Genomic DNA, 57,671 nt, shown 5'->3' on the forward strand with positions numbered 1-57,671 from the left:
GTTGGTAAAACCGACTCAATACGTTTGGTGCTAGTCGCTCTTTTAGGCGGTGGTCATGCTTTACTAGAAGATGTTCCTGGTGTGGGTAAAACCCTCTTAGCTAAATCCTTGGCTCGTTCAGTTGATGGTAAGTTCCAACGGCTACAATGTACCCCTGACTTACTACCTACTGATATTACTGGTACTAACATTTGGAGCCCAAAAAGCGGCGAATTTAGCTTTCTCCCTGGTCCAATATTTGCCAATGTGCTGCTAGCTGACGAAATCAATCGCGCTACACCCCGTACTCAGTCAGCTTTGCTAGAAGTGATGGAAGAACATCAGGTAACAGTTGATGGCGTTTCTCGTGCTGTTCCCACGCCTTTCTTTGTGATTGCTACCCAGAACCCAATTGAGTATCAAGGCACTTTTCCTCTACCAGAAGCGCAGATGGATCGGTTTATGCTGTCCTTGAGTTTGGGCTATCCTTCAGAGACAGAAGAACTTCAAATGCTGCAAAATCTCGCGGATAATATCAAGATTGATGATTTACGCTCTTGCATTACTTTGGCAGAAGTAGCTCAATTGCGTCAACTCTGCTCTCAAGTAAGAGTAGAAACTTCTTTACAAAAGTACATTTTGGAATTGGTACGGGCCACAAGACAGGATGAGGAAATTTCTCTTGGTGTCAGTCCTCGCGGTACAGTATCCTTACAAAAAGCTACCCAAGCACTAGCCTTTATTTTAGGGCGCGATTACGCCATTCCCGATGACGTGAAATTTCTCGTTCCTCACGTTCTTTGTCATCGCCTCATCCCTAGGGGAGGCCGTAGTGCTAGAAGTGTTGTTGAACGATTATTGCGATCGGTTCCCATTCCCTAAGTTTGTAATGAGGGCTAGAGTCCTCATTACAAAAAGATTTTGATTTAAGTTAAATTACAACCCATTGCCAATCAAAATCAACGGTGCTCGATAATATGGATGTGTGTAGTCAGTGAGATTCCTTTTAGGCGTTGTAGGTGCTCTTGGTACTTGCTGGTACAAATACTAATTTTTGTTTCATTTACAGAAATTTATACACTTTTAAGATTACAACAACCAAGTTTTATCTTTAACTATCAAAACATTAATTAATACTATACCTTCTTGGAATTCGACAATTTTATTGCCAACACTTCAAAGGTTTTGAGTGTCAAGTTTAGCTCTGTCTTTGTCAGGCGATCGCGCAAATTTTTTCTAAGTTTTGTATTCTCTAGTTAAATTCAGATTTCAAAGAATCTTGCTGATCGCTCGTATGCTGCAATTGATTCAGCTTGACGGTTTTGGGACGTTGTCAATTGAGGTAAAGTATCCTTAAGTGCTAGGCGGTTGTTAGCTGCTAATGCTATAGGGCAAATTAAAGAAAATATTAAAGTAAACAGGGTGAGGGATTTAAGATGATGTTGCACCGCAATTCCTCTAATAGCAGTAATTCAGATTGCTCAATCATGAGAACATCTGCAAAAATTTGCGCGTCGCACAATAAATAGTGATAATTCAATGTCCCTGATGTCAGTGCTTGATTTAATAATTTGGGAATGTGAGGAATGTCAAATCTTGTGAAGCGTAGATCTCGGCCTAAAAGCGATCGCGAAGCGCTACGGCGAGACGCCGAACGCCGATTCAAACGCCAACCTTTTGGTTTACTGTTGATAATTTTAGTGTGGAGTCTGGCTATGGGTTGGCTTTTAGCCCTAGCTAGCAACGCCCAAGGCGCTACCCCTAACTTGGAAATTGGTACAGTCGATGTAGTGCCTGCCCAATATAAACTGGGGCAGGAATTATATTTGGAAAACTGCTCAACTTGTCATATAGCTTTACCACCAGCAGTTTTACCCACCCAAACCTGGAAAAATCTTTTGGAAGACTCGCAGCACTACGGCGCACAGCTACAGCCTCTAGTAGATCCACCGCGCATCTTAGTTTGGAAGTATATCCAAACTTTCTCCCGTTCCCAACGAAAAGACGAAGAAATACCCTATCGCATCAACAACTCGCGTTATTTCAAAGCTTTGCATCCAAAAATTAAGCTACCACGCCCTGTTCAGATGAATAGTTGTGTTAGCTGCCATCCCAGTGCAAGTGACTACAATTTTCGTCGCTTGACTCCAGAATTGGAGAACTCGCCGTGAAGGGATGAGGCGGACAAGGGGGAAAAATAACAAATCCCCGTATGGGGAAATCGCTACTTGAGCATGGTCGGCGTTCTCTGCCTCATCTGGGGGTGAAATGATACTATTAATAAAGTCCAAACATAAGATATGAAATAAAACCAATCATTTAGTAAAGTGATTGGCCAGCCTTTTTGCTGTTTGTGAGTTAATTCTCATTTCATACCCATCAACAACCAAGAAGGCTGGGTTGGGTTAAATTTTTATAATCTATGCCGAAACTTTAATTCCCATCCCCCTTTATTTAGTGCCATAACCTGCCATGCTAAAGAACTTGTTGGGCGATCCCAACGCTCGTAAACTTAAAAAATACCAACCTTACATTACGGAAATTAATCTCTTAGAGGAAGAAATCAAAGCTCTTTCTGATGAGGAGTTAAAAGGCAAAACAGGAGAATTTAAACAGCGGCTTGCCAAAGGCGAAACCTTAGATGATATCCTGCCAGAAGCTTTTGCGGTAGTTCGGGAAGCAGGAAGGCGAGTCTTAGGCTTGCGGCACTTTGATGTACAGATGTTGGGTGGTATTATTCTGCACAAGGGGCAAATCGCTGAAATGAAGACAGGGGAAGGTAAAACCCTAGTTGCGACATTGCCGAGTTATCTAAATGCCTTGACTGGTAAAGGTGTACACGTTGTTACCGTGAACGATTACTTGGCTCGTCGGGACGCGGAATGGATGGGACAAGTGCATCGTTTCTTGGGTTTGAGCGTGGGGCTAATTCAGGCGAGCATGATTCCCAGTGAACGCCAGAAAAATTACGACTGTGATATTACTTATGTTACTAACAGCGAAGTAGGTTTTGATTACCTGCGGGATAATATGGCCACGTCAATGGCAGATGTGGTGCAACGCCCATTCAATTACTGTGTTATTGACGAGGTAGACTCGATTTTAATTGATGAGGCGCGGACACCACTAATTATTTCGGGACAGGTAGAAAGACCGACAGAAAAATATCTACAAGCTGCCGAAATCGCCTTCACTTTGAAAAAAGATGAGCATTACGAGGTAGATGAAAAAGCTCGTAACGTGCTGCTAACAGATGAAGGCTTTGCAGAAGCGGAAGAACTTTTAGGTGTAACAGATTTATTTGACCCAGAAGATCCTTGGGCGCATTTTGTATTCAATGCGATTAAAGCTAAAGAACTCTTCCTCAAGGATGTAAACTATATCGTCCGCAACGGAGAAGTGGTGATCGTAGATGAATTTACAGGTCGGGTACTTCCAGGAAGACGTTGGAGTGATGGGCTACATCAGGCAATTGAAGCTAAAGAACACGTAGAAATTCAGCCAGAAACTCAAACTCTCGCGACGATTACTTATCAAAACCTGTTCTTGCTCTATCCAAAACTAGGTGGAATGACGGGAACAGCAAAAACAGAAGAAGCAGAGTTTGAAAAAATTTACAAACTTGAAGTCACGATAATTCCCACCAACCGAATCAGAAGACGCCAAGACCTGTCTGACATGGTGTTTAAGACAGAACCAGGCAAATGGAAGGCGATCGCGCGCGAATGTGGAGAAATGCATGAACTGGGCAGACCTGTACTGGTGGGCACCACAAGTGTGGAAAAATCTGAGTATTTGAGCGAGCTGCTCAAGGAAATGGAAATTCCCCACGAGTTACTCAACGCCCGACCAGAAAACGTGGAACGTGAGGCAGAGATTGTCGCTCAGGCTGGACGTAGAGGTGCTGTAACTATTGCCACAAATATGGCTGGTAGAGGTACTGATATCATCCTCGGTGGTAACTCCGAATATATGGCTCGCCTGAAATTGCGGGAATATTTTATGCCTCGGATTGTCCAGCCAGAAGATGAAGACACTTTTGGTATCCAAAGAGCTGCTGGCCTGCCAACTGGAAGTAGTGGTGGTCAAGGCTTTGTCCCAGGCAAAAAAGTGAAAACTTGGAAAGCTTCGCCAGAAATTTTCCCTACTCAGTTGAGCAAACAGACAGAGCAACAATTGAAGGAAGCAGTGGAATTGGCGGTGCGTGAGTATGGCGATCGCAGCTTACCAGAATTAGAAGCAGAAGAAAAAATCGCTGTAGCAGCCGAAAAAGCCCCCATTGATGACCCTGTAATCCAAAGATTACGGGCAGCTTACAATCAGATCAAGCAGGAATACGAACAATTCACCACCCGCGAACATGAAGAAGTAGTAGAATTAGGCGGTTTGCACGTTATTGGTACAGAACGCCATGAATCGCGACGGATTGACAACCAATTACGCGGACGAGCTGGACGCCAAGGCGACCCTGGTTCAACGAGATTCTTCCTAAGTTTAGAGGATAACTTGTTGCGGATTTTTGGTGGCGATCGCGTTGCTGGGTTAATGAATGCCTTCAACGTTGAAGAAGATATGCCTATCGAATCGGGGATGCTTACCCGCAGTTTGGAAGGTGCACAGAAAAAAGTTGAAACCTACTACTACGACATTCGTAAGCAGGTGTTTGAGTACGACGAAGTGATGAACAATCAGCGTCGCGCTATCTATGCCGAACGCCGCCGGGTGCTAGAAGGTCAAGACTTGAAAGAACAGGTGATTACCTACGCCGAAAAAACGATGGATGAGATCGTTGACTACTACATCAACGTAGACTTACCCTCAGAAGAGTGGGAACTAGAAAAGTTGGTGGATAAAGTCAAAGAATTTGTCTATCTGTTGGGAGACATGCAGGCAAATCAGTTAGAAGATATGGCAGTAGCCGAGATTAAAGCCTTCCTGCATGAACAGGTAAGAATTGCCTATGACATCAAAGAAGCCCAGATCGATCAAATTCAGCCTGGATTAATGCGGCAAGCCGAACGCTTCTTTATCTTGCAACGCATTGACACTCTGTGGCGAGAACACCTGCAACAAATGGATGCCTTGCGTGAATCTGTAGGATTGCGTGGTTACGGTCAAAAAGACCCGCTGATTGAGTACAAGAGCGAAGGTTACGAACTTTTCTTGGATATGATGGTCAACATCCGCCGAGATGTAGTTTACTCCTTGTTCATGTTCCAGCCTCAGCCGCAACCAGTAGTGCAGACTTCATCAGAGATGGTTTGACAATAACGTAGCAAATGTTGAATATCTGATGTATACCAGCCTGTAAAATAGCGGATACGATAGAAATAGCAGTCAAGAAGTCTAACTTTTTCAGATTTTTTGACTGCTTTTTGCTTTTAAAGGGTACACCCCAATTCGACTAGTTGAGCGGATCGAAATGCTGCAAGATGAGAGCTATGAACACTACTGGCAAACCTATACCCATGCAAATGAGAGCTTGGGTCAATGTCAAAGGTGTTGTGTTAAAAAACTGATTCATGATGCTCCACTGGCTGAACAGACATTGTAAAATCACTACAACCACAATTCCGATCGCCGGTGGATATGCTACGCGTGTGCGTTTACCCTGGATTCTGGCAACCAGAGATGGTAAAAACTGGGTAATGCTTAACAGGTAAAAGACTTCTGCTGCCACCAACCCATTAATCGCCATCGTGCGAGCTAAGGCTTCATTGCCTGTAGTTTGAAGTATCCATTGAAACACTCCAAAAATTACTACCCAATTGAAGACAGAAATCGCTAAGATGCGCTTGAGTAAACTACCTGATAACAGCTTTTCTCTAGGGTTGCGTGGTGGTTGCTGCATCAGTTGTCCAGATTTTGGCTCAAAGGCTAAAGGAGCAATCAACCCTACTGAGCTAACCATGTTCAGCCAGAGAATTTGGATTGGTAAGATGGGAAGCACAGTTGCCAGGAGAATGGCAATTAAAATCGTCATCGATTCTCCAACGTTGATCGGCAGCAAGAAGGCGATCGCTTTTCGCAAGTTGCCGTAAACTCCGCGCCCTTCCTCCACAGCAGCTTCAATTGAGGCGAAGTTATCATCAGTTAGAAGCATATCCGCAGATTCTTTGGCAACCTCTGCGCCTGCTATACCCATCGCTACACCAATGTCTGCCTGCTTGAGGGCGGGAGCATCATTGACACCATCTCCAGTCATGGCAACAATTTCGCCCTTGAGTTGCAAGGCTTTCACCAAACGCAACTTTTGTTCTGGAGCAACTCGCGCAAATACCATACCTTGTTCGGCTGCTTGGGCGAATTCTTTTTCATCCATCTGAGTTAATTGCTGTCCGGTGAAGACTTGTGCTTCAGTCGAGCAAATTCCCATTTGGCGGGCGATCGCAGCTGCGGTTAGCGCGTGATCTCCAGTAATCATCTTCACTTGAATACCAGCAGATTGACAGGCATTGACTGCGGCGATCGCTTCAGAACGGGGCGGATCGATAATGCCTTGAAGTCCTAAAAATACCAGTTCTTGAGCGAGATCGTGGCGATCCAAGGATCGTTTAGCAGCAACTTCTTTTCTCGCAAAAGCTAGCACTCGTAAACCTTGCTTTGCCATCAGAGCAACTTCCTGTTCCACTGCGGCAGGATTAAGCTTTGCTTTTTGTCCTTGAGCATCAAGTATGTAATCGCATCGTTGGAGAATTGCCTCTACAGAACCTTTGAGATAGATCGCATTCAGCCTTCGCTTTGCATCTAATTCATGTAAAGTCGCCATGTATTGAAATTCGGACTCAAAGGGAATGGTATCTATTCTGGGTAATTCTTGCTCTAGATTCTCTTGTGTCAATCCGGCTTTATTAGCAGCCGTAATCAATGCTCCTTCGGTTGGGGTTCCGACTAAGTTCCACTGTCCGTCTCGCCATTCGATGTGCGAATCATTGCACAGTAATCCTGCTTCCAAGGATTCCCAAAGAGCAATATGTCCATCTGCATTAAAATCAATCGGTTGCTGATTCATCAGGATTTCACCGTCTGGGGCATAACCAACACCGCTGACAGTATAGTGTTGCCCACCTGCATAAATCTTCTGAACCGTCATCTGATTTTCGGTCAACGTGCCAGTTTTGTCAGAGCAGATAACGGTGGTACTTCCCAATGTTTCCACGGCGGGTAACTTGCGAATAATCGCGTTACGTCGTGCCATCCGGGAAACCCCTATCGCCAACGTGACTGTGACAATTGCAGGTAATCCTTCCGGAATTGCGCTGACTACCAGAGCCACAGTTGCTTTGAAAACATCAATCCAAGATTCGCCCTGTCCTAATCCGACTGCAAATGTCAGGGCAGCCAAACTTAAGATGACATACAACAAGGTTTTGCTAAACTTATCGATATTTCGCGTTAGCGGTGTTTTGAGATTTGTGCTGCTTTCAAGTAACTGCGAGATGCGACCAGTTTCAGTGGCATCTGCGATCGCTACTACAATTCCTTCTGCCTGTCCAAAAGTGACGAAACTTCCTGCATAAGCCATATTGCTGCGTTCGGCTAATGGGGTTTCGACAGCTAGCGATGGAGTTGCTTTCTCCACTGGAATGGATTCGCCTGTTAAAGCAGACTCGTCAACTTGCAATCCACGCACACTTAATAGCCGCAGATCCGCAGGTACTTTATCCCCAGATGCTAGCAGTACCAAATCGCCAACAACAAGTACACTCGAAGCCAGACGAGTTTTTTGACCATCGCGAATCACAGTTGCTTCGGTAGTCACAGCTTTGGATAAAGCAGCGATCGCACCTTCTGCTTTCGATTCCTGAATGTAGCCAATAATGACATTAATCAGGGTGACAGCAAAAATTACCCCCGCATCTATCCAATCTTGCAGCAGCAGCGTCACTACTCCTGCCGTCAGCAATATATATAGTAGTGGTTGATTAAATTGCTCTAGAAATCGTAGCCAAGGACTTTTTACACCTTTACTAGTCAGTTGATTTGCACCCATCTGTTGATGCCGGGTGGTGGCTTCTTCATGACTCAAGCCTGCTTGTGAATGGCTGCCTAACGTTTGCACAACCTCTTGTTCCGCCAGAGTATGCCATTCATAGTTGAGTAAATCTTTTGTTGTCTCAGGAAAAGTATTTGTAGCGATCGTATTTGCTGTCATCTCTATCTCCAAATTGAAAGAACCGTTAAATTAATTTGTAATTAAGACTCATCAGATTTAATCTGGATTTCTATTTTTTAAAATTGGTGTTATTAAGAGAATTTTTTGCTAGATTCATAAACGCGCCACTCTCGCACACCCCAGTAACGCAGAATCGATTCTGCCTGATAAATTTCATCTACTGTTCCCTCTACCATTACTAAAAATTCTTCTTGAGTGGTTGGCTCACAGAATCTCGCTTGCCTTTGGGGAGCAAACCAACCTTGAAAAGCACCATAAACACCGCCAAACATCGCACTTGCTCCACCCGCCAGCAGCATACCCACCACAGATTCAACCGCTAACGCCGGGCCAAAACCGGGAATAATTAATACGCCAAGTCCGGTTGTGAGTGCCAGGAATCCCCCAGCTGTTCCTCCTGTAATTGCACCTGCTTTGGCACCTTCAATTGGAGCCATAGTATATTTATTCGCATTAGCATCCTTGTGCAACTTTTCGCGTTCGGAGTCTAAAGTAAACACAGAAATTTTCTGCATAGGAAAGTCAATTGCTCTGAGTTCATCAAGCACCTGTGTTGCAGCTTCACGGGTAGAAATGATGCCTACTGCATTTTTAATTGCACTGAAATTCATCACAACGTCTCCTATAAAAATAAGTAAGTTGAAAACGAAGCTTTATTTATCTCCAAATATTAGGAAGCTATAGTTTTGTAGTATGAGCATGAGCCGTATTAGATTAGGTATTCGTTTCACGCCTCAGTTAGGTTAGTTCGTTTATATGCTTCTATTTCAGGATTGCTGATAAATGTGAACGAAAAGTGAATAGCTCGTTTATCCTACTCACATTCACTTTTGAATCACATTTGTCCCTCAAGCTAGAAGACAACACCTGTGAATGAAGTAATTGATAATTGGAGCTGCATATGAGCTTTAAGAAGAATTTAGTCGCGGTTGATGATTGATCTGCTACTGCGCTTTAATTCTGGTTTTCCTATCAACTTACACCCATGAAAATCTACACTGAAATCGAAATTCAGGCATCCGATGAGCAAGTCTGGAACCTACTGACTGATTTTGCTAGTTTTCCACGTTGGAATTTGTTTATTCGTCAAATTAATGGCTCGCTGATTGAAGGGGCACAGCTAACCGTTTACTTTCAGCCACCAGGTAAAAATATTATGACCTTTCGACCTACTGTGATTACCGTAGAACCCAATCGCAAATTGCGTTGGTTAGGGCATTTTTTGATACCAGGACTATTGACAGGCGAACACAGCTTTATCATTGAGACGTTAGCAAGCGATCTCGTTCGCTTCATTCAGCAAGAATCTTTCCACGGCTTACTAGTACCTCTGCTGGCGCGTCGATTAAATATTGATGTTCGCCAAGGGTTTGAAGCCATGAACCAAACATTGAAAACAAAGGCAGAACACATTTATCAATCTCAATTCACAATCTCATAGCGCACTAACTTCCTAACATCCTCACGGGGTAGACCTAGTTCTTGGGCAATTGTCACTTCTATCTGGCTAAATTCTATTGTTGGCAGTTCTAATTCCAATCGCTTCAGGATGGGGTCTGCTGTTTCGACTTCTACCTGAGTAATTTTCTGAGTTCGGTTAACAGTGGCGTTAATCAGCAACACATTGACTGATAGCCGTGCTTCGAGTTGAGTATCTGACTGAAGTTTTTTCTCTGTAGAGTAGGATTGACTTAACTGCCCAGCAGCTAGAAAACTACAGCCAAACCAAAATGCGATCGCTACTACTGGTAGAGGCAACCAAAATTCTAATCCCAGTCCTTGCAGCCAACGTTTGCTAATATGCCGCACACTACACCTGCCTGCGATCTTGCCAAGTTATTACACATTCATTCTGACTGATGAAAGATGTTGAGATTGCCTCAATGCATTATTCTAAATAAGCCCGAGCCGCACAAAGGTGATGAAAATCTTACTGGTAGAGGACGATCCAAAGCAATTAATGCCGCTACAAATGGTTCTTTCACAGGCTGGGCACAGCGTTGATGGTGTCAAGGATGGTGAAACGGCTCAATGGCTTTTGACCGAAAAAGAATATGACCTGCTAATTTTGGATTGGATGTTACCTCGAATTAGTGGTGTAAGTTTATGTCAACAGTATCGGGCGGCGGGAAAAACAGCTCCCGTACTAATGATCACGGCAAAAGATACCACACCTGATAAAGTCATCGGATTAGATGCGGGAGCAGATGACTACCTAGTCAAACCAATTGATATTATAGAGTTCATGGCGCGGGTGCGGGCATTGAGGAGGCGATCGCCTCTCTGGCAAGGAGACACTCTCCGCTTGGCAGACCTCGAACTTCATCTCGACAAACTGACTCTGGAGCGACTTGGGGCAACTGTTTCTCTTTCCAGCCAAGAATTTCAGTTACTAGAGTATTTCATGCGTCATCCCAAGCAAGTACTCACTCGTAACCAAATTGAGCAAGCCGTATGGGAGTGGGGTAGTGAGCCAGAAAGCAATGGAATTACTGTTCTAGTTCGTAAACTTCGCCAACGGTTGCAAACATTAGCAGCAGGAGATTGGATTGAAACTGTTTATGGTATGGGCTATCGCCTCAACCCTCCAGAACCAACTTGAGATTTAATTGAGAGTCTACAATCAAGTAGAATGCTACTTTGATTTGATTGCATTTTGAATTCTAGCTTGTGAATTCTTCTTCTACTTGTGTTTAACCGCAGTCGTCGTAACTTAGCTCGTTGGTTTACCCTTTCAATGGGGTGCATTCTCATTCTCTTTGCGGGAGTCATTTATAATCTTGAAGTAAAAGACAAGCTCAAAGCATTAGATCAACTGCTTTATAAAAGAGCAGAGCTAATGGCAGCCAGTTCGCAATACCGACTGTATCAAGGACGAAAACAAGTCGATCTGAGCAATATACCGCTATTGGGTAGTGGTTCTCATCCTGCTGATATTGAACTGGTTTATGTTCGCTGGTATGACCCGAATCGCAAATTCAAACGGTTTTTTGGTACTCCACCTCCAGAGCAATTAAAAACAGCATCTGGCTTTCTCACGATTAAGTCCATTGACCAATTAACAGGTGAGACAATTTGGCTTCGTCAAGTTACGCTACCTGTGCAAGGCGGAAATTCGGTCATCGGCTATCTGCAAGTTGCTATTCCGCTGACAGAAACTCAAAACGATCTCAGAGAATTTCAGTTAATGTTGACCCTAGCGGTGCCTGTAGCATTGGGGTTAATTGGACTTACAGGTTGGGTACTCGGTGGTATAGCTATGCAGCCTGTTCAGTCAGCCTATAACCAACTACAACGCTTTACATCAGATGCTTCTCATGAATTGCGATCGCCCCTTTCTGCGATTTTGACCAATGCCCAAGTCGGGCTACTAATGGCAACAGACCGTCCTCAGCTTCATCCCATACTAGAGAACATTATTGATAGCACGAAGTCGATGAGTACCTTGGTCAATAATCTACTGCTGTTGGCTCGCCATCAAGGACAATTAACTCCGGAATCTCTCAAAAAAGTAAATCTTAATAACTTGCTGGAGGATTTAGCCGTTCACTATACTACTGTTGCTGCAAAAGCGTCGCTCGAGTTGATCGGGCATTTACCAGAACAACCTATTAAGTTATGGGCTGACCCCGATTTGCTACGGCAAGCTGTTGAAAACTTGCTCAACAACGCCTGCAATTACACTCAGTCTGGTGGAACTATCTGGTTACGCTTAGAACCTCACCCAGATCGGGCAGTAATTCAGGTCATCGATACTGGAATTGGAATTCCAGAGGCAGATTTACCTTACATTTTCGATCGCTTCTACCGGGTTGACACAGAACGGGCTAGAGAAAGCGGTGGTTTTGGGTTGGGATTGGCGATTGTTCAACAAATTGTCCAGGCTCACGGCGGTCATATTCATGTGATGAGCAATGAAGGTAAAGGCTCGACGTTCCAGATAAAATTACCGCTTATTAGCCATAATTTTTCGCGCCAGCGAGTCTCTAAAAGAGTGATGATGTCAAGGTAATCTGCCGCCGCTTATCTAGGTCGTTATACGTCAACAATATTTATGTGGATGTGACAAAACTAACTCATACTTTTCTATTGAAATAGCTGCGACCGGGCAAGAAAGGTGCTCGGTCGAGCCTCGCAAGCTGGGGGAGCAGGGGAAGCTGGGGAGGCTGGAGGAGAAAGATGTTTTCAAATATACTGCTGTTGTAATTATCTATACTTTGGCAATACAGTTACTATGTCAGTCTTTAAGCCTAAGCAATAGTTAATAAAAACTGAATTTACGAGAGAATATAGTTTTAATCAAGCGTTCTAGTTTTACATTTTGGGGGCGAAGCGATCGCGCTCTGGATAAAACTCAACTCAATTTATTGATATAGCAATCCTAAATAATATATGAGAAAATACGGAGAGAGTATATAAGTAAGATTTAAAACTAAGGTACAGTAGTAGCGATATTGAGAGAAACCCGATTATGGTTGCGCGTACCACCACTCATCGCTACAACTTCCCCATCCCAATACTCGTAGCGTTGCTCTTGGGTGGGTTCCCAAATGAGATATTCCTCTGCATTCATCAAAATGCGATCGGGTAAAGCAACCATCGGCGCGATCGGGAAATCATTAACTTTATTTAGGATAGCAATTAAGAGCATTCTCTTAATTGCTATCCTGATTAAGTACTAACGTCCCAACATTTTATCCCGCAGATGCTTAATGCGATCGCGGAATTTTGCTGCCTCTTCAAATTCTAGTTGCTTTGCGGCTTCTTTCATCTGTGCTTCGAGTTTCACAATCAAGTCAGGAATGTCTTCTAACGGTAGTTCATCTATATGTTCGTCTACCTCTTTTAAATCTGTTGCATTTAACCGCCGAGAAACTTCTAAAAAAGACAAAATAGCATTACTTGATCTTTTCACAATCGGTTGAGGTGTAATTCCATGCATTTTGTTGTATGCCATTTGGATTCCACGTCGTCTATCAGTTTCATCGATAGCTTTAATCATGCTATCTGTGAGGTTATCAGCATACATAATTGCTTGTCCTTTGACATGACGTGCGGCTCTTCCAATAGTTTGGATTAAAGAACGCTCGGCTCGTAAGAATCCCTCTTTATCTGCATCCATAATTGCTACTAGGGAAACTTCTGGTAAATCCAAACCTTCCCGCAGCAAGTTGACTCCCACTAACACATCAAACTTCCCTGCACGCAATTCTTGCAAAATTTCAATCCGTTCAATGGAGTTAATTTCTGAATGCAGATAACGCACGCGAATGCCGTTATCTTCTAGATATTCTGTTAAATCTTCCGCCATGCGCTTAGTTAGCGTAGTTATCAAAACCCTTTCCTGGCGGTCAACTCTGTCCTTAATTTCGCCTAATAAATCATCAATTTGTCCTTCTGTCGGACGCACAGAAATTTCTGGATCGATTACCCCAGTTGGTCGAATCACTTGCTCAACTATATGACCATCAGAAACTTCTAATTCCCAATTTCCTGGGGTTGCAGAAACAAAAATACACTGGTTCACCTTTTCCCAAAATTCCTCTGCTTTCAATGGACGGTTATCAGCAGCGCTGGGAAGTCGAAATCCATGTTCAATTAGAACTTTTTTCCTAGCTTGGTCGCCGTTGTACATCCCACGAATTTGCGGTACGGTAACGTGAGATTCATCAATCACTAACAGCCAATCTTTAGGAAAGTAATCAATTAAAGATTCTGGGGGTTCCCCTGCTTTTCTTCCTGCTAGATGGCGGGAATAATTTTCTACGCCGTTACAGTAACCAACTTCGCGCAACATTTCTAAGTCATAGCGTGTACGCTGATCTATGCGTTGCGCTTCTAATAATTTCCCAGCTTCCTCTAATTCTGCTTTGCGTTGTTTTAATTCGGCTGCAATATCATCACAAGCAACTTCTAAGCGTTCTTCTGGGGTAACAAAGTGGCGTGCTGGGTAGATATTTACAGCTTGCAGACTGCTAATAATTTCACCTGTAACTGGATCAATATAACGAATCGCATCAATTTCATCACCAAAAAATTCGACGCGAATAATTCTATCTTCGTAGGCGGGGCCAATTTCTAAGACATCCCCCCGGACGCGAAAACGTCCCCGACCCATTTCGATATCGTTGCGGCTGTACTGCACAGATGCCAATTCTCGTAAAATCTGGCGTTGATTCACTTCCATACCTATCTGTAGGGGGATTGAAGCTTTAAGATATTCTGCTGGAATACCCAAACCATAGATACAGCTGATGGAAGCAACCACAATCACATCACGGCGTTCAAAAAGCGATCGCGTCGCTGAGTGACGCAACATATCTATTTCATCATTAATCGAAGCTGTTTTTTCGATATAAGTATCGGTAACTGGAATATACGCTTCCGGCTGATAATAATCGTAGTAACTAACAAAATACTCAACGGCGTTATTAGGAAAGAACTCCCGCAACTCGTTACAAAGCTGTGCAGCCAGAGTTTTATTATGGGCCAGTACCAAAGTAGGTTTACCAATTTTCTCAATAACTGCTGCTACTGAAAATGTCTTACCGGTTCCCGTAGCACCCAGTAAAGTTTGGTACCGATTACCAGCTTGAATACTGCCTACTAGTTGCGCGATCGCTTGTGGTTGATCGCCAGTTGGACTAAAGGGAGCTTGAAGACCAAATTCTGTCATACAGTTGTGCCAGAAATATCCTCTCCCATAGTAGCGATCCCACTCTGCACTCGTGGCACCAGATTAGTTAAATGGATAAATAGCAATCTTTATTTATAAAATTTTACTTATTGCATTTACTTATGTGTACATTTTAAAGATAATTATACCTATATGAGGTTTTTTAAGGTTAAACTCTCTTATATAGAAAAAAATTCACATCAGTTTAATTATTGTAAAAACGAGTTAACAAACCGGAGGAATTAAGTTATGAGCATTAGTAGCACTGGCAAGGCAGTCAGTCCTCGACAAAAGCGTGCCAAGCTAAAAGGAGAAAGTACAGTGGAAGTAGAAAATAATCAGGGTAATAGCTTGAATACAGATAAAGTCGAACAGGGTAAGGATCAGCCAGTGCACAATGAGACTCAAGGAACACTCGCGATCAGTGGAATTCGTCCTATAGGCGCTAGCGACATAGAAGTTGCTGAAAAACTCTCAATTGCTGGGGTGCGTCCCGTTAGCACCAGTACGTTAGAAGTCGTTGAAACCTATAACGCAATGGGTACTCGTCCAATTGGTGCTAATACATTCCAAGTTGTTGAAAATATCAATCTCTCTGGTATTCGCCCAGTTAGCTCAAGTACATTGGTAATTTCTGAAAGCTATTCAACATTCGGCAACCGTCCGATAGCACCAAATGAGATTGATGATTCTGATGGTCTGATGGGCTTTCTAGATTAAATATAAAAATTCTCTTCATAACTTTATAAACCCAGTTCTTTAGAGAACTGGGTTTATTTATTTAATATTCAACAATATTAGCGTGAACTATTCAGGATTTCTTAACAGGACTTACGCAAAAATTGCTGAAAAGCTTAATTTGTCGAACAGCCTTTCGGTTGACGCTCCTGCGTCGCTACTGCTTGCGCTAACGCCACTTTGCCATCGTAATGGGAGGAGCCACTGCGTTGGGCGGCTGTGCCGACTTGAAGCATGTGGCGTCCAATACGGCAATTGGACACCAAGATGCCAACAATGCTAATAATTCGTAGAAGTGCGTAAGTCCTACTTAAAAATAATTATAAGTACTGTCATAATTGGCTATTCAATTGTTAGTTGATAAATTTTACTTTCCAAGCATTACGATAAAGCCAATTTTCTTATGAAATGAGGAGCATAAATTTCAGGATAAGTTCTTATTATCGACTTAAGCTGTTAAATCACAACAAGATATCTATCATTTATGTCATATCTTCTCTCTCTATTTGCATAGGTAATTAATATATCTTGTGACAGAAGGCTAAGAAAAAATTTTTAAGCTACTTTGTAAGGGTAATAACAAAAAGTTTCGGAGTCTTAATACAACTTTGAAACTAATTATTTATTGAAAGAAGGAGTAGAAAATGAGCATAGAAGATAGAGCAAAAGCCGCAGGTAAAAATATTGAAGGGAAAGCCCAAGAAGCTTTAGGTAACCTGACTGGTGACCCAGAAGACAAAGTTGAAGGTAAAGCTAAACAAGCCGAAAGCGAAGTTCGTCACGGCATAGAAGATGTGAAAGATAACGTCAAGAAAAAAATTGACTAAAGCTAATATTTTTTGCTTAAGTTTTAGAAATCAGGTCTAGGTGCAAATACTTCTGCAAAAATAAAGGCTAATTAGCAATCAGGTTTGACCCCTATTATTCTCTTTATAGCAAGGGGAATATTAGGGGTATTATGACCTTTCTTTATCGAGATTTTGTGAATCGAAAAGCTTTTTAAAGATAGGCATACAGGCTGTTTAATTTACTCTTCAATGATTTTTAGGAGGTAAAACAATGATTCTGCTTCAGCAGAGTCGCAAAATCTTGATGGCTGGCATCTTGATTTTGGTTCTGACAATAACCACTGCCTGTGGTGGTAGTAACGTGGCACAACTTGACCGCACAACCAGCACTCCAGCAATTGGTCGAGATGTAACCTATACAGAATTAGAGCGAGGTAATAGTCCCTCAGGGCAAAATTTTGGTAACTGGGTTGTACAAACATCTAACGGATTAATTAAAGATGCCTATGTGCGTGATAACAACAAACTAGGCATTGTTATTTCCCCACAAGTGCGTCCTCAAGAGGTACGACCATTAGCAAAATCTTTAGTACAAGGGTTTCGCAAGCAATTCCCCAACCAAGACTTAACAGTGTTGGTCTATGCTCCTGACAAAAAACTGATTTTGACAGCTAAGTACGACACTCAAACAAGCCAAGTTCAGTATACCTAATTGCTGAGTTGGCAATAAAAGCCAAAGACTAATCTCTGCAGATAATCAAAGTTCCCAGAATGTCAGGTGATTAAAAATTAACCTGAAAAAGGAGAGAACCAAAGTGACAAGCAGCGAACAATACAAACGTCAAATCATGAAAGATTTGGCTGGAGGAAATGTTGAATCTTTAGATGATGTAACAATAGATTCAACCACCGAATACGAAAACTTTGACGATTTTGCTCAACGCACTACACCAGATCAGCGTCGTCAGTTATTTGGTCGGTCTTTACATCCAGAGAAGATTCCCACTAGCCAAATGGAGCCGGAATTACAACAGGCGATCGCACAAATCAAACCCAACGAACGCGATGATGTAGCACGCGCTTTTTTCAAGCATTTAAAGGAAAGAGGACTCGATGAGCGCCATCTAGAACAACAACTTGGTCTTTCCACTCATCACGCCAGCCGCATGAGCGCTGATGATGTCAGCAAACTTGCATCCTTCGTTTATCACAACCACCCCGACGTTTTCCGTGAGGTGTTAGCAGAGCAACCAGGGATTATTAAATTCCTCAGCAATCCCGTTGTTGCGGGCATTATCGGCGTTGCAGCAGCCAAGTGGCTAGGTAGGCACAAGTAAGCGCTGATTCTCAATTAAATGATAAATATTGAGTAAGTAAAGGTGGGCATTACCCATCTTTTTTTCTTTAAAACTTCTTAGAGGAGGTGTCGCATTTAGGAAATTGTGAATAAAACATAGTGACTAAGTAACAAGGAAGCTAAATTTACATAAAATTTATACAATAAATTATCCCATTATATGGGTGTAATCGTTTTCATTCCTGAATTTAGCAATATAAAAGATACAACCTTGATAAAGTAAATACTATAAATTTTTCATAAACTTAAGTATTCTTTCTTAAGAGTATATTCTCTACTGCAATATTAATTACAGGGATATTTGCTTAGGAGCTATCCCCTATAGTTTTAACAGATCAAATGCAGAAGCAATACTCAGACTTCAGCTATTTTGGTTGCTGCTTTTGGATTTGAGAAGCTGATTAATTTTCTATGGCATGAACTATCATGTCCAATTTTTTGGGTGCTGGAAAACTCCAGTTTTGGGTACATCTACTACCAATTTTTACCTTAAAAACGGAGTAATTTTCATGAGTAGATTTGGCATCAGAAGAGGTTTGTTGAAACTGGCAACGGCAACAGCCCTCAGTATTATTACTTTTCAAGCAGCAGGGTCAGCGCAGGCAACTACCTTGACTCTCACTTCCCCAACTTCTGGAGGAGCATTGTCCAGTGGAATCAGCCCGGTAGGTGGAATTGTCTTGGATCTTATTGGTCTGAACAATACAAGAGTAACTAGCCAATTGGGAGCTAGTCAATTGTACATAGGTTATTATAATAGTGGTACTCCATCTGCTTACCAAGGCAATCCTGGCACTATCGGTATTCAGAGCGGCTTTACTCCAACAATCACAGGAGCGCTTGGGGGTGGATTGAAAGAGCTTGCTGTTCGTTTCAGTCTTTATGATGGTGATACTGCGGCAGGTGACTTTGATGAAAATGATAATACACTATTGGTAAACAACATTAACTTTGGTAATTGGAGCAGTGTTAATACTGAAAATACCAATGGGCTAGGAAATGCTGGTGGTGCTGGTTTTAGCGGCGGTGGTTTTCGCAATGATACTCTGGATACAGGGTGGTTCCATGTGACTAATGCCTCAACTCTTAGCAACTTCTTTAACAGCCTTGTGAATACACAACAAGCTATTTACCAAGTTAATGATGTAGACCCTTACGATAACTATTACGACTTCACACAGGGAATTGACTCAAGTCTCATAAACGTAGGTCAGGGCCCAGTAGTGCAACCACCTAACTCTGTTCCCGAACCTATAACTATTTTGGGTACATTGACAGCAGCAGGTTTTGGTGTGGCTTTGCGTCGCAAACAAAAGCAGCAACAACAAGCTACGGTAAAAGCATAAGCTAGAAGCTACAACTAATACATAGTTGCGTTCATATAAAGTATGTACTAATACCAAATCAAATAATGTTTGCGACATATCAATAATATTCTAGAGGTCACGGCAGTGCCGTGCCCCTACAATCTGTCGCATTCTTTTTTCAAATTGGTATAAGTATTGGGTGCTTAAGAATTGAGTGTACAATTTATAACTCAATGTTTAAGCACTCCTTCCCATACATTCTTGGATGGATAATAGCATTACCTAAAAAACGTATCGCACTCAAGATTTACTTGTAATGTTGTGTAAATAAGTACTTTTTTCTATAAATCGCAGAATAGATTTACACAAAATTCATATAGCAAATAACCTGCTTTCCACTGATAATCCTGATGAAATCTTGTTTTTGGTATAAAGTGCAATAAAGTTTTATAAAATAATGAAATTAAAGATTTGATTAAGCTCTACTAAAATCCTTGATTATAAATACTTAGCACGTAATGATAATTACGGTTTTTTCAGGATAATTACGGAAAAATTACCATTACAGTCAAAACGAAACAAAGATGAAATACTTCATTAATTGTTATCGGTAACTGTATAGGCAATAAAAGAATTAATATTTGTCAGGGCTTTACCAGGGTAAAAACTACCATTAGCTTTTTTTATACTTTTCCACTACGTGGCGATCGCAGTGCTGATTTTGGTGTTATTCTATCTTTTCTGTTGCCGGAGTGGGAAGTAACCAATTTAGGATGTAGCTGAGTTTTAAAGGTGATGACTTTGTGGAAACAACTGCGAATCATGTTTTTGGCTATAACCTTAGGTGGTGTAATCTTCGTTTTAGTAAAAGTTTTTCTGACGACGAGTATTAATAAGCCAAAATCCGAACAGTCTCAGCACGAATTAAATAGTCTTGCATTGTTTGAAGACCATATTTGCATAGTCTCACGCTTTCATGCAAACTATAATACCGTTCCTCCTTGCTAGGAGGCTATAGATGTAAGAACTACATAAGGGTTGTATCTAAGCAAGGTATCTTGCCAATTTATATAACTAGAAAGTTTTAGAAAAGGTCTAATGTTATTTGAATTAATAGCGACAAAGCCTTTATCCAAAACCACAAATTTCCCTCATTTCAGATCTCTGTTTTTTATTGTGCTAGGAACATGACTAAATCAAGTAGCGATAAATTCATTCCCGGTTTGGTACAAGAGTTACAAGAGTTTGCTTTTAGCCAAATAGGCTCAACGAGAATTTTACGAATGCTTGGCTACGGACTGCTGCTATTAGCATTGTTCGACGTAGTTGAGATGTTGGTTCCACCCAACTTTATGAATCCTGTTTGGGAATTTCAAACTTTCGGAGCATTGGTTGAAAGAGTACCTGTGCCTTTAATTGGTCTAGCGCTAATATTTTATGGAGAACTGCATTCTCGAAGCAAATGGGAATTCCTCAGTTTGAAGTTAATATCTTGGTTAACTTTATTGTTAGCCTTAATCTTTTTATTACTAATACCTTTAGGAATTGGTAACACTGTTCGTCTCAGTAAACAAAGTGCTGCGCAAATTACTAATGTATCCAAACAACAATTATCCCAGGCGGAACAGGTAGAACAGAAACTAAGCGAAGCTACACCGGAGCAAATAAGTAATTTCTTGAAGGCACAAGGTCGCTCATTAGATGGTAAAAGTACTCAGGAAGTAAAAACCCAAATCTTATCAGAAGTCTCTAAGGCTAAATCACAAATTCAGAACCAAGCAAAAGCTACTCAATCTTCTCAGGGACTAAACTTACTCAAGAATTCTGTTAAATGGAATCTTGGAGCTTTGGTTTCGGCTGCTTTATTTTTTAGTTTTTGGAAAGCAACTCAATGGGCAAGAATCAGTAGATGAGAATAATAAAAAAATTCATCAACGCCTGAATATTCAGCAAAAGCCTCTGTAAAAAATAAGGGTGGGCATTAATGCCCACCCTCTTTGTTTGTGTCGTATAGTTAATTCATTATGGATTACACCTTAGCTAGTTCTGGTGTAGGACGCTTGCTGTTACGAATTGCTGTAATTGCCTCAGCATAATCAGGAGCGTTAAATACAGCTGAACCAGCAACGATCGCATTAGCTCCAGCTTCTAAAACCTGCCAAGTATTATTTGCTTTCAGCCCTCCATCCACTTCAATCCAAGGATCGAGTCCGCGTTCATCACACATCTGACGCAGCTTGCGGATTTTGGGCACTACACCAGGAATAAAGCTTTGACCGCCAAAACCAGGGTTGACGCTCATAATTAAGATTAAATCGCAGAGTTCTAGTACATACTCAATAAAATCCAAAGGTGTGGAAGGGTTGAGTACAACTCCTGCTTTTTTACCGAGTTCTTTGATTTGTCCTAGAGTGCGGTGTAGGTGCGGTGAAGCATTGTGTTCTGCGTGTACTGAGATAATATCAGCACCTGCTTTCGCGAAGCCTTCTACATACTTTTCTGGCTCCACAATCATTAAGTGGACATCTAGCGGCTTTGTTGTCACCGGACGAATCGCCTCCACAACCAGAGGACCTATCGTAATATTAGGTACAAAACGACCGTCCATTACATCGACATGAATCCAATCAGCTCCAGCAGCGTCTACAGCACGAACTTCGTCACCTAAACGGCTAAAATCGGCTGATAGGATAGATGGAGAAATCACAATGGGCTTTTTAGATAGGTTTTGGGTCATGGCTGGTGGGTTTTCAAGCATCCTCGTCTGTAAACATTGTAACAAAATATTTAGCCATCGCTCATAAATTTGATCCCGCCTTTGTAGAGTAGCTGGGGTACTGGGGAGATAAGGGGACAAGGAGCGGGGGAAGGAAGAAATAATCTAACTATTGGCTCTTACCTATTGCCTTTTGACTGACCAATTAACTAATGACTATGAATAAAAAACTAACTTGGGTATTGTGGGGACTAAGTGCTTCTTGTTTGAGTGTGCCAGCGCTGGCTTCAGTTTTACAAACTTCTTTAGGAACCAACGGTATTGATGCTCTCAGGCTACACCAACCTCCTTATAATTTAAGCGGTCGTAAGATTGCTATTGGTCAGGTAGAAATTGGACGTCCAGGAATGTTTGGTTGGGATAAAGCCGTGTCTAAAAATCGTGCTGTATCCCTAGCAGCAGTTTTCTTACGCAATGGTCCAGCTAAATCAAATAGTGGCGTTGATCCCCATGCCTACAATGTTGCTGGTGTGATGGTCAGTAAAGACAAAGCTTGGCCGGGGGTTGCTCCTGAGGCGCGATTGTATTCTTCAGCTGTTGGCTCGACTAAAAACATGGGTCAACCAGAAGAGTGTTTATCGGCACAACACATTGCATTACAAAATAATGGTGATATTCGTGCCATTAATTTCAGTTTTGGTGAACCTCTAAACCGCGATCCGCGTCCTGATGCTATTTTAGATGGCAATGCTTTACTCACCCTCTGTATTGATTGGTCCAGTCGTGTTCATGATGTGTTGTATGCGATCGCTGGCAACCAAGGGAAAGGAGGTATTCCTATTCCTACAGATAATTTTAATGGAGTAAACGTGGCTTTTTCATCCCGTCGAGAAGGGATTTTTAGTAAAGTTGACGTTTCTAATCTCGCAGGTGCTAACCAAGGAGTAAATGGTAGGTTAGCAGGCAAAGAATTTAATATCGGTGGGCGTCGTGCTATTAGTTTAGTTGCACCTGGCAGTAATATTGCTCTGCTCAATCCAGATGGCAAAGTTAATAAGGTCACAGGTACAAGTTTTGCAGCACCTCACGTTACAGGTACTGTTGCTTTGTTGCAGGAATTTGGCGATCGCCAGTTGCGCACAAAACAACCTCACTGGAGTATTGATTCTCGCCATCACCAGGTGATGAAAGCTGTATTGCTTAATTCCGCAGACAAGGTTAAAGATAGCGGAGATGGTTTGCGCTTGGGAATGACCCGGACACTCATTGATAAACAAAATCAAGACTGGCTAGCTTCTGATGCTTATCAAGACCCCAAAATTCCCTTAGATTCCCAAATAGGAGCAGGCCATTTGAATGCATTTCGCGCTTATCAGCAATTTAGTGCAGGTCAATGGCAACCATCAACTGCTGTGCCTGCCATTGGTTGGGATTACCGAACTGTGGATGCACTTGCGCCTGTAGAATATGTCCTAGCAAAACCCTTAAAACAAGGAAGTTTTGTTGCTATTACCTTGGCTTGGGACCGATTGGTAGAGCTCGACGATAAGAATAAAAATGAGCTTTATGACGTCGGAGATACTTTCCGCGATCGCGGTTTGAACAACCTCGATCTCTATCTGGTAAAAGCTGATGCTCAAAATCCAGATGTTGCTACTGTTTGCTCATCTATCAGTCAAGTTGATAGTGTAGAACATATTTTTTGCCCTATTCCTGCTAATGGTAATTACAAAATCCGCATCCAGATGCGCCAACAGGTCAATGAACCCAGTCAACCTTACGCTTTAGCTTGGTGGACTCTACCCGTTAGCTCTATTGGGGAGTTTCAAAATAAATAGAATCAAGTTAAGGGTTAAGGGTTAAGGGTCAAGATTCAAAAGGTAATAGGCAAGAGTCATTAGTTTTTGGCTCTGTCTTCCTAGACCTCCTTATTTCCTTTGTTGCCCCTCACGATTTTCTATTCAGCTTTTTAATGATTTCAACGCTCGTGAGGGGTTTAACCTAACATACTATTATCGTTGATATCTGCTATATGGTAACTCATTGGGTAGATTACTACTTTTTTCAATTCTGCAAACAACTACCAACGCATTTATCCAGATGACATTCAGCGATAGGAAGGAGTATTTATACCCGTTTTGGGATAGAATGTAGAAGCGTTTTATTCTCAGCAAAGTTTGCCTCATACTAGAGAAACTTTGCACGAAATCCAGACCGAAATTATTATATTTATTTATTACTACAAATTCAGCGTGAAGAAATTATTGAGTTGTTTTGTAGTTTAAAATACGTTTAGCTAAAAATCAGGAAATAGCTAATAATCAGGAAATAGCTAATAATCATGGATGTGTATTGCCTACTCAATTAGCAATTAGTAGCTTGCATAAATTCTATTGAATTGCTGCAAATTATTTACTGTTACCAAAACTGTAACAGCCAGGTTTTTCTGCTGTAGTAAATGCCATAGTTAACACTTGAGAAGTCATTAAATCTATGGCGAACGAGGTGGCAGAATGAATCGGCAGAAATTTAGTGGTGTGAAAGAAAATTTCTTGCAAAGACGTTACGGTGTGCGGTTAGGAAGACGTTACGTGCTGGCTGCTGCTAGCGTTGTACTTTTGGGTGTATTAGGCTGTTCTCAAGTCAATGGTGATACGAGCGCACTGGCCCAATCTCGTTTGCCTAATTCAGAGTCTCCTCTGCCAAAAAAAACCGCTACCCCTGATACAAAATTAGTTAATGCCAACAATAAATTTGGCTTCAAACTATTTTCAGAAGTTCTGAAACAGGAAAGTAGTGAAAAGAACGTTTTTCTTTCTCCTTCGAGTGTAGCGATCGCCTTGGCTATGACCTACAATGGAGCTAGTGGCTCTACCCAAAAAGCTATGGCGAAAACCCTGGAATTCCAGGGTTTAAATTTGTCAGAAATTAACTCATCTTATGCAGCATTAAAAAAGCTGTTAGAAAATCCTGAGACTGATGTACAACTGACTATTGCTAACTCCCTTTGGGCGAATCAAAACACCAGCTTTAAGTCAGGCTTTCTCCAGAGAAATCAGGATTTTTACAAAGCCAAGGTGACGAGTTTAAATTTTCAAGATCGGGAAGCACCCAATATTATCAATAGCTGGGTTAAGGATAATACCCAGGGGAAAATCAACAAAATAGTTGATCAAATTCAACCCGACCAAGTACTATTTCTGATTAACGCCATCTACTTTAAAGGAAAATGGAGCAACGAATTTGATAAAAGTCAAACTGCTGTATTGCCCTTTTCTCTAAAATCTGGGAAACAAAAACAGCACCCGATGATGTCGCAAGATGGCGACTATAGATACCAAGAAAATGAGCAATTTCAGGCAGTGAGTTTGCCTTATGGCAAAGATGGTAAAATCAGCCTTTATATCTTTTTGCCTAAACAAAACTCAAGCCTGCAAGCCTTATATCAAAACTTGAATACTGAGAATTGGGACAAATGGATGACTCAATTCCGCAAGCGGGAAGGATTGATTCGTTTGCCTCGGTTTAAAACAGACTATGAAGTTACGCTCAATGATGCACTAAAAGCCTTAGGTATGGAGGAGGCTTTTAGCACCAAAGCTAATTTCTCTGGTATTGGCGAAAACCTTGCAATTAGCCAGGTTAAGCATAAAACTATTGTGGAAGTAAATGAAGAAGGCACTGAAGCCGCAGCGGCAACTTCAGTAGGCATAGTGGCAACATCCGCTATGCAAAAACCAGAACCATTCAGAATGATTGTTGACCGTCCTTTCTTTTGTGCTATTCGAGATAATCAGACAGGAAGCGTTTTGTTTATGGGTTCAATTGTCGAACCACAGTAAACAATTCAAAATTCTTTGCTTTTGAATTTTAACTTTCTAAGGTGATGTAGCTTCTGATACACTCAGGGAACTTTTCGCTTCAGTTTTTGGGGATGCTTCTGGTGCAACGGGTGCAGCTATGTCCCCGGAATTGGCATATTCATCAGTATCACCGCTTAGTGTCGCAGGACGTATGACACTGATAGCGGTTTTAATCACAACAGCACTGGGTACTGCCACAATTACACCTAGAAGGCCCCCAATTCTCGCCCCTGTCAAAACTGAAATCACTACCAAAGCTGGGTTTAAACCTGTAAAACTCCCTAAAATCCGGGGGGCGATTAAGTTCTCCAGAATTTGCTGAACGATAACTGCTGCCATCAAGACTCTTGCCCCCATCCAGACATCTTGCAGCGACACCAATAAGGTAGTCAGGGCAATGCCTACGGAACCTCCAAAAGGGACGAGAGCCATGATGCCGATAGTTAACCCAAATAATAGCCCAAAAGGCACTTTCAACCACAAAAATGCCGGAATCAAAGCTGATGCCATACAGGTAGATAAAATCAGCTGGGTAATAAAGAAATTTTGAAAGCTCAGACGTACTGTTTGAGAAAAAGGCTCACGAAATCTTGAGGGTAGCCATTCTACTAAACTCTGCCAGAGTTCACCTCCGTGTTGTAGAAGATAGAAAGTCAAAATCATTGTCAAGACGAAATCTAGCAAACTAGTGACTGTGACTACAGCTAGATTGAGAACTTGCCCGGCGATCGCTTGCAATTGTCCCTTGACGCGATCGTTAATTTGCACGACTAGGGCATCAAGGTTGATCGGTAAGCCAAAAACCTCTGCTTTCTCGTTTAACAGCATTAACTGGGAACGTCCAGAGTCAATTAACTCTGGCAAGCGAGCCACTAGTTGCTGAGCTTGCGTAAGGGCTAGCGGAAACAGGGTGACACCCAACGCTAATAAAATTGATAAAGCCAATAGAAATACTAAAATAGCAACCGGCTCTCGCCTAGCACCGTGACGCTCCATCCAGCTAACGGGGTAGTTGAGCAGAAATGCTAGCACTGAGGCTCCAACTAAAATGACTATCAGGGAGTGGAAATAATTAAAAATTGACGAGATTGCCCAACCATTGAGCACTAACAGCGGAATGAATAACGCGATCGCTGTGATGCGCGCTAGGGGTGTTAGTGTCTCCCACCAGTCGAGTAGCTTGCGTGTCTGCATCTTTAGCCGATTACAGGATAGAACTAAATAAAATCCTTCTTTACAGCTTATTATCTCTAACTACATGACTCTCATTCATCTTCCTAGTTTAGGATTAGACTCAACCAAATGGAAAATCTTCAACCAAATCACAATTCGCCTGCATCTGAGTCAACAGACACACAGACATGGGGGTACAGTGACAGGGAGAGTTCCGTCACCGCGTCTTCTTCATATTCCCAATCCTTAATTCCTGATGAAGACTCAGCCACCCCTAAAACACAGCTGCTTGTGTATTTGATTCCAGTTATTGGCTTTTTCCCATCGCTGTGGACTCTCTATCGCCGTCAGGGAAGTCGGGAACAACTAGCTGCTAGCCGGCTGTCTATTACTTTGGCATTTACCTGGTTTTTGGGTTACTTTTTGTTAGCAACCGGGGCTGAGAATTTAGAATTTTTCGGACTGCGACTATTAATTCTCAATAGTTTTCTCACTTCTGGTTACTTTTTGGTGAGTGTCTGGTTGATTTTTCGCCTAATTCAAGGAAAATCTCACCGTTTGCCAGGGTTTAGTCGGTTTGCCGAGCGAGTGATTGGCAAGTATTTATCTTAATTTCTAGGTAATAATTAGGTCAGTACTTTTACTTAATTTTTTGCCAAATTAAAGATTATATCTTAAGGGATCTGGTCAAAGTCGTTTATTGTTGTCATACTGCAATAACACATCATCCAATTTGTCGAAAAAAAAGAAAAAGACTGCTATAAGTGTTGTGGTTGACACAACAATCAAAAAGTTAGCACTAATAATTAAGAATTAGCTATCATCGTTTGATTTGTCTGCATATTTATTAGTCTGCAAATGTACCGGATTTGATCAGTAAGTGTGAGGATGTCTGTGACCATTCAAAGAACTTCGGCGGAAGAAAACCCATCGGCAAACGTCTCCAAAGCCAGCAGAAAAAAGATCCAAAGCTCTAAATCTGGACGTTGGTTGTGGTTTTGGGTAGGTATGAGCGGTATTGCGATGGTTTCAGCTACAGCAGGGGCACTGTTGGCAGTTTCTTTAACCAGTAATTTACAGCAAGCCCAACTTAGTCCCCAAGAAGAAGCAGTATTCGATGGCGATCGCATCTCTGGAAGTGGGTTGCGATTTTCACAATTAACTCGCCCCGTCAATATCTTACTTATGGGGATGAGCGTACTCCCACCAGATGTTCAAAATCCTCCTGCCGAAACCAAAAATCTCAGCTACCAGCCTCAGGTAAACTCTTTTGATGGTCTTTCTGATGTCATGCTCTTGATCAAATTTGATCCAGAGACAAAAAAAATTATCATGCTTTCGATTCCCAGAGATACACGCACGGAAATAGAAGGGCATGGCATCAAAAAAATTAATTTTGCCAATGTTGAAGGTGGACCAGCCTTAACCGCCAAAACAGTCAGCAATCTTTTAAATGGAGTAGCCATTGATCGCTATATCCGAATTAACGTTTTGGGGGTTGCCAAGCTAATTGATGCTTTGGGTGGCGTTACTGTCTACGTTCCCAAAGATATGAAGTATCAAGATGAATCCCAGCATTTGTACATCAATTTGAAGGCAGGTAAACAGCATCTTAATGGCGATCAGGCGCTGCAATTATTACGGTTCCGCCATGATGCACTCGGGGATATTGGGCGGATTCAACGCCAACAAATGGTGCTGCGTGCTTTGATGGATCAGTCACTTAACCCTGCAACTGTGACTCAATTGCCAAAAGTACTTGATGTCGTTAAAGAAAACATAGATACCAACTTGGCTGTTGAGGAGTTGTTGGCGCTAGTGGGTTTTGGTGTGCGAACCAATCGCTCAAATATGCAGATGTTAATGGTTCCAGGTCGCTTTAGCGAAAAAGGTGAATTTGATGCTAGCTATTGGTTACCCAATAAAGATGGGATTGCCAAGCTGATGGCAAAACACTATGGTGTGGAATCAACACAAGCACAAGAACAGCAGACTGTTGAACCAGGTTCTTTACGTGTAGCTATTCAAGATAGCACAGGTAGCGATCGCACTAATTTGCGACCTTTAATTAGATCCTTGGAAAAAGCTGGATATCGCAATGTTTTTGTAGCCAAAGCTTGGGGTGAACCTTTGGATGTGACTCACATTGTCGCTCAACAAGGAGATGGTAACAGTGCAGAAGTAGTTCGCCAAACTTTAGGATTTGGGGAAGTACGCGTGGAAAGCACTGGGAATATCGGTTCTGATGTCAGTATTCAAGTGGGTAAAGATTGGTTGCAACAAAAAGCCCTCCTAGAAAAGTCTACTCAACCTTAAACAATACTATTAACTTTGATGAGAGACATTGATTAGCCTTTAATTATCAAGCTGCACTATCTAAATTAAAAGTTGATTTTTGTTATGCTCCTATTCAATACTGAATATCAGCATCCTTAAACAAAAAGGCGTGGGTAAAACCTCACGCCTTTAGTTTATTAATTTCAAAATATCTCATTTATGACTAATCTTTTATTTACCAATCATCTGCCATACCTTTTCTGTAAGGATCGCCTGTAAAGGGTTGAACACCAATCACAGGATAAGCATCATCATTAGGACCAAAAATCCGCATTGCGGCTTCAGAAATAAATTGAGTTATGCTAGCGATGATTCTGGAAATACCCATAATCTTAGACTCCTTTTTATGAGTCGCATTAATTGGTGATGTCTTTACTTTAATTCTGATATTCTACCCTTGCTTAAATCCTCAATATATCAACAAGCTCTGCAATACTTTTACAGATATGTTTGCAATACTTTAGCTTCTTTGCTAGTTAAACTTTTGTGTTTAATTCTAATTGTAAATTAGCTATTTCTCAAACCCTTGATTGACAAAGATGCTGCTAATTTTTCAGACAACTTATTGTTACATTTCATTATACTTTTGGCAAGCTACTTTCTATATTATTAGCTATAACTATTAAAAAATATTAAATAATTTATGAAAATTAGATTAATCTGCTGATAAATCTAATTTTTTAGAACCATTAATTACAGAACTTGCCAAGGCTTGACATTATTTATGGTGAAAGTTACCATAATAATACAAGCATTCTTGTAAGGACGCTCCGGCATGACCACTTTCCCGGACTTGGAGAGATATACAAACAATCAACAACAGCAAGATTACCCTAACCAGGAACTGAATTTTGCTGCTGAGGATTACAGCCTGCTGACTGACCTTTACCAACTAACAATGGCAGCTTGTTATGCAGGTGAAGGTGTAGAACAAAAACAGGCCAGCTTTGAATTATTTGCTAGGAAGTTACCAGAGGGTTTTGGCTATTTAATTGCGATGGGACTGGCGCAAGCCTTGGAATATTTGAAAAAATTGCGTTTTAGTTCCTCTCAGATCGAAGCTTTGCAAGCAACGGGAATTTTTAGTCAAGCTGGCGATCGCTTTTGGTCGTTGCTAGCCGAAGGGTGTTTTACTGGAGATGTCTGGGCAGTACCAGAAGGAACCGCTGTGTTTGCAAATCAGCCATTGTTGCGGGTGGAAGCACCCCTTTGGCAAGCACAGTTAGTAGAAACTTATCTATTAAATACGATTAATTATCAAACTTTAATTGCCACAAGAGCCGCCAGGATTAGAGATGTAGCCGGAGAACAAGCCACACTTTTAGAATTTGGTACAAGACGGGCATTTAGCCCCCAAGGATCATTGTGGGCAGCGCGGGCGGCGTTAGCAGGAGGATTGGATTCAACTTCTAATGTGTTAGCCGCGCTACAACTCAACCAAAAGCCCAGTGGTACGATGGCTCACGCTTTGGTGATGGCACTTTCAGCAATGGCAGGTAGTGAAGAACAAGCTTTTAGCGCGTTTCATCGATATTTTCCGGGTGCGCCATTGTTGATTGATACTTACGATACGATCGCTGCTGCCCAACGGTTAGCTCAAAAAGTAAATTCTGGGGAAATGCATTTGACTGGAGTCAGGTTAGACTCGGGAGATTTAGTTACCTTGTCAAAACAAGTGCGATCGCTGCTTCCTGGTGTGCCAATTTTTGCTAGTGGCGACTTGGACGAGTGGGAAATTGCCAGACTCAAAGCCGTTGGTGCCCAAATTGATGGCTATGGATTAGGTACGCGACTAGTTACAGGTGCGCCTGTCAATGGTGTTTATAAACTTGTAGAAATTGATGGTATCCCCGTCATGAAAGAATCGCGGGACAAAGCTACCTATCCCGGACGCAAGCAAATTTTTCGCTCCTTCGCTGGAGGCACAATAAAAGTAGATAGATTGGGATTAGCCACAGAAACTTCTCTAGGCGAAGAACCTTTATTGCAACTTGTGATGAAGGAAGGTCAACAGCTGCAACCGCCAGAGTCTTTAGCAACAATTCGACATCGTACCGCCGCCTCGGTCGCCAGTCTACCACAACAGACAAGGCGATTAGATCGTCCTGTATCAGTGAATGTAGAAATTTCCAACGCCCTGCAAGGATTGACACAAGAGACTAAAAAACAAACTCCAAAGGATGCAAAGTAAGATGAAAAAAATTGCTTTGTTTGGTACTAGTGCCGATCCACCAACAGCTGGGCATCAGGCGATTCTGGGTTGGTTATCTGAGCGTTATGATTGGGTGGCAGTTTGGGCTGCGGATAATCCTTTTAAAACTCATCAAACAGCATTAGTACATCGGGCGGCAATGCTGCGATTGTTGATTGCGGATATCCAGACATCACGGCACAATATTGCTTTAGAACAGGAGTTAAGTAGCTTCCGAACGCTAGAAACAGTGGCAAAAGCGAAACTTCGTTGGGGAGAGGATACCGAGTATACCTTAGTAATTGGTTCAGATTTACTGAGTCAGCTACCCCGTTGGTATCAAGTTGAAGATTTGTTGCGGCAAGTGCAATTATTAGTAGTACCGCGACCGGGATATGCGATAGATGAGTCTAGTTTAGAGGGAGTGCAAAAGCTAGGCGGGAAAATGGCGATCGCCAGCTTAACTGGACTAGATATTTCCTCGACAGCCTATCGCGAACATGGAGATTCTCAAGCTCTAACTCCATCTATCGTTGCCTATATTCATCAAGAGCATTTGTACAAATGCCAGGACGCAACCACAAAAAGTTTCCAACTCCGTTAAATCAACAACCTTTGGCTGATTTTAAAGTTGGTGTTGATAATGTAATTTTTTCTGTAGATACTGCACAAAATCGACTGCTCGTGCTCTTGGTTATGCGACAGCAGGAACCATTTTTAAATTGTTGGAGTCTTCCCGGTACTTTGGTTCGTCAAGGTGAATCTTTAGAAGATGCTGCCTATCGGATCATGGCTGAAAAAATTCGCGTGAAAAATCTCTATTTAGAGCAGCTATATACCTTTGGCGGACCCAATCGCGATCCACGGGAAGCTACCGATAGTTATGGTGTGCGTTATCTCTCAGTCAGCTACTTCGCCTTAGTGCGGTTTGAGGAAGCAGAATTAATTGCTGATGGAGTCACTGGCATAGCATGGTATCCGGTGAAACAATTACCTCAATTAGCTTTTGATCATAATCAAGTTTTAGCTTACGGACACAGGCGTTTACGCAATAAGTTGGAGTATAGCCCGGTAGCTTTTGAAGTTTTGCCAGAAATGTTTACTTTAAATGATTTATATCAGTTATACACCACAGTTTTAGGCGAAAACTTCTCCGATTATTCTAATTTTCGGGCGCGTCTACTCAAGTTAGGTTTTTTATGCGATACCGGAATTAAGGTATCGCGTGGTGCTGGTCGTCCGGCCAGTTTGTATAAGTTTGACGCCGAAGCTTTTGACCCTTTTAAGGATAAGCCTTTGGTATTTATTTAACTGTAAAGTCCAGAGTCAATGGTCAAAAGTCAAATGACCAATGACAATTGACCCTTCGGGTTCACCAGTTGCTCATGGAGGAAACCCTCAAGACCGCACTGGTTCACCAATGACAAATGACCAATGACAAATAACTAATATGAAAATTGCGATCGCTCAACTTAATCCTAAAATTGGTGATTTAACCGGAAATGCCCAACAAATTCTGCAAGCAGCACAACAGGCCGTAGCAGGTGGTGCGCGGTTGCTGTTAACACCAGAACTTTCTTTGTGCGGCTATCCACCAAGAGATTTATTGCTAAATCCTAGTTTTGTGGCGACGATGGGTATTACCCTAAAAAAATTAGCGAGAGATTTGCCACCAAATTTAGCTGTTTTAGTAGGAACTGTAGAAGAAAATCTCAAAGCAAATACTACAGGTGGTAAAGGTTTATTTAATAGCATTGCTTTATTGCTAGGCGGACAGGTAAAGCAAGTTTTTCACAAGCGGCTTTTACCTACTTATGATGTATTTGACGAATACCGCTATTTTGAACCAGGGTTACAAGCGAACTATTTCACCTTGGACGATCTGCATATCGGTGTCACTGTTTGCGAAGATCTATGGAATGATGAGGAATTTTGGGGTAAACGCACTTACGCAGTCAACCCGATCGCTGATTTAGCAATTTTGGGTGTGGATTTGATTGTGAATTTGTCTGCCTCACCTTACACTGTCGGCAAGCAGCAATTTAGAGAACTCATGCTGAAGCATAGTGCAGTGCGTTTTCAACAGCCGATGATCTATGCTAACCAAATCGGAGGCAATGACGACCTAATATTTGATGGTTGCAGTTTTGCCTTGAGCCGTCAAGGTGAAATTATATCTCGTGCCCGTGGTTTTGAGGCAGACTTGGTAATCGTTGAATTTGACGAAAAACAACGGGATTTTAAGTTAGGTACTGTAGCACCTGCATATCAGTCTGAAGACGAAGAAATCTGGTCAGCTTTGGTTTTAGGCGTGCGCGATTATGCCCATAAGTGTGGCTTTGCTAAAGTAGTACTAGGTTTAAGTGGAGGGATTGATTCCTCATTGGTAGCTGCGATCGCTGTTGCTGCACTCGGCAAAGAAAATGTCTTCGGTGTTCTGATGCCTTCTCCTTATAGTTCCGAACATTCGATTAGCGATGCTTTGGCATTAGGAGAAAATCTCGGCATTAAAACTACTGTATTACCAATTGCCGAACCTATGCAATGCTTTGATCGCAGTTTAGCTGAGTTGTTTGCTGGGACTGAGTTTGGCATTGCTGAGGAAAATCTGCAATCTCGGATTCGGGGTAACTTATTAATGGCGATTGCTAACAAATTCGGCTATCTCCTCTTGTCTACTGGCAATAAATCAGAAATGGCAGTTGGTTACTGTACCCTTTATGGCGACATGAATGGCGGGTTGGCAGTAATTGCAGACGTTCCCAAAACCCGCGTTTATTCAATTTGCCATTGGTTAAATCGTAACAGCGAAATTATTCCCCAAAATGTTCTTACCAAAGCACCCAGCGCCGAACTTAAACCAGGCCAAGTCGATCAAGATTCTCTCCCACCTTACGAGGTTTTAGATGACATTTTGGAACGCCTGATTCACAAACATCAATCAGCCGCCGAAATTGTCACCGCCGGACACGATGCAGTAATTGTAGACCGAGTTATCCAAATGCTTGCACGTGCTGAATTTAAGCGGCGACAAGCACCTCCTGGACTAAAAATCACCGATCGCGCCTTTGGTACTGGTTGGCGAATGCCAATTGCTAGTAGCTGGGTTGCTTTAAAAAATGCCTCTCAAGCTAAAACCAATCCTACTCCTACCTTAGTAGGCAAAGATGGCAAAGATGCAAATGCATAAATTAAGCGAACATCTATTTTAGAAAGTCAATGGTCAATATTGACGCTGGTCTTATTGACTGTTGACTATTGATACCATGTGATAATTAGTATTGTTTGAGATTGCTGAAGAAAGCTCAATAAACTTTATTTGTAATCTGTGCCATCAAAAAGTTAAAAAACCGTCTTATTTTTATTTTTTCAGAGTGATTAAGTTGCGTTAAATATAAAATTTAGCTTTGCCTTTCTCCTATCCTAAGTTCAATTTAGATGAAGCAACCTCATCTTCAGCAAACAGGTCTAGCTACGTGCGACGTTGGCTATGCGCAAGAAGCGCTCTATTGCATTTATCTAAACATCAAGACACTCTCAAATAAATATGAGACTATAGATGCAGTAAGACATTCTCAAACACGTGAGTCAACCAGATCCAATCTTAGCGAAAATTCTAGCGGGGACTTCTGATACAGCAATCCCTTTTGCTCAACTATGGCAACTCTTAAACAGACTAGGCTTTGATGAGCAAATTCGTGGCGGAAATTATATCTTCACCAAAAAAGATATCCCAGAAATATTAAACCTACAGCACAAAAAAGGCAAAGCTAAAGCCTACCAAGTTAAACTAGTGCGTGCAGCCATTCTGAAGTACCAGATAGGAATTAAAAATGAATCTTCGTTATGAAATAATTCTCTACTGGAGCCAAGAAGACCAAGCATTTATTGCCGAAGCTCCAGAATTACCGGGATGTGCTGCCGATGGAGAAAGTTATCAACAAGCACTGCAAAATATAGAAATTATCATGCAAGAATGGGTAGAAATTGCTCAACGATTAGGGCGTCAAATTCCTGAACCCAAACAACGCTCAGTAACTACCTAAAATTAGGAAAAATCCTAGCCATTTACTGTAGGGTGGGCAGTGCCCACCTATCGCTGTCTACTATGTGTCGTCTAATTATTTACTTTATAATCGCCTCTGAGTTCTAGAGCGATCGCCTGATATTTTTCTCAGACGATATGTTAATTAGTGCTTGCATAAAAGACGCAGCTATTTATCTTTTTTATCAAATAACTCTAACAAACCAACTGTGCCGACAAAAAAAGTATAAGTAGCATATTGTATTGGCATCTTCTTTCTGGAAGGTGCGTAAAAAGCTGCTATAACTGCCTCAATTAAATGGCAGCTAACAGCAAAGCGTTCAATCCAAAAAATAGGATTCAGGCTGCTGGGTACTTGAATATTATTTGTTACTGCATAAACATTCCATAATTCCAAGCCAATTGCACTGGCTATCAGCACTGTAGATATAACTTTTATAATAGGGGAAATTTTTTCTTTTATATAGTTTAAATTCATGGTATCCAATCCTATTTGATTTGTGATTGACTTTCATAAACAGTCATTTGTCATTAGTAGTGTCTCACAGATGATTTGGGACTGCTATATCACGGTGATGGAAACAGGTGAGGTTGCTGTGTCAATAATTGATTATCCGATTGGGCAACTTTTTTTAAAGTCGCTGCTGCGTCTAGTAATTGGAGATGATAAACTGCGGTGGTATGAAACTATCGATTGGCAGCAAGAAAGCGATGTCTGGCGACAAGCAGACTTGATTTATCCCAACTATTACAGCAGCCAGAATTTTCATGGTATTGCAGGTGGCTATCTAAATTCTGTAGCAGCGATGACTTACGATCCGGTGACGGCTTTTGCTTCCCCACCCAATGAAACTTGGATTCGCAAGCAGTTAATTACTGCAATTAAGTCTCAGCCAACAAGGATTCTCGATCTGGGTTGCGGTACTGGTTCTGCAACTTTGATGTTAAAGCAAGCTTTTGGGCAAGCGGTAGTCATCGGGTTAGATTTGTCTGCGTATATGATAGTTGTGGCGGACTACAAAGCTAAACAAGCAGGATTGAATATTCAATGGTTGCATGGTTTAGCTGAGAACACTGGTTTAGAAGAAGCTACCTTTGATTTAGTGACAGCCTCGTTTTTATTCCACGAAACGCCACCGAATATTTCTCAGTTAATTTTGCAAGAATGCTTCTGCCTCCTGAAACCAGGAGGACAATTGATTGTTCTTGATGGTAATCAGAAAAGGCTGCGTCATGCTGCATGGCTAATCAAAATCTTCAAAGAACCTTATTCCCAAGCTTATGCCGCAGAGAGTGTAGATGATTGGATGAAGCTAGCTAAATTTGAAAATGTGCAAACAAAATATGTTGGTTGGATTAGCCAAATTACAAGCGGTATAAAACCAATAAACCAAAATTGTGATGTATGAGGTGGCATAAAAATTGTTGCTTACTTACCAAAACTATTAAAGCGATTTATGCATGGCATAATTCTGTACTGAACGGCAACAGATAAATTTTTAGCATCAATTGCCAAATCTAAAATAATCAACTCTAATTATATCTGGCACTGATGTAATCTTATTCCCAGTACCCATTACTAAAGTGAACTCTGGATTTTTAACTAAGTAGCGATCGCCACGCTTAAAAAGTATTCTCCTAGTAAATTTCCGCAGTCAATGGCCGGATCAAATGCATCGTGATCGCACAGAAATTGATATGTAAAATCCCAAATATTGCCAATCTCTTTAGCTGTTATTTGACGACGAATTGACCAAAAGTATGCTGTTTGTTGAGCTTCCGGATAGTCATCTGGGTAGGGAGACAAGATATACCGTTGAGCCTCGATACTGTGCTCATCAAAATCTTCAGGTGATTCATCATATTCCAACCCACTAAAGCACTCAACAAGTTCTCCACCTTCAAACAATTCATAGCTAATGCAGCAGCTAGTGTCACTCACAATTAATCTAATAACTGGCTGTTCCAACTGCTTTGAAAGCTGAGCTAACTCTGTTGAATACAAAACTGCTAAATCACTGAGTATATCAGGAACAATAATAGACCAATCATGTCCAACTAGTTGATATGCGAACACGAAAGAACCTGACACTTCAATTTCTGAACTTATGACATCGCGTTTTGATTCAATTGCTTTAGCTGCAAGGACATCAGATAGTAAATTCAATGGTACTTTCACAAGTATGACTTCAGCATTGCGATCAATTGACTCAATTCCTCGTCTTTCAGACCAAGGACGTGTGAAATGTGCTGCTAATTTCAGGTTCCATTGCGCGTCCAAGTCATTATTCCTTGCTGGTATCGCTTCAGTTAGCCCTGTTAAAAATTCATGCAACCTAAACACCAAGAGAGTATCGTGACTATTTGCCAGATTTTTACTCTCATGTTGCATCTCTAAAATTACAAGCGATTATCTAAATCCCTAATTCAGTAAATCAGCACGAGGTTTAAAAGTTTCAATTTGGCGGATTTTTTCGTAGAGTTCTTGTTCTTCAGGAGTAATAGTTTTTGGCGTAACTATTTGAATTTCCACCAACTGATCGCCACGTTTACCACTGTCATTGGGGTAGCCTTTATTCGCCAACCGAAATCTTTGACCAGATCTAACTCCCGGGGGAATGGTCATCTTTACAGGCCCATCAAGAGTTGGTGCTTCTACGTGTCCTCCCAAGACAGCCTCACTGGGGGTCACAGGTATCTGGCAAACAATATTGGAACCGTCTAGCTTAAACAAATGATGCGGCTCGACAGTAATTTTTAAGTATAAGTCACCGCCACCAATGCCTTGGTTACGTAGTCGGATAGTTTGACCTGTTACCATCCCAGTAGGCATACTTACTTCTAGCGATCGCCCATCTTCAAGACGAATGCGTTCATTACCACCTACATAAGCTTTTTCTAATGGTAGGGTTAATCTAGCTTCTATATCCCGACGGGTGGGGCGTGGTTGGCTCTTGGGTACTGTGTACTCTACTCTACTTTTTGGGGTACGGAACGGATCGCTATTCGTGTTGCTAGCTGACCCATTTCTGGTGTCTTTACGACCAACGCCGACACCGATTACTTGGTTAATAAAACTTTCAAAATCTGCAAATTGCCCAGGATCTACTTCTTGAGTGCTGTTACGGTTGTTAGCCGGATTATCCCAAATTTTACTCTTTGGCGTTTGTTTATTAAAGCCTTTTTGCTTCCAGTAGCGGCTAAATTGATCGTACTGCGATCGCTTGGCTGGATCGGAAAGGACTTCATAAGCCTCACCAATAACCTTAAATTTTTCCTCAGCTGCTTTGTTTCCAGGATTGAGGTCGGGGTGATACTGTCGTGCTAAACGCCGATAAACCTTTTTAATTTCCTCACTTGAGGCTTCTTTAGGTACTCCTAAAATCTCGTAGTAATCGCGAAAATTCTGCAAATTTTGCATAGTTCAGTTATTCAACTTTAAATTTTAGATTTGAGATTTTGGTAATAAGTAACGGGTGCTGTCAGTTGTCGGCTATTTTCCTAAATACTGCTGACTAATAACAAATTACCAATTACCAATTACCAAATCCGAATTTTGAAGCAATTTCACTCGCTTTTCCGGACTACTAAACCCATGTGGTAGCTCAGGAGTACTACAACCAATCGTCATCATCGTCATCCCAGTTATCCTGGTAGCTTGGACGAGGAGGTTTGCGAGAAGACCGATTATCAGAAGAAGAACGATTATCTCTACCAAAGTCCCTGTTAGAGTCTCTGCCAAAGTCCCTGTTAGAATCTCTCCCGTAATCCCTGGTAGAATCCCTGCCATAATCTCTAGTAGAATCCCTGCCATAATCCCTAGTAGAGTCTCTGCCGTAGTCTCTAGTAGAGTCTCTACCATAGGAATCACGATCCCAATATGAATCTTTAGGATAATCGCGTTCCCGTTCTTTGTCGCCACCAGTAAAGATGTCGCGAATAGTACCAAATAAGTCGTCGTCTTCGTCCTCAGCATAATACTGGCGGACTTCCCGGTTTAGCTCATACAAAGCATCTTGTAGATCGGCGTAAGCTTGGTCAATTCCGCGATCGTCGTTGTCTTTTAAAGCGTCCTTCAGTTCCCGAGAAATGTTGTCAATTCGTTGGCGGCGACTACGGGCGAACTGCATCCCAAACTCCAACGCCACTTCTCTAAGTTGGCGTTCGGCTTGGCCAATCAATCCCTCAGCACGAGTGCGCTTTTCTACTCGTTCTTTGCGTTCGCGATCGATATCAGCATATTTTTGAGCATCTTGAATCATCCGATTCACTTCAGATTCACTCAAGGTAGAAGCACCTTGGATTGTGATACTTTGCTCTCTACCAGTAGTTCTATCCAGGGCTGTTACTTGTAAAATCCCGTTTGCATCAATATCAAATGACACTTGAATTTGGGGAATTCCTCTTGGTGCTGGGGGAATACCATACAGCTTGAAACGTCCTAAAGACTTGTTATTGGCTGCCATTTCCCGTTCGCCCTGGACTACGTGGATTTCCACAGTATTCTGGTTATTTTCTGAAGTAGAGAAAATATCAGAACGGCGCACTGGGATGGTAGTATTTCGAGGAATCAATTTTTTCATTACGCCCCCGATGGTTTCCAACCCAACAGATAGGGGCGTTACATCCAAAAGCAGCACATCTTTAAGTTCGCCTGCAAGAATACCAGCTTGAATTGCTGCGCCTACTGCTACTACTTCATCGGGGTTGACGTTTTCATTGGGTTCTATGCCAATTAAGTCACGCACTAACTGCTTGACCATTGGAATCCGGGTGGAACCGCCTACTAACACCACTTCTTCAATGTCTGCGGGTGAGAGTCCAGAATCTTTCAATGCTCGTTTGACTGGTGTCCGCAAACGTCCTACCAAATCACCGCACAAATCCTCAAATTGGGAACGAGTGATGCGAGTTTCCAGATGTTTGGGACCATCCTCAGTCGCGGTGATAAAGGGCAAGTTAATATCGGTAACGCTGACAGCAGAAAGTTCAATTTTGGCTTTTTCCGCAGCTTCCATCAGACGTTGTAAAGCTTGGCGATCGCGTCTTAAGTCTACCCCTTCTGCCTCTAAAAATTGCTCTGCTAACCAATCTACAATTTTTCTGTCAAAATCATTACCACCAAGTTGTGTATCTCCACTAGTGGCTTTAACTTCAAAAACCCCATCGCCTACTTCTAGAATCGATACGTCAAAGGTGCCACCACCTAAATCGAATACTAAGATGGTTTCCGTATCACCACGATCCAATCCGTAAGCTAGAGAAGCGGCAGTAGGTTCATTGAGAATCCGCAACACATCTAAACCAGCAATTCTGCCAGCATCACGAGTGGCTTGTCGCTGGGAATCATTAAAATAAGCAGGAACCGTAATCACTGCCCCTGTTACTGGTTCGCCCAAGTAGGTACTGGCGTCGTCTGCCAATTTCTTCAGCACCATTGCCGAAACTTCTTCGGCGGCAAATTCCTTATTCAACCGAGGACAAGCAATCTTAATATTACCGACTTCGTCCTTGCGGATAGTATAGGGTACACGCTTCGATTCTGGGCTTAGCTCACTATACCTGCGTCCAATAAAGCGTTTCACCGCAAAAAAAGTATTTTGGGGATTCAGAACGGTTTGTCGTCGTGCCATTTGACCCACGACTTTTTCGCCTTCTTTGCTAAAGCCCACAACGGAGGGGGTTGTTCGCATTCCTTCTGCATTGGCAATCACCACCGGCTTGCCACCCTCCATTACGGCGACTACTGAGTTGGTTGTACCCAAGTCGATGCCGACTACCTTGCCCATGCGTTACTCTTCTCCTAAATGTGTCTTACTATTACTATATTTATTATGATTGGGCGAGACTGCCTCTAGCTTTTTGCTCTGGGATGAAAACCCCTCAACGGTATAATAGTCATTATTAAGGTAGAAAGGATCGGGATTTTAGCTAAAGAAGCTAGTTGCAAGACTAGGATAACATTGACAATGGTTGGTGTGTTCAAACACCCTCAACCCTTGCTATCCAAGCTATTTACTTTACGCATCTTAGAATTGGGAAATGCACTTTAATCATACTTGCTCTGTGTTTCCCTCTGCCTGCAAATTTTGATATTGCGACTATATTTAAACAATTGAATTTAAAAGAACGATTACAAACTTACCTGACGGAAATAGCGCGAGAACGCGATCCCTACATGGCAACAGCTGGACATTTTTTTGTCCAAGAATATATTCGACAGCAATTTGCTCAATGGGGAAGTGTGGAAATCCACACCTTTGAGGTAGGGAGCAAAACCTGCCAAAATCTCATACTAAATTTACCTGCTCAAGCAAGAAGGCAAAAGCGAAATTTGCCACCAATTTTAATTGCTGCTCACTATGATGCTGTCCCTGGAACAGTAGCAGCTGATGATAATGCTACAGGTGTGGCAGTTTTATTGGAATTGGCCAAGAAGTTTGCGGCTGAACCAGTAAAATATCCCTTACGCCTAGTTGCTTTTGATATGGAAGAATATGGCTTACTGGGTAGTGCTGACTATGCAGCTTTGTTGCGCCAGCAAAAGCAGCCATTACGCTTGATGTTGTCTTTGGAAATGCTGGGTTATACAGATTCTACGCCAGGTAGCCAAAGTTATCCACCTCCACTAGAACGCTTTTACCCAAATCGCGGTGATTTTATTGGTTTAATTGGGAATCTGCGGACAATACCTGACTTAATTAGCATGAGTCGGAGTATTCGCAAATTTGGTATATCTAGTCAGTGGCTACCAGTACCAAATCGAGGTTTAATTGTTAGGCAAACTAGACTAAGCGATCATGCACCTTTTTGGGATGCAGGTTATCCAGCAATTATGGTGACAGATACGGCATTCTTACGCAATCCAAATTATCACAAACCTAGTGATACGATTGCTAGCTTAGATTTAGATTTTCTTACAAGTGTATGTGAAGGTTTAGAAATTGCGATTAGGCGATTATAAAATTAATGCAAGTTCAAATAAACTTCTTGCATAAGTAAATGTTTTAGAGATGAAACAACAGATAATTTATCGGTGTTTGTCGGTGTTTATCCGTGGTTATTTTTTTGTTAAGATTGTATTGTTTTTGCAATCATTTTAATCAGGAATGGAATCTTAATGAAGATTACCCCTATTTCATATCTTGCTAGTTGCCGAAGCTCAAATCTTCGGCATTAATCAAATTATCTCGAGGCGATGTCTACGACGGGCTATGCCTACGCACATTGGGAGTTAAGCTGGTTAAATCATCGATATTGCGCTTCATGGTCTTGCAAATCGTATCTAAGGGTAAGTCGTTGGCATCATAACCAAAAGGGTTTTCTATTTCTAAGCCAATCGCTTCTATACCAAATAAAGTAAAACTGACTAAAGCAGTAATTAAACCCGTCCACCACTCAAGACTATCTACCATCTGAAAAGGTAATAAGAGACAATACAGTAATAACAGTTGCTTAAGATGAATAGCATAAGCAAGGGGCATAGGCGTTTTTAAAATGCGCTCGCAAATACCTAAATTATCTACAAGATTATTCAATAACTCTTGTATAGATATTAACTGATAACTATTGAGGCAATTGCGGTCATATTGCCGTTGTAAATAATCTCCAATCCAGAAAGCTACTTCTATGGGTGGATTATTCATTATCTTTAATTCAAGATACATAGAGGACGGCATTAATTCTTTTAACTCATGATTTACAGGTTCCCCCCGTAAATGCAATTTAGTAGCCACAGCAAAAGCTACTAATAGATATAAAGCTGTAATTTTATCTTTTTTGTCTTCAGGAGAGATTTCATCTATAGTCACCCAGATTTGCCGCGCCAAATTCCGAACAGTATTGACTATAGAACCCCAGCTTTTTCTTCCTTCCCAAAAACGCTCGTATGCTGTATTTGTGCGAAAAACAAGTAATAAACCTAAAACGATACTAGGAATAACACTCCCTAAAATAGGTTGCGAAACAGGAAATTTAAAATAGTGAAGTATCCAAACAATAGTACCGAAAATTCCACACCATATAACATGTTTAGCAATTGCTTTGATAACCGAACCCTTAAGCTGTAACACTATTGGAACCCGTTTTTCTTTGTCAAATGTCATGCAATTTACCTAAATAAGTGATGAGGTGTGCAACTGATATTTAAAAAATAATAACTCTAGGTGTAGCACAATTGACAACGATGATTCTATAGCGCGATCCTACAGCAAGGAATTCTTCCTAGTTTTTATCCAGAGCTAATACCAATTCCAGCAAAAAATGAGACAGATGCGTAGGTTGGGGAGCCACTCACGTGGGCGGGTTTCCCGACTTGAGTGAAGTGGTGTTTGAACTCAGTGAAACCCAACAATTAAAAGACTTTGGAATGTTGGGTTTCGTTCCTCAACCCAACCTACATCCACTACATCTACATCATATTTTTTGTGAAATGGTATAACTTGCCGCTTTGACTTCTGGGTATGATCTGTGTTATTAACAATAGTTGAATAACCAATCTTGCTTGATTTCGACAATACTTATAACATTCTTGAGCAGATTCCGCCACAGCTTCTCTTTTAGCCAGCAATTTGGCATAAGAATTCTGTATTTACTCTGAAATGCTGTGATTAATTTTTAGTAGCAATCTAGAAGCTTTTCTCTGCATTTGTAGTGTTATAACCTGAGATATAAATTCCTGTAAATCTGGCTGTCTCAACTGCTTTACAGCGTTTAGCAAATTCTTGAAGATAGATGGAATTCAAGTTTAACTGTTGCCATTTTCCACCTCTTTTTGGCTAATCTAGCGATATTCTATCAAGCCTATTAACGGTGAGTTTGGCTGTTGCGATTAGCCTAACGGCATAGCTACGCTGCGGGTTCTCCGAACGAGTACGCTTACCGCACTTTCAATTTCATCTTTTTCCACCCTTGCAGACTTACTATAAATAACACTTTAGCTTGCTATAGCGGTTTTTATGCCTCTCGACTGATTAATTACGCTGCCATAGTCAACATAATGAGCAGGTATAAATCAGCAGCAAGGACAAATTATGGCTGAAGAGTTAAGCAAAGGCGACAAGGTGAAGTGGAATACAGCCCAAGGTGAAACCACTGGCGAGGTTGAAAAAAAATTGACTTCGCCTACAGATATCAAAGGACATCATGTCGCCGCGTCTAAAGACAATCCCCAATACTTAGTCAAAAGCGACAAAACTGGCAAAGAAGCCGCTCATAAACCTGAGGCTCTTGAAAACATTGAGGAGTAATTTGGCTTTATGAGTAAAGATGTCAAATTAGTAATAGATGAATTTTATTCCTCAGTCAACATGACACCAAAAGAGCTAGAATCTTGGCTGAAGACGGAGGAATCTCAATCTGTAGGACAAAAAAAGGATCACGATGAATCAATCGGACATAAATCCGGTAAGCGGATCATCGAAATGTTAGAAAAGACAAAAGATGACTACACTGATGATGAGTTATCGCACATGAAAAAAGTCGTCAGCTATATCCATCGTCACTCAGCACAGCAGCCTGAAGGTGATGTGGAAAATACGCGCTGGCGCTAGTCATTAATGAATTGGGGACACGATCCTTTAAAAGTGAAAAGTAAACGCTGAGGAGTTAAAACAACTCCTCATTCCTAGCTATAGTTCATCCAAACCAGTGAGATGGTTCCAAACCAGGCTGAACTTTTTCACAAAGATGATGGCTAATCCAATCTGATTTCTCTTGAAAGATTGAGTAAATGCCTTGATGAATCAAATTTTGTACATGGAGTTGTTGCTCCAAAGGACTACGGGGTAGTTTGTAGTTGAGCAAACATTCTTTTTCTGCCTCAGCAGAAGGAAGCCCTTCAGACATTGTGTAATAAAGGCAAGGAATACGGCTAAGGACAAAAGCAATTAGTTCTTGACGCAAGTCAGGAATAGCAAAAGCTTGTTGATAAGGCTGGTATGGATATGTATCCAATACACTTTCAATCTCTCCAAGGACTGATTGTTGTGTTAAATTAACTACAGTTTTCATAAATTTCATCTCCTTTATTATCCAGTTAATAACTAGTACAGGTGCAAATTTTATTAAGAGAACCCGCTAGAAATAATTTGCATTAAGAGATGGTCTAACCCTGAATTAAAAATTTTATCTCGGTACAACTATTAAACATCTATCTTCTGTCTATTATTAGTTAAAACTTATACCTAAACCTAGTATAAATTCTAGCAACAGCACTCAATAGAGTGGGAAAGTACCGATATTTTATCTCTCTAATGCCAATTATTCCAAATTTTGAATTTAGTATCAGGAAACTACACAAAACGCAGCATAAGTTTTTAGGGATCAATTTTTTTGGTAAGCCGTTAGAGTTTATTCTTGTCAAATTTTAACTAAGCTTAACTCTATGGTATCCTTTACATTACTTATTAAAGTCAATAAGACTTCTCACCCTAGGATTTTGGTTGTGAATTATGTAGCCTAAACAAATTATCGTTTTGTACATTCATTTAGCAAATTCCTAAAATAGTAACTTACTATACTGAAAAACCAGTCTATTCATAGATATATGTATTCGGGGAAAAAGTTGAAAAAGTTAACATTAGATAGAAGTAAATACCTTAGCCGATATTAATTCCAACAGCAGCAACTACGAGCAAAAAAATCGCACATTCAACGAGATTGCTACCATCTTTTTATACTTTTTTTAAAGAATAATTTATCAAGTAGGAAATTACAAAGTTTTGTAACAAGAAGATTTAAATAATAAATAATATCCAATGGGGAGAGAAAGTATTATTTGAAATTGAGAAACTGCTTGTTAGTAATTATTTGTAATATAAAATTAAATAAAATTACACGATCGCTTCATTCATAGAGAGTATTTTTAAATTATTCATAGAGAAAAATGCCCACAAGCCCTAGCTAAATAGGTAGAATCATCATAAACGTTGTTCCCTTGCCTGGGATTGATAAGCAATTGATTTGTCCATTATGTTTATCGACAATAATCTGATAGCTGATAGCCAATCCTAGTCCTGTTCCTTTGCCTACAGGCTTGGTGGTGAAAGATGGCTCAAAAATACGAGCTTGCACTTCTGGAATCATGCCAGGGCCGTTATCTTGGATGCAAATGCTGACAGTTCCTTCATGAGGCTCAATCGATGTAGTGATAGTAATAGTATTGGGGTCAGCAGCTATCTGTTGATAAGAGTGGCTGCGATCGAATTCATCAAATGCATCAATGGCATTAGCGATGATATTCATGAATACCTGGTTGAGTTGTCCAGGATAGCAAGCGATGGGGGGTAATTCAGCGTATTTTGTGATAACTTGGATTTTGGGGCGATCGCCATTACCTTTGAGTCGATGTTTCAACAGCATTAAGGTGCTATTTATTCCTTCGTGAATTTGATATTCCACCTTAGATGACATATCCGAGCGAGCAAAGGTTCTCAGCGATAAGCTGATTTCCTTCAGGCGGTCAATTCCTTGAGCCATTGATGCCAACAATTTGGGTAAATCCTCAGTCAGATACGCTAAATCGATTTCTTCAACCAGCTCTTCGATGTCCGCGTCTGGATGGGGTAATTTTTCTTGATAGAGATGTACTAGGCGCAGCAGATTGTTGACATATTGCTCAATATGAGAGCGATTACCGCCAATAAAACCAACTGGATTATTAATCTCATGTCCGATACCTGCAACCAGTTGTCCTAGAGTGGACATCTTTTCACTTTGGATTAGTTGGAGTTGGGTTTGTTTTAACTGTTGTAGAGATTGGCTTAATTGGGCGGTGCGTTCTTCGACCCGTTGTTCTAATGTCCGTGTGAGATGGGAAATTTTTAGGTGTAACTTTAATCGAGCAATTACTTCTTCTTGTTGAAAAGGTTTGGTAATGTAATCAACTGCACCAATTTCCAGTCCTTTTACCTTATCTGTAGCATCAGATAAAGCAGTCATAAAAATCACTGGAGTAGTTTGCGTCAGTGGATTAGCTTTCAGTCGGCGACAAGTTTCAAATCCATCCAGCCCAGGCATCATTACATCCAGGAGAATCAGATCGGGATGAGCGTATTCGGTTTGTTCGATTGCGGACTCCCCATCTGTGGCCATTAGTGCTTTCCAACCACATCCTTGAATCGCTTCTGATAGCACTTTGAGATTGTTGGGGTTGTCATCTACCAAAAGGATGTGCATGGGCTTCAAAAGAGAATTGGTCATCATTGAGGTAACTCCGTTGTGACAAAAGATTTAAGGAATTTACGGATTTTTGCAGTTTGGAAGTTGGCAGTAAGTTTACTCAACTCAGTTGCAAAGGGAGTTAGCTGGCTGTCTTGCTGAATTAGCTCTCCTATAATTCCCTCAATCGCCGGAATATCTCCCATCATTGCCAGATGATAGAGTTGCTGTAAAACATCGTGTGATGGTAAAGCCAATTCAGCATCTGCTTTCTGCTCAGGTTGGGAAAATGACTTCTCTGGTGTAGATTGAGCATAAATCCACTCGACTTTGAGCAGCGATAGCTTCGCTGCTGTCTCAAAGACAGAACGCAATGCATTGAAGAGTTCATCAATTTGCAGGGGTTTGGGTACAAATGCTGTTGCTCCTGCTTGTAAACTCCGTTGACGATTTTCCTCAAATACGTTAGCGCTAGAGACAATAATCGGAATATTACGAGTTTGGGGATTTTCTTGTAAATGAACCATGAGTTCAAAGCCATCCATATTAGGCATGGCTAGATCGAGCAAAATTACATCTGGGAGATGTTCATTGGCCAGATGTAATCCATGTTTGCTGTCGTTTGTTTCCAAGGTTCGACAGCCAATTCCTTGCAGTAAAGTAGTCAACATCGAACAGTGCTTGTCATCATCATCAACAATCAAAATTAGAGGTGTGCTACCCTGAATGCCGATGATTTTCCGATCGCTTGGGGCGATTGTCTCTGTTTGCCAGTCATGGGTTACTGGTATTGCTACTGTCAAATCCAGCCAAAACAGACTACCTTCACCTAGATGGCTCTGTACTTGAATTTGGCTTTCCATCAATGCGGCAATTCTTTGACTGATCGCTAATCCCAAGCCAGTACCTTCAGATTTTCGTCCAGCTTCACCTACTTGCTCAAAGGCCAAAAAGATTTTTTCTAGTTGGTTTGGTGACATTCCAATACCTGTATCTTCAATTTGGAAGCGAAGCTTTTGATGTGTCGTTTGTGACAACTCTCGCTCAATGACATCTACTTTAAAGGTGACGCTACCGTTGTCTGTGAATTTGATCGCGTTACCTAGTAAATTGATCAAAACTTGCCGTAGCCGCTTTTCATCTACTTGAATCACAGCTGGTAAGCAATCGCCGATCGAGACATTAAATGCAATTCCTTTTTGCTCTGCTCGAATACTGCAAATCTCGGTGACACTATGTAAAAAAGTGGGCAAATGTACATTAGTTGCAACCAATTCTAATTTACGAGCTTCAATTTTTGACAGGTCAAGAATGTCATTGATCAGCATCAGCAGATGTTTCCCACAATCGTAGATAATCCTGACTCCTTCTAGATCTTTTTTTGTCAAGTTTGGCGATGTTTCTAATAGCTGCGCAAAACCAAGGATGCCATTAAGCGGTGTACGTAACTCGTGGCTCATATTTGCTAGAAACTCGCTCTTTGCAGAGTTAGCAGCATCAGCAGCTTGCTTTGCCTCTAGCAGTTCATGAGTTCGCTCTTCAACTTTGAACTCCAGAGTTTTGGAATAATCCAATAGTTGAGCGTTGGCAATTTCCAATTGGTGATTTGTTTGTTCTAATTGCTTCTGTTTATAAGCATTTGTTGTCGCAATCACGCTGCTGATAAACGAAGCTAACGCAGGTGTGACTGGAATCAGAATGCCATACAAAAACATCCCATAGCTGCCTCCTATACACACACCGCTGATGCCTACAGTTGCCCAGAGAATTTTGCCACCTGGAATCCGCAGCCTGCTACTAGATAACAGCCAACTACCAATAGAACCGATAAGAGACCATAAAATAATCCAGAGCGACACAGCTATGCCAGAAATGCCGTGCAGGTTTGCTTTTCCTGTTTTTGCCCCTTGCACCAATTGATGAGCAATGTTGGCATGGACAACAACCCCAGGCATAGTTTTTTGAGCTGATATCCAGGAGGAACTGAAGGGTGTGTTGAAGAAATCATTGGTACTAGCGGCGGCTGACCCAATAAACACCATGCGATCGCGCATGAGGTTGGCTGGAATTCGCCCTGCTAAGACATCACGCATAGCAACTGTGCGAAATGCCGCTTCTGAACCATGCCAATTGAGCAGAATTTGATAGCCGCCTAAATCAGCATCGGCATAGCCTGCTTCTTGATTGCTCAGTGGGAGGTAAATTGCCTTGCCCAATTGAAACTTTTGCTGCTTGGGGTCAATACTTTCTAAGGTAATCTTTTCCGATTCCAGGTACTTGAGCGCCACAAGGGTTGCCAGCCCAGCTTTGAGCGTGCCTTGCTCTTTCGCATCAACTGCTGTCAAAAGGGCACGACGCACAAAGCGATCACCATCCAACACTAAATCTGCTAATCCGACTCGATCGAGTTTCTTCAATTCGGGTGGTGGATTGACACGCTCTCCGGTCATTTTCTCAACACCGATTAAATTGGGAGTGCTGCGAAAGATTTTGGCAAGTTCCTCATGTCCGCTTCCCTCGGGTAAATCTCGATAAAGATCCAAGCCGATGGCTCGAGGCTGCTGTGCCCGAATCTTTTCGAGTAATTTTGCTAATGCCCAATCTGGAATTGGCCATTTACGCACCGATTGAATATCGCGTTCATCGATTGTCACAATCACGATTTCATCAGCGATCGCAGGAGATGATTGTTGACGAACCCATTCATCGCGAATTTTCCATTCAAGTAAATTGAAAAATCCCAAGGATTGACCGACAATAACTGTCAAGGCAATACTGGGAGTAATAATCAAAACGCTACGAGTGCGTTGGATGAAAGTCTGGAATCTGCGCCACATATTTGCGCTAAAAAAGATTAGGGACTGGGTGGAAGGAGGACAAGGAGGACAAGGAGAATAATTACTTGCCCATGCCCCATGCCCAAATTGCTATTAGTTTGCAGATGCTAATAACGGAGATGTGACAATCTCCTTCAAGTTAACTGAGGAGAGAAGTTCTTCCCATTGCTTGGTAATTGTCACATTGGTAGGTTGAGTGCTATGTAGGCTTGCTAGTGTTTCCACGCAGTCATACCATACGCCATTTTTACCAAAAGCCGCTGCCCGCTTTAAAGCATCTTCTTGCTGCATCACTGTTGCCAGTTCAGTAGTAGGCTGGATGCGCTGAATCCAACCATCGACATAAGGCGTACTTGGGCTGAGTTGTTCATCAACTTTGACAGCGAGGAACCAATGGTAGTTTTTTCCAACAGCTAAAGCGGGTGCATCGGTGGGTAATTTCATAGCGATTACCCCAGTTTTCCCTGCAACGGGAATGGTCATTTGATACTGGGTATTACCAGCTTCATCTTTGAGGCTAAACACAGCTTCTTGTGCATTAGAAGCAGGAAGATATACAAGAATTGTGGGACGTTCGGATACTGTTGTGCCATAAAAGCTTTGGGGTAGGAGTGCAATTAAAGCTGCTGGGCCTGCTGCTCCTACAGTTGAAGGATTTAAGTAGTAAGTCCCAACGCGAGAAGCTCCCCCACTTGCCTGTTGAGGAGCCTCTTTTCCAGAAGCAGGTGTAAACAGGTTACCTCTGGACGCGCCTCCCGTTGCTTGCCTGGGTGTACCTTTGCCCGCACTAGGCGTAAAGAGATTGCCTCTGGACGCGCCTCCCGTTGCTTGCCTGGGAGCTTCTTTCCCAGCGCTAGGTGTAAACAAACTACCTCTGGACGCTCCTCCTGTTGCTTGACTAGGAGCACCTTTCCCAGAAGCAGGGATAAAGAAACTGCCACGGGAAGCTCCCCCAGTCGCTTGGCTGGGAGCGCCATTATTGATTGGTGGAGTAAATGTCACAGCATGAGCACTGTTCCATGTACTGCTAGTAAGCAGAGCGATAACGCTCAAAGTACTAGCTAAATATTGACGTTTCACGATCTTGCACCTCATTAAAAAACTAACAATAAATACACTTAGTCTGATTGTGGGAAGAAGCTTGTAAAATTGTTTCGGCTAACAGTCAAATGCTGAAATACCTACTAGCAATATAAACGAAATTTGGCTGGGATACCGTAAAAAATATGTGGTAAATCACTAGGCTTTTCTCAGTATGATTACGTAATTAAAGCCAGTTGCCAACCAAAACAAAAGCAGACCAAAAGAAAGGATCGTGGAAATCAGTTTGGCGAATCATATTGATTTGAGCTTGCCGTAGCGCTTCGGCTTTGGTGATTTTGGGCTGTCGTAATTGGTCATAGAAGCGCGTCATTAACATTTCGGCTGCTTTATCTTTGACGGGCCAGAGAGTGGCGATGGTTGAGCGAGCGCCAGATTTGACAGCCAAGCCTGCTAGTCCTAGAACGGCGTGATCGTCCCCTGCTGCCGTATCACAGGCGCTAAGTACTAGCAACTCGATCGCTTTTGATGATTCACCACTACGATTTTTGAGGAGTTCGGACAATTCCTTAACGTTGACTTGTCCATCCCACGTAAGTAAGAAGGTATCTTCGAGACGGGAGCTAAACTGTCCGTGGGTTGCTAGATGGACAACATCAGCACTACTGAATTTCACGCGCTCGGCAAGGGCTTGACTGGTGAATTGCTGGTTGAGCAACATCGAAGATGGCACCGCCTTCGAGATTTGCTTGACTTCTGCTTCCACAGCAGGCAAAGCACTAAAGCCATTACGAGATTGGCTAATACCGCCGACGATCGCATCAATGTGGTTTTCCTGAAGCGATCGCGCAGTCATCAATTGCATTCCCGGTGAAAGGGCAACAGCATACTTCTCGATCAGATATTGCTTACCGTCATACAGGGCTGCTATGGGGATATTACGTAACCGACCATCTAATACAAATACCAGTGTCTTGCTGTCTTTGAAGGCTCGATCCATTTCCGCAGGACGAATTAGCCAATCATAAATTTCTTGGGACAAGCGATCGCGATCTTTGGAATCTGAGACAGGATTCAAGCTCACTAATAATTTATCTAGAGTTTGTTCGATGTCTGCTTGAGATTTTTGTGTTACATAGTAACGCAACGGTTGTCCGGTTTTGGAGAGGATGACTGCCAGGCGATCGCTCAAAATAATCGGATACACGACAGTTGCATTCGGGTCAACTTGGTCAATCTGCTGCGCCCGATCTAAACAAGCTTCCCTAAAAAAGTTATCGAGTTCTGCAACTTGCAGTGCTTCAATCAAATCGCGAGCTGTCGTCAGTGCGGCTTGGCTGGGTTGTCCATCTAGAAGTAAACCTACAAGTTCGCGGTAGACAGGCTCTACACTTTCACGGAAGGAGAACTGCACATCAGGGTTGACAGCAACCAAATCCCCTCGTAGGGACTTTAAAGCTTTGACTGCTTCAGTATAGGCACTAATTGCTTGGGGGCGATCGCCTTGTTGTTTATACAACTGTCCTACTTGCCAAGCAGATTGAGCAATAATATCGTCAGCTTGGAGTTGACGCGCAATGTTAAGGGATTTCTGAGTTAATTCCTGTGCTTGTGATAACTGCTGTGTACGACGATAGAGTTTTCCCCACTGATGCAGTGCATAAGCTTCTGCTTGAGCATCTTGGATTTGTTGTGCAGACTTGACTGTGGTTGCCATCAGTTGTGCCAAGTCTTTCAGCGGTACAATTTGGTCAGGATTTGACAGCCGATTTACACTGGCAACAAAATTAATAGCTGCGTAGAGGGAAGTGTGGCTAGGAGGCAGTTCTGTCAGTTGTTGTAGTAGTTGCGGTGCGAGTGAAGTAGCCAACTCAGGCTTGTTGTAATCGAGCAAAAGTTTGAAACGTCCTAAACTTGCTTGTAAGCGCTCGCTGGGATTTGTCGCTACCTGTTCTGCCTGTTCAAAATAGTCTAATGCCGCCTGTGGATCTTGCAAGTCAAAGGTAGTTTTTCCTAAGTTCAGCAGGATGGAACTTAAATGAGGTGTGGTTTCGAGTTTGCGCGCGATCGCTAAACTTTGCTCTAACACTTGTTGACTTCTACCAGAATCACCGATCGTTTGCAAAGCTAAACCAAGCGATCGCAACCCACTAACTTTCACTTCCGAATCTGGCATCGCTCCTAACTTTTGATTTAACGCCTCTAATTGCTGTTTAGAACGACGATAAAATCCCAAACTTTGTAAAGCTTGTGCAGAGTTGATTTGACTACCCAAGCTGCCCAGTTGGTCGCCTGCTTGTTCGTAATATTTTTGCGCTTGTTGCCAACTTTCCAGGGCAATTTCGGCTTTACCAGTATGCAGTTGCAAATTCCCTCGTGTATTCAGTACTTGTGCCCAAACAATTGCATCGGCAGGAGGTGCCATTGTTTGCAATAGTTTTACGCTTTGTTCAATAGATTGGCTAGCTGCTTCCCATTGATTAAGTTCTTGTTGTGCTAATGAAAGGTAACTTAAGCTGAGAGCTTCATTGGTGCGATCGCCTTGGGTATGGTAGTTTTGTACTGCCGTTTGCCAAGTTGTCACCGCTTCTGCAAAGCGTCCCGAACGGTAGAGGTTTCGTCCCTGTTCTAGCCAATTGGTAGGCTGAGTCGATGCTGATACATTCAGGATAGAAGTTGTTGGTAATGGTACAGATGCTCTAGCAGGTGTAATAGTCACTGCCAAACACAAACTTAAAATACTCAGACTTATATATAGCCAATGGTATTTTTTAATGGGGAAGGTCATAGATATTTACTGATAGTGTAAGAGTTTGTTTAGTAAAGTAATTGTGTAGCGGCGAAGTGGGTTTTTATGAAGAAATTGCCTGTTAAGTTTGTCTTTTTCAAGAAAATTAACTCTTAGGAAGTGCAGCACAAGTTAGCTGTGGCTGTATGTTTGTAGGAGATTTTGCCGCAACTAATTCAACTTTGCCTTGGGCGTTACGATGCCAGGAAGTTGCTTGGACAAGAACCTCTGGTGATGTAGGCGTTTGGGCAGTCACATTGCCAGTTTTGCGTAATGCAGAGATATCGCGAGTGTCAGACCAAGTGCGATCGCTCATTACCTGTTGATTAGGATTTTGTGGTATGCCACCGCGACCCGTGGCTACAAAGCGACTGCCTTCATCACCCGCGCAGCCTGTAGCAATTTGCTGGGATGGATCGGTGACATTTGCAGGCAGTTCGACTAAACCCGAATTTGGATCGATACCGATAGTATTAACTTGAACCGTGCCACTTACCCCAAATTGAGAACTGGCGGTGATGTCACTTTCTGGAGTGAGTTGGGGACGGAATTTCAGCCCAAAGATGCCTTGGGTGGTGATTTGAATATTTCCACCGCTTCCGAGTACCGCATTGGCAACGATATCGCTATCTTCGTCAGGAAGGGCAATAATAGCTCCAGCAGTAATATCAATGTTACCTCCGGTAGAAGTACCAGTGGCATTAGTTGTAATATTACTGCCACGACGTAACAACAAAACATCATTTGCTTGGAGGTGAATGTTACCTTGACTACCTCCTTTGACTTCCGAGCGCAGACTGGCTTTATTGTCGAGGAAAATATTATTGGCTGTAATATTCAAATTACCTGCATCTCCGCCTCCTATATTGCTCACGGTCACTTCCGCATTATTACGTATTTTAACTATATCAGATATAATTTTTATCGTTCCGGCGTTAAAATTAGTTGTCGAAGATGCTGCGATCGCACTGGGCACAATTTGACCGTTAGTTAAAGGTTGAGACATACCCTGGATATCAATGTTTTTAACCTGTAAGTTAATATTCCCCGCATTTGCCTGACCCTGGCTAGAAGAGGTGATCTGTCCTCCATTAAAGAGCCGTAGGTTGTCAGCAGTTAAGGCGATATTTCCACCTGAACCTACTGAATTATCACCCACGGAAACAGTAATGCCACCAGCTAATTTGCTGATAACATCAATTACTGGATCGCTAACTGCTACCTCTTGCGCCTGAATAGTGATATTTCCCGCTTTCCCTTTTCCTGATAAAGTACTGCGGATAGACCCGCCATTAAACAGATGCAAACGTCCAACATCGATTGAGATATTTCCCGCATCTCCTTCTGTTTGACCAATTCTCGTACCCACTCCAGACAGTAGTAGAGAGGGTGTGTATCCTGAGATATCAAGGCTCTCAGTTGCTCGGATTGAGATATTTCCAGCCTTGCCTGTGGGAGGAGAGATACCGTTAAAGGGTATCAAAGATGTACTGACGATTCCACCATCTTGCAGCCGCATTCGATTTGTTTCGATGGAAATATTTCCACTCTCATTGTTCTTGCCACTAAAGAGAGTGGTGGTAATCGAGGTGGGGATTTCAAAAAATGGATTAGAACCTACCACCTGTATATCTGAAGCCCGAACAGTTACATCTCCCGATCGAGAATTGTTGCCATTAGAAGAGGACTGAAGCCAAGCTCCATTTGCTAACTTTAAGCGTCCTGTCTCTACTGTTACATCTCCAGCTCGTCCAGTTGCTGGAGGTCCAAAAAAGATACCTAAAGAAGTTCCAATGCCAGGATTAAATTGTCCTGGGAGAGAAGCACCCAGCAGGTCAACAAAGTCTGTGGTCTTGACAGTAATTCCCTTACCTTGCCCAGCAAAGGTAGTAGAACTAATATTCGACCCATCCTGCACCGTCAACCCACGTCCACGGATGTTGATTGCACCCCCGTTAATTCCACTTGCATCAACCAATGAAGCTTGTTGTAACGTAATTGTGCCCCAATTTGTCGTAGCCACAGGACTCGTCAGTTGCCATTGAGCTTGATTTTCCATTTGAATCCCAGCATTCTGCACAGCCCATAGTTCGATATGTCCATTTGGTGCCGTCAGTTTTGCCCCTGTCATGTCGATTTGACTACCAACTAACGCTAGTGTTTGTCCGGTTTTAACTCGCAAGTCTGCCCCTTGAACTTGTATCGCTCCAGCATTGGCTCCCAATTGCAACCCCACAGGCACACTCATGGTCAATAAAGGTGCAGAGGTAGCATCAATGGTGCTAAACTTCGTTCCGTCAGCGAAAATGACATTGTTCGCAGTGCTGCCAATGAAGGAACCACCAATATTTAACTGAGTATTGGGGCCAAACATAATGCCTGCTGAGTTGAGCAAAAATAGGTTGGCAGTACCGTTAGCACGAATCAAACCATCAAGATTGGACGTACTACCGCCAGTAACTCGCGCAAAAATATTCTCAATAGTCGTGGGATTGTTGAAAAAGGCAGAGCCTCCTGTAGGCACGGAAAATAGGCTGAAGCTGTGAAACAGATTACTGCCTACAGCAGTGCCATTAGTAATCGTGAAGTTGTTGCCGTTCTGAGAGATTGTAGTATTGAGGCTGCCATCTGAAGCTATCTGAGCATTGACGTAGCCGTTGCTAAGAAACATGATTCCTGTTGGCAACAGTATAGAACCCGCAAACATTCGACTCATCAAACTCAAATAAACTGAAAGCAGCTTCATTACTTGGTCTCCTTTTATACCAATTTAATATTCCCTATATGTTATTGTTTCTAACACCAGTGACAAAGGTATTGTTTGAGCACTGGGAGTAATTGCAATCGTTTGGCATTTAGATATTTGAATTTTTGGGCAAATTGTCTTTTGGAAGCGCAGCACAAGTTAACTGCGGCTGTAAATGTGTAGGAGATTGCGCTGCAATTAACTCAACTTTGCCTTGGGTGTTGCGATACCAGGAGGTTGCTTGAACAAGAACCTCTGGTGATGTAGGCATTTGCGCAGTAACATTGCTAGTTTTGCGGTATGCAGAAATGTCGCGGGTATCAGACCAAGCGCGATCGCTCCCTATTTCTCGTGTCGGATTTTGCGGCACACCACCTCGTCCTGTCGCCACGAAAGTACTACCAGTATTGGCAGAACAACCTGTAGCTATTTGTTGGGATGGATCGGTGACATTTGCAGGTAATTCGACTAAACCAGAATTGGGATCGATACCGATGTTATTAACTTGAACAGTACCATTGATATTAAATTCGGAACTAGCTGTGATGTCGTTGGTAAGGTCTTCTCTCGGAGTCAGGGTATTGCGGAAATTCAGACCAATAATACCTTGAGTGGTAATGGCAATATTGCCACCTTTTCCTTGCACAGCATTAGCAATGATATCACTATTTTCTAAACCAGTAATAATTGGTGCATTAATGTTAATGTTCCCTCCTTTACCATTACCGCCTGCGGTCGAGGTAATTTGGCTATT

The 57,671-nt window shown here is 42.0% G+C and carries 48 protein-coding genes and 1 pseudogene (2 of these 49 cut by a window edge); 27 read left to right on the plus strand and 22 right to left on the minus strand.

Annotation, left to right across the window (positions count from 1 at the left end):
• Window positions 1–861, plus strand: the 3' portion of a protein-coding gene (locus BV375_RS10350; protein WP_086760074.1) for a MoxR family ATPase. It extends 48 nt beyond the left edge of the window; 861 of the gene's 909 nt are visible here — the last part of the coding sequence; its start codon lies off the left edge, out of view; it ends in the stop codon at window positions 859–861.
• A gap of 380 nt (window positions 862–1,241) precedes the next feature.
• On the opposite strand, the gene BV375_RS35910 is transcribed toward BV375_RS10350, so the two are convergent.
• Window positions 1,242–1,427: a hypothetical protein gene (locus BV375_RS35910; protein WP_143842050.1), complete on the minus strand. Its 186-nt coding sequence runs from the start codon at window positions 1,425–1,427 to the stop codon at window positions 1,242–1,244.
• A gap of 138 nt (window positions 1,428–1,565) precedes the next feature.
• On the opposite strand from BV375_RS35910, the gene BV375_RS10355 reads away from it, so the two are divergent.
• The gene (locus BV375_RS10355) at window positions 1,566–2,150 is read left to right on the plus strand and encodes a cytochrome C (protein ID WP_086760076.1); all 585 of its coding nucleotides are present in this window, start codon (window positions 1,566–1,568) and stop codon (window positions 2,148–2,150) included.
• A gap of 301 nt (window positions 2,151–2,451) precedes the next feature.
• Complete coding sequence (gene secA, locus BV375_RS10360) at window positions 2,452–5,244, plus strand: preprotein translocase subunit SecA (RefSeq protein ID WP_086760078.1); 2,793 nt, start codon at window positions 2,452–2,454, stop codon at window positions 5,242–5,244.
• Between the two features lie 139 nt (window positions 5,245–5,383).
• Here the strand turns inward: secA and BV375_RS10365 are convergent, their stop codons facing one another.
• Together BV375_RS10365 and BV375_RS10370 are read right to left on the minus strand one after the other, a co-directional pair.
• A complete protein-coding gene (locus tag BV375_RS10365) occupies window positions 5,384–8,134 on the minus strand; it encodes an HAD-IC family P-type ATPase (RefSeq protein ID WP_086760080.1) in 2,751 nt (916 codons plus the stop codon).
• Between the two features lie 92 nt (window positions 8,135–8,226).
• Window positions 8,227–8,766 (minus strand): hypothetical protein, encoded by a 540-nt coding sequence (locus BV375_RS10370; RefSeq protein WP_086760082.1) that lies wholly within the window; start codon window positions 8,764–8,766, stop codon window positions 8,227–8,229.
• Window positions 8,767–9,140: 374 nt separating this feature from the next.
• On the opposite strand from BV375_RS10370, the gene BV375_RS10375 reads away from it, so the two are divergent.
• Entirely contained in the window at window positions 9,141–9,596 is a 456-nt protein-coding gene (locus BV375_RS10375) for an SRPBCC domain-containing protein (protein ID WP_086760084.1), read from the plus strand.
• Here BV375_RS10375 and BV375_RS10380 read toward each other — a convergent pair.
• A complete protein-coding gene (locus tag BV375_RS10380; protein WP_086760086.1) occupies window positions 9,578–9,964 on the minus strand; it encodes a hypothetical protein in 387 nt (128 codons plus the stop codon). The genes BV375_RS10375 and BV375_RS10380 overlap by 19 nt on opposite strands.
• A 112-nt stretch (window positions 9,965–10,076) precedes the next feature.
• Between BV375_RS10380 and rppA the strand changes: the two genes are divergently transcribed.
• The gene (gene rppA / locus BV375_RS10385; RefSeq protein ID WP_086760088.1) at window positions 10,077–10,757 is read left to right on the plus strand and encodes a two-component system response regulator RppA; all 681 of its coding nucleotides are present in this window, start codon (window positions 10,077–10,079) and stop codon (window positions 10,755–10,757) included.
• 87 nt (window positions 10,758–10,844) lie between these two features.
• Window positions 10,845–12,167 (plus strand): HAMP domain-containing sensor histidine kinase, encoded by a 1,323-nt coding sequence (locus BV375_RS10390; protein ID WP_086760090.1) that lies wholly within the window; start codon window positions 10,845–10,847, stop codon window positions 12,165–12,167.
• Between the two features lie 441 nt (window positions 12,168–12,608).
• On the opposite strand, the pseudogene BV375_RS10395 reads toward BV375_RS10390, so the two are convergent.
• Both BV375_RS10395 and uvrB read right to left on the minus strand, forming a co-directional pair.
• Window positions 12,609–12,755: pseudogene (locus BV375_RS10395) on the minus strand (Uma2 family endonuclease); the annotation flags it as partial.
• A gap of 78 nt (window positions 12,756–12,833) precedes the next feature.
• Window positions 12,834–14,831: an excinuclease ABC subunit UvrB gene (gene uvrB, locus BV375_RS10400; RefSeq protein WP_086760092.1), complete on the minus strand. Its 1,998-nt coding sequence runs from the start codon at window positions 14,829–14,831 to the stop codon at window positions 12,834–12,836.
• 249 nt (window positions 14,832–15,080) lie between these two features.
• Here uvrB and BV375_RS10405 point away from each other — a divergent pair, with 249 nt between their 5' ends.
• The 5 genes from BV375_RS10405 to BV375_RS10425 all read left to right on the plus strand — a co-directional run bounded on the left by BV375_RS10405 (window position 15,081) and on the right by BV375_RS10425 (window position 19,060).
• A complete protein-coding gene (locus BV375_RS10405; protein ID WP_086760094.1) occupies window positions 15,081–15,551 on the plus strand; it encodes a hypothetical protein in 471 nt (156 codons plus the stop codon).
• Between the two features lie 662 nt (window positions 15,552–16,213).
• Window positions 16,214–16,396 (plus strand): CsbD family protein, encoded by a 183-nt coding sequence (locus BV375_RS10410; protein ID WP_086760096.1) that lies wholly within the window; start codon window positions 16,214–16,216, stop codon window positions 16,394–16,396.
• A 232-nt stretch (window positions 16,397–16,628) separates the two neighbouring features.
• Entirely contained in the window at window positions 16,629–17,069 is a 441-nt protein-coding gene (locus BV375_RS10415) for a hypothetical protein (RefSeq protein ID WP_086760098.1), read from the plus strand.
• A gap of 103 nt (window positions 17,070–17,172) precedes the next feature.
• A complete protein-coding gene (locus BV375_RS10420; RefSeq protein WP_086760100.1) occupies window positions 17,173–17,694 on the plus strand; it encodes a hypothetical protein in 522 nt (173 codons plus the stop codon).
• A 529-nt stretch (window positions 17,695–18,223) separates the two neighbouring features.
• Window positions 18,224–19,060, plus strand: coding sequence for a PEP-CTERM sorting domain-containing protein (locus tag BV375_RS10425; RefSeq protein ID WP_143842052.1), 837 nt, complete (start codon window positions 18,224–18,226; stop codon window positions 19,058–19,060).
• A 644-nt stretch (window positions 19,061–19,704) separates the two neighbouring features.
• Here BV375_RS10425 and BV375_RS36775 read toward each other — a convergent pair.
• Window positions 19,705–19,845 (minus strand): hypothetical protein, encoded by a 141-nt coding sequence (locus tag BV375_RS36775; RefSeq protein WP_166507423.1) that lies wholly within the window; start codon window positions 19,843–19,845, stop codon window positions 19,705–19,707.
• Window positions 19,846–20,208: 363 nt separating this feature from the next.
• Between BV375_RS36775 and BV375_RS10435 the strand changes: the two genes are divergently transcribed.
• Window positions 20,209–20,934: an HpsJ family protein gene (locus tag BV375_RS10435; protein ID WP_208095617.1), complete on the plus strand. Its 726-nt coding sequence runs from the start codon at window positions 20,209–20,211 to the stop codon at window positions 20,932–20,934.
• Window positions 20,935–21,050: 116 nt separating this feature from the next.
• Here BV375_RS10435 and rpe read toward each other — a convergent pair whose 3' ends face one another.
• Window positions 21,051–21,758, minus strand: a complete 708-nt coding sequence (rpe, locus tag BV375_RS10440; protein ID WP_086760320.1) for a ribulose-phosphate 3-epimerase — start codon at window positions 21,756–21,758, stop codon at window positions 21,051–21,053.
• 197 nt (window positions 21,759–21,955) lie between these two features.
• Between rpe and BV375_RS10445 the strand changes: the two genes are divergently transcribed.
• Together BV375_RS10445 and BV375_RS10450 are read left to right on the plus strand one after the other, a co-directional pair.
• Window positions 21,956–23,575 carry a S8 family serine peptidase gene (locus BV375_RS10445; RefSeq protein ID WP_086760106.1) on the plus strand — a complete coding sequence of 540 codons (1,620 nt, stop codon included), beginning with the start codon at window positions 21,956–21,958 and terminating at the stop codon, window positions 23,573–23,575.
• Between the two features lie 675 nt (window positions 23,576–24,250).
• Complete coding sequence (locus BV375_RS10450) at window positions 24,251–25,579, plus strand: serpin family protein (protein WP_086760108.1); 1,329 nt, start codon at window positions 24,251–24,253, stop codon at window positions 25,577–25,579.
• A gap of 36 nt (window positions 25,580–25,615) precedes the next feature.
• On the opposite strand, the gene BV375_RS10455 is transcribed toward BV375_RS10450, so the two are convergent.
• The gene (locus BV375_RS10455; RefSeq protein WP_086760110.1) at window positions 25,616–26,794 is read right to left on the minus strand and encodes an AI-2E family transporter; all 1,179 of its coding nucleotides are present in this window, start codon (window positions 26,792–26,794) and stop codon (window positions 25,616–25,618) included.
• A 108-nt stretch (window positions 26,795–26,902) separates the two neighbouring features.
• Here BV375_RS10455 and BV375_RS10460 point away from each other — a divergent pair, with 108 nt between their 5' ends.
• Window positions 26,903–27,385, plus strand: a complete 483-nt coding sequence (locus BV375_RS10460) for a hypothetical protein (protein ID WP_243713904.1) — start codon at window positions 26,903–26,905, stop codon at window positions 27,383–27,385.
• Between the two features lie 282 nt (window positions 27,386–27,667).
• Window positions 27,668–29,089 carry an LCP family protein gene (locus tag BV375_RS10465; protein WP_086760324.1) on the plus strand — a complete coding sequence of 474 codons (1,422 nt, stop codon included), beginning with the start codon at window positions 27,668–27,670 and terminating at the stop codon, window positions 29,087–29,089.
• A 196-nt stretch (window positions 29,090–29,285) separates the two neighbouring features.
• On the opposite strand, the gene BV375_RS10470 is transcribed toward BV375_RS10465, so the two are convergent.
• Complete coding sequence (locus BV375_RS10470; RefSeq protein WP_086760112.1) at window positions 29,286–29,438, minus strand: nicotinate phosphoribosyltransferase; 153 nt, start codon at window positions 29,436–29,438, stop codon at window positions 29,286–29,288.
• Between the two features lie 447 nt (window positions 29,439–29,885).
• On the opposite strand from BV375_RS10470, the gene BV375_RS10475 reads away from it, so the two are divergent.
• The 6 genes from BV375_RS10475 to BV375_RS10500 all read left to right on the plus strand — a co-directional run bounded on the left by BV375_RS10475 (window position 29,886) and on the right by BV375_RS10500 (window position 35,347).
• On the plus strand, window positions 29,886–31,301 hold the full coding sequence (locus tag BV375_RS10475; protein WP_086760114.1) for a nicotinate phosphoribosyltransferase: 1,416 nt from the start codon (window positions 29,886–29,888) through the stop codon (window positions 31,299–31,301).
• A 1-nt stretch (window position 31,302) separates the two neighbouring features.
• Window positions 31,303–31,905, plus strand: coding sequence for a nicotinate-nucleotide adenylyltransferase (locus BV375_RS10480; protein WP_086760116.1), 603 nt, complete (start codon window positions 31,303–31,305; stop codon window positions 31,903–31,905).
• Entirely contained in the window at window positions 31,866–32,612 is a 747-nt protein-coding gene (locus BV375_RS10485; protein WP_086760118.1) for an NUDIX domain-containing protein, read from the plus strand. Before BV375_RS10480 ends, BV375_RS10485 begins: the two co-directional genes overlap by 40 nt.
• A 139-nt stretch (window positions 32,613–32,751) precedes the next feature.
• Window positions 32,752–34,491, plus strand: a complete 1,740-nt coding sequence (locus BV375_RS10490) for an NAD+ synthase (protein WP_086760120.1) — start codon at window positions 32,752–32,754, stop codon at window positions 34,489–34,491.
• Between the two features lie 393 nt (window positions 34,492–34,884).
• Window positions 34,885–35,151 carry a toxin HicA gene (locus BV375_RS10495; RefSeq protein ID WP_086689654.1) on the plus strand — a complete coding sequence of 89 codons (267 nt, stop codon included), beginning with the start codon at window positions 34,885–34,887 and terminating at the stop codon, window positions 35,149–35,151.
• Entirely contained in the window at window positions 35,135–35,347 is a 213-nt protein-coding gene (locus BV375_RS10500) for a type II toxin-antitoxin system HicB family antitoxin (RefSeq protein ID WP_086689655.1), read from the plus strand. Before BV375_RS10495 ends, BV375_RS10500 begins: the two co-directional genes overlap by 17 nt.
• Window positions 35,348–35,515: 168 nt before the next feature.
• On the opposite strand, the gene BV375_RS10505 is transcribed toward BV375_RS10500, so the two are convergent.
• Window positions 35,516–35,824, minus strand: a complete 309-nt coding sequence (locus tag BV375_RS10505) for a hypothetical protein (protein WP_086760122.1) — start codon at window positions 35,822–35,824, stop codon at window positions 35,516–35,518.
• A gap of 22 nt (window positions 35,825–35,846) precedes the next feature.
• Between BV375_RS10505 and BV375_RS10510 the strand changes: the two genes are divergently transcribed.
• Window positions 35,847–36,755, plus strand: a complete 909-nt coding sequence (locus tag BV375_RS10510; RefSeq protein WP_243713905.1) for a class I SAM-dependent methyltransferase — start codon at window positions 35,847–35,849, stop codon at window positions 36,753–36,755.
• Between the two features lie 194 nt (window positions 36,756–36,949).
• Here the strand turns inward: BV375_RS10510 and BV375_RS10515 are convergent, their stop codons facing one another.
• The 3 genes from BV375_RS10515 to dnaK form a co-directional block, all read right to left on the minus strand.
• Window positions 36,950–37,738 carry a hypothetical protein gene (locus BV375_RS10515; RefSeq protein WP_086760124.1) on the minus strand — a complete coding sequence of 263 codons (789 nt, stop codon included), beginning with the start codon at window positions 37,736–37,738 and terminating at the stop codon, window positions 36,950–36,952.
• A 30-nt stretch (window positions 37,739–37,768) separates the two neighbouring features.
• Window positions 37,769–38,767, minus strand: a complete 999-nt coding sequence (locus BV375_RS10520; protein WP_086760126.1) for a J domain-containing protein — start codon at window positions 38,765–38,767, stop codon at window positions 37,769–37,771.
• 193 nt (window positions 38,768–38,960) lie between these two features.
• Complete coding sequence (dnaK, locus tag BV375_RS10525) at window positions 38,961–41,135, minus strand: molecular chaperone DnaK (RefSeq protein WP_086760128.1); 2,175 nt, start codon at window positions 41,133–41,135, stop codon at window positions 38,961–38,963.
• 326 nt (window positions 41,136–41,461) lie between these two features.
• Between dnaK and BV375_RS10530 the strand changes: the two genes are divergently transcribed.
• Entirely contained in the window at window positions 41,462–42,310 is an 849-nt protein-coding gene (locus BV375_RS10530) for a M28 family peptidase (RefSeq protein WP_086760130.1), read from the plus strand.
• A gap of 238 nt (window positions 42,311–42,548) precedes the next feature.
• On the opposite strand, the gene BV375_RS10535 is transcribed toward BV375_RS10530, so the two are convergent.
• A complete protein-coding gene (locus BV375_RS10535) occupies window positions 42,549–43,451 on the minus strand; it encodes a bestrophin family ion channel (protein WP_086760131.1) in 903 nt (300 codons plus the stop codon).
• Window positions 43,452–43,642: 191 nt separating this feature from the next.
• Here BV375_RS10535 and BV375_RS36780 point away from each other — a divergent pair, with 191 nt between their 5' ends.
• The 3 genes from BV375_RS36780 to BV375_RS10545 all read left to right on the plus strand — a co-directional run bounded on the left by BV375_RS36780 (window position 43,643) and on the right by BV375_RS10545 (window position 44,897).
• On the plus strand, window positions 43,643–43,786 hold the full coding sequence (locus BV375_RS36780) for a hypothetical protein (RefSeq protein ID WP_166507424.1): 144 nt from the start codon (window positions 43,643–43,645) through the stop codon (window positions 43,784–43,786).
• Window positions 43,787–44,378: 592 nt separating this feature from the next.
• Entirely contained in the window at window positions 44,379–44,594 is a 216-nt protein-coding gene (locus tag BV375_RS10540; protein ID WP_086760133.1) for a DUF2945 domain-containing protein, read from the plus strand.
• A 9-nt stretch (window positions 44,595–44,603) separates the two neighbouring features.
• A complete protein-coding gene (locus tag BV375_RS10545; RefSeq protein WP_086760135.1) occupies window positions 44,604–44,897 on the plus strand; it encodes a DUF3140 domain-containing protein in 294 nt (97 codons plus the stop codon).
• 85 nt (window positions 44,898–44,982) lie between these two features.
• Here the strand turns inward: BV375_RS10545 and BV375_RS10550 are convergent, their stop codons facing one another.
• From BV375_RS10550 to BV375_RS10580, 7 genes are all read right to left on the minus strand, one after another.
• A complete protein-coding gene (locus tag BV375_RS10550) occupies window positions 44,983–45,357 on the minus strand; it encodes a hypothetical protein (RefSeq protein ID WP_086760137.1) in 375 nt (124 codons plus the stop codon).
• Between the two features lie 891 nt (window positions 45,358–46,248).
• Window positions 46,249–47,550, minus strand: coding sequence for a response regulator (locus tag BV375_RS10555; RefSeq protein WP_086760139.1), 1,302 nt, complete (start codon window positions 47,548–47,550; stop codon window positions 46,249–46,251).
• Window positions 47,547–50,342: a CHASE2 domain-containing protein gene (locus BV375_RS10560; protein WP_086760141.1), complete on the minus strand. Its 2,796-nt coding sequence runs from the start codon at window positions 50,340–50,342 to the stop codon at window positions 47,547–47,549. Before BV375_RS10560 ends, BV375_RS10555 begins: the two co-directional genes overlap by 4 nt.
• 93 nt (window positions 50,343–50,435) lie before the next feature.
• Window positions 50,436–51,422 carry a DUF928 domain-containing protein gene (locus tag BV375_RS10565; protein ID WP_086760143.1) on the minus strand — a complete coding sequence of 329 codons (987 nt, stop codon included), beginning with the start codon at window positions 51,420–51,422 and terminating at the stop codon, window positions 50,436–50,438.
• A 187-nt stretch (window positions 51,423–51,609) separates the two neighbouring features.
• The gene (locus BV375_RS10570) at window positions 51,610–54,171 is read right to left on the minus strand and encodes a CHAT domain-containing protein (protein WP_086760145.1); all 2,562 of its coding nucleotides are present in this window, start codon (window positions 54,169–54,171) and stop codon (window positions 51,610–51,612) included.
• Window positions 54,172–54,277: 106 nt separating this feature from the next.
• Window positions 54,278–56,917 (minus strand): S-layer family protein, encoded by a 2,640-nt coding sequence (locus BV375_RS10575; RefSeq protein ID WP_243713906.1) that lies wholly within the window; start codon window positions 56,915–56,917, stop codon window positions 54,278–54,280.
• A gap of 109 nt (window positions 56,918–57,026) precedes the next feature.
• Window positions 57,027–57,671 carry the final stretch of an S-layer family protein gene (locus tag BV375_RS10580; protein WP_086760147.1) on the minus strand. Its footprint extends 1,863 nt past the window's final position, so the window shows 645 of its 2,508 coding nt (coding positions 1,864–2,508); the start codon falls outside the window, past its right edge — the gene reads right to left on this strand; its stop codon occupies window positions 57,027–57,029.

Origin of the sequence: Nostoc sp. 106C (assembly GCF_002154725.1) — a bacterium.
GTDB lineage: Bacteria > Cyanobacteriota > Cyanobacteriia > Cyanobacteriales > Nostocaceae > Aulosira.

Coding starts and splice junctions, on each gene's coding strand:
- BV375_RS10355 (WP_086760076.1), top strand. CDS start 1,566: ATGTCAAATCTTGTGAAGCGTAGATCTCGGCCTAAAAGCGATCGCGAA.
- secA (WP_086760078.1), top strand. CDS start 2,452: ATGCTAAAGAACTTGTTGGGCGATCCCAACGCTCGTAAACTTAAAAAA.
- BV375_RS10365 (WP_086760080.1), bottom strand. CDS start 8,134: ATGACAGCAAATACGATCGCTACAAATACTTTTCCTGAGACAACAAAA.
- BV375_RS10370 (WP_086760082.1), bottom strand. CDS start 8,766: ATGAATTTCAGTGCAATTAAAAATGCAGTAGGCATCATTTCTACCCGT.
- BV375_RS10375 (WP_086760084.1), top strand. CDS start 9,141: ATGAAAATCTACACTGAAATCGAAATTCAGGCATCCGATGAGCAAGTC.
- rppA (WP_086760088.1), top strand. CDS start 10,077: ATGAAAATCTTACTGGTAGAGGACGATCCAAAGCAATTAATGCCGCTA.
- uvrB (WP_086760092.1), bottom strand. CDS start 14,831: ATGACAGAATTTGGTCTTCAAGCTCCCTTTAGTCCAACTGGCGATCAA.
- BV375_RS10405 (WP_086760094.1), top strand. CDS start 15,081: ATGAGCATTAGTAGCACTGGCAAGGCAGTCAGTCCTCGACAAAAGCGT.
- BV375_RS10410 (WP_086760096.1), top strand. CDS start 16,214: ATGAGCATAGAAGATAGAGCAAAAGCCGCAGGTAAAAATATTGAAGGG.
- BV375_RS10415 (WP_086760098.1), top strand. CDS start 16,629: ATGATTCTGCTTCAGCAGAGTCGCAAAATCTTGATGGCTGGCATCTTG.
- BV375_RS10425 (WP_143842052.1), top strand. CDS start 18,224: ATGAGTAGATTTGGCATCAGAAGAGGTTTGTTGAAACTGGCAACGGCA.
- BV375_RS36775 (WP_166507423.1), bottom strand. CDS start 19,845: ATGATTCGCAGTTGTTTCCACAAAGTCATCACCTTTAAAACTCAGCTA.
- BV375_RS10435 (WP_208095617.1), top strand. CDS start 20,209: ATGACTAAATCAAGTAGCGATAAATTCATTCCCGGTTTGGTACAAGAG.
- rpe (WP_086760320.1), bottom strand. CDS start 21,758: ATGACCCAAAACCTATCTAAAAAGCCCATTGTGATTTCTCCATCTATC.
- BV375_RS10445 (WP_086760106.1), top strand. CDS start 21,956: ATGAATAAAAAACTAACTTGGGTATTGTGGGGACTAAGTGCTTCTTGT.
- BV375_RS10450 (WP_086760108.1), top strand. CDS start 24,251: ATGAATCGGCAGAAATTTAGTGGTGTGAAAGAAAATTTCTTGCAAAGA.
- BV375_RS10455 (WP_086760110.1), bottom strand. CDS start 26,794: ATGCAGACACGCAAGCTACTCGACTGGTGGGAGACACTAACACCCCTA.
- BV375_RS10460 (WP_243713904.1), top strand. CDS start 26,903: ATGGAAAATCTTCAACCAAATCACAATTCGCCTGCATCTGAGTCAACA.
- BV375_RS10470 (WP_086760112.1), bottom strand. CDS start 29,438: ATGGGTATTTCCAGAATCATCGCTAGCATAACTCAATTTATTTCTGAA.
- BV375_RS10475 (WP_086760114.1), top strand. CDS start 29,886: ATGACCACTTTCCCGGACTTGGAGAGATATACAAACAATCAACAACAG.
- BV375_RS10480 (WP_086760116.1), top strand. CDS start 31,303: ATGAAAAAAATTGCTTTGTTTGGTACTAGTGCCGATCCACCAACAGCT.
- BV375_RS10485 (WP_086760118.1), top strand. CDS start 31,866: ATGCCAGGACGCAACCACAAAAAGTTTCCAACTCCGTTAAATCAACAA.
- BV375_RS10490 (WP_086760120.1), top strand. CDS start 32,752: ATGAAAATTGCGATCGCTCAACTTAATCCTAAAATTGGTGATTTAACC.
- BV375_RS10500 (WP_086689655.1), top strand. CDS start 35,135: ATGAATCTTCGTTATGAAATAATTCTCTACTGGAGCCAAGAAGACCAA.
- BV375_RS10505 (WP_086760122.1), bottom strand. CDS start 35,824: ATGAATTTAAACTATATAAAAGAAAAAATTTCCCCTATTATAAAAGTT.
- BV375_RS10515 (WP_086760124.1), bottom strand. CDS start 37,738: ATGCAACATGAGAGTAAAAATCTGGCAAATAGTCACGATACTCTCTTG.
- BV375_RS10520 (WP_086760126.1), bottom strand. CDS start 38,767: ATGCAAAATTTGCAGAATTTTCGCGATTACTACGAGATTTTAGGAGTA.
- dnaK (WP_086760128.1), bottom strand. CDS start 41,135: ATGGGCAAGGTAGTCGGCATCGACTTGGGTACAACCAACTCAGTAGTC.
- BV375_RS10535 (WP_086760131.1), bottom strand. CDS start 43,451: ATGACATTTGACAAAGAAAAACGGGTTCCAATAGTGTTACAGCTTAAG.
- BV375_RS10540 (WP_086760133.1), top strand. CDS start 44,379: ATGGCTGAAGAGTTAAGCAAAGGCGACAAGGTGAAGTGGAATACAGCC.
- BV375_RS10545 (WP_086760135.1), top strand. CDS start 44,604: ATGAGTAAAGATGTCAAATTAGTAATAGATGAATTTTATTCCTCAGTC.
- BV375_RS10550 (WP_086760137.1), bottom strand. CDS start 45,357: ATGAAAACTGTAGTTAATTTAACACAACAATCAGTCCTTGGAGAGATT.
- BV375_RS10555 (WP_086760139.1), bottom strand. CDS start 47,550: ATGATGACCAATTCTCTTTTGAAGCCCATGCACATCCTTTTGGTAGAT.
- BV375_RS10560 (WP_086760141.1), bottom strand. CDS start 50,342: ATGTGGCGCAGATTCCAGACTTTCATCCAACGCACTCGTAGCGTTTTG.
- BV375_RS10570 (WP_086760145.1), bottom strand. CDS start 54,171: ATGACCTTCCCCATTAAAAAATACCATTGGCTATATATAAGTCTGAGT.
- BV375_RS10575 (WP_243713906.1), bottom strand. CDS start 56,917: ATGAAGCTGCTTTCAGTTTATTTGAGTTTGATGAGTCGAATGTTTGCG.